This window comes from Xanthomonas sp. NCPPB 1638 (assembly GCF_041475635.2).
GTDB classification, from domain to species: Bacteria; Pseudomonadota; Gammaproteobacteria; order Xanthomonadales; family Xanthomonadaceae; genus Xanthomonas; species Xanthomonas cucurbitae.
Window position 1 is genome coordinate 1,712,440 of the sequence record NZ_CM192984.1, and the last position, 57,671, is coordinate 1,770,110.

General features: G+C 64.0%; 37 protein-coding genes, 2 tRNA genes and 5 pseudogenes (1 of these 44 running past the window's edge). 26 read left to right on the plus strand and 18 right to left on the minus strand.

Annotated features, from left to right (window positions below; genetic code table 11):
- Window positions 1-241 precede the first annotated feature (241 nt).
- Window positions 242-2,185, plus strand: a complete 1,944-nt coding sequence (locus ACCQ13_RS07495) for a methyl-accepting chemotaxis protein (RefSeq protein ID WP_159407948.1) — start codon at window positions 242-244, stop codon at window positions 2,183-2,185.
- A 60-nt stretch (window positions 2,186-2,245) separates the two neighbouring features.
- On the opposite strand, the gene ACCQ13_RS07500 is transcribed toward ACCQ13_RS07495, so the two are convergent.
- Entirely contained in the window at window positions 2,246-2,947 is a 702-nt protein-coding gene (locus ACCQ13_RS07500) for a pirin family protein (RefSeq protein ID WP_159406929.1), read from the minus strand.
- 136 nt (window positions 2,948-3,083) lie between these two features.
- Here ACCQ13_RS07500 and ACCQ13_RS07505 point away from each other — a divergent pair, with 136 nt between their 5' ends.
- Window positions 3,084-4,085 carry a LysR family transcriptional regulator gene (locus ACCQ13_RS07505; RefSeq protein ID WP_223214418.1) on the plus strand — a complete coding sequence of 334 codons (1,002 nt, stop codon included), beginning with the start codon at window positions 3,084-3,086 and terminating at the stop codon, window positions 4,083-4,085.
- The gene (locus ACCQ13_RS07510) at window positions 4,073-5,065 is read left to right on the plus strand and encodes a DedA family protein/thiosulfate sulfurtransferase GlpE (RefSeq protein WP_159406930.1); all 993 of its coding nucleotides are present in this window, start codon (window positions 4,073-4,075) and stop codon (window positions 5,063-5,065) included. Before ACCQ13_RS07505 ends, ACCQ13_RS07510 begins: the two co-directional genes overlap by 13 nt.
- Window positions 5,066-5,228: 163 nt before the next feature.
- On the opposite strand, the gene ACCQ13_RS07515 is transcribed toward ACCQ13_RS07510, so the two are convergent.
- The 9 genes and pseudogenes from ACCQ13_RS07515 to ACCQ13_RS07555 all read right to left on the minus strand — a co-directional run bounded on the left by ACCQ13_RS07515 (window position 5,229) and on the right by ACCQ13_RS07555 (window position 10,770).
- Window positions 5,229-5,305, minus strand: a tRNA-Arg gene (locus tag ACCQ13_RS07515).
- 98 nt (window positions 5,306-5,403) lie between these two features.
- A tRNA-Arg gene (locus ACCQ13_RS07520) sits at window positions 5,404-5,480 on the minus strand.
- A 40-nt stretch (window positions 5,481-5,520) separates the two neighbouring features.
- Window positions 5,521-6,404 (minus strand): annotated as a pseudogene (locus ACCQ13_RS07525) (alpha/beta hydrolase family protein).
- On the minus strand, window positions 6,401-7,210 hold the full coding sequence (gene thiD, locus ACCQ13_RS07530) for a bifunctional hydroxymethylpyrimidine kinase/phosphomethylpyrimidine kinase (RefSeq protein WP_167526862.1): 810 nt from the start codon (window positions 7,208-7,210) through the stop codon (window positions 6,401-6,403). Before thiD ends, ACCQ13_RS07525 begins: the two are co-directional and overlap by 4 nt.
- A gap of 82 nt (window positions 7,211-7,292) precedes the next feature.
- Window positions 7,293-7,775, minus strand: a complete 483-nt coding sequence (locus ACCQ13_RS07535; protein WP_159406932.1) for a hypothetical protein — start codon at window positions 7,773-7,775, stop codon at window positions 7,293-7,295.
- The gene (locus tag ACCQ13_RS07540) at window positions 7,775-9,172 is read right to left on the minus strand and encodes a PhoH family protein (RefSeq protein ID WP_159406933.1); all 1,398 of its coding nucleotides are present in this window, start codon (window positions 9,170-9,172) and stop codon (window positions 7,775-7,777) included. The genes ACCQ13_RS07535 and ACCQ13_RS07540 overlap by 1 nt, the downstream gene beginning before the upstream one ends.
- An 82-nt stretch (window positions 9,173-9,254) precedes the next feature.
- Window positions 9,255-9,737: a peroxiredoxin gene (locus ACCQ13_RS07545; RefSeq protein ID WP_104601621.1), complete on the minus strand. Its 483-nt coding sequence runs from the start codon at window positions 9,735-9,737 to the stop codon at window positions 9,255-9,257.
- Window positions 9,738-9,778: 41 nt separating this feature from the next.
- Window positions 9,779-10,129 (minus strand): ribonuclease E inhibitor RraB, encoded by a 351-nt coding sequence (locus ACCQ13_RS07550; protein ID WP_167526863.1) that lies wholly within the window; start codon window positions 10,127-10,129, stop codon window positions 9,779-9,781.
- A 14-nt stretch (window positions 10,130-10,143) separates the two neighbouring features.
- Entirely contained in the window at window positions 10,144-10,770 is a 627-nt protein-coding gene (locus tag ACCQ13_RS07555) for a glycine cleavage system transcriptional repressor (RefSeq protein ID WP_104601619.1), read from the minus strand.
- Window positions 10,771-10,862: 92 nt separating this feature from the next.
- On the opposite strand from ACCQ13_RS07555, the gene dapA reads away from it, so the two are divergent.
- Complete coding sequence (dapA, locus tag ACCQ13_RS07560; RefSeq protein WP_159406934.1) at window positions 10,863-11,771, plus strand: 4-hydroxy-tetrahydrodipicolinate synthase; 909 nt, start codon at window positions 10,863-10,865, stop codon at window positions 11,769-11,771.
- Window positions 11,772-11,787: 16 nt separating this feature from the next.
- A complete protein-coding gene (locus tag ACCQ13_RS07565) occupies window positions 11,788-12,306 on the plus strand; it encodes a hypothetical protein (protein WP_104601617.1) in 519 nt (172 codons plus the stop codon).
- Window positions 12,307-12,412: 106 nt separating this feature from the next.
- Here the strand turns inward: ACCQ13_RS07565 and fdxA are convergent, their stop codons facing one another.
- The 5 genes from fdxA to ACCQ13_RS07590 all read right to left on the minus strand — a co-directional run bounded on the left by fdxA (window position 12,413) and on the right by ACCQ13_RS07590 (window position 16,511).
- Window positions 12,413-12,736 carry a ferredoxin FdxA gene (gene fdxA / locus ACCQ13_RS07570; RefSeq protein ID WP_006453280.1) on the minus strand — a complete coding sequence of 108 codons (324 nt, stop codon included), beginning with the start codon at window positions 12,734-12,736 and terminating at the stop codon, window positions 12,413-12,415.
- 217 nt (window positions 12,737-12,953) lie between these two features.
- Entirely contained in the window at window positions 12,954-13,832 is an 879-nt protein-coding gene (locus tag ACCQ13_RS07575; RefSeq protein WP_159406935.1) for a 2-dehydro-3-deoxygalactonokinase, read from the minus strand.
- The gene (locus ACCQ13_RS07580) at window positions 13,829-14,740 is read right to left on the minus strand and encodes an SMP-30/gluconolactonase/LRE family protein (protein WP_104601615.1); all 912 of its coding nucleotides are present in this window, start codon (window positions 14,738-14,740) and stop codon (window positions 13,829-13,831) included. Before ACCQ13_RS07580 ends, ACCQ13_RS07575 begins: the two co-directional genes overlap by 4 nt.
- Window positions 14,734-15,882 carry a galactonate dehydratase gene (gene dgoD, locus ACCQ13_RS07585; protein ID WP_159406936.1) on the minus strand — a complete coding sequence of 383 codons (1,149 nt, stop codon included), beginning with the start codon at window positions 15,880-15,882 and terminating at the stop codon, window positions 14,734-14,736. Before dgoD ends, ACCQ13_RS07580 begins: the two co-directional genes overlap by 7 nt.
- Window positions 15,879-16,511: a 2-dehydro-3-deoxy-6-phosphogalactonate aldolase gene (locus tag ACCQ13_RS07590; RefSeq protein WP_159406937.1), complete on the minus strand. Its 633-nt coding sequence runs from the start codon at window positions 16,509-16,511 to the stop codon at window positions 15,879-15,881. Before ACCQ13_RS07590 ends, dgoD begins: the two co-directional genes overlap by 4 nt.
- Before the next feature lie 414 nt (window positions 16,512-16,925).
- On the opposite strand from ACCQ13_RS07590, the gene ACCQ13_RS07595 reads away from it, so the two are divergent.
- From ACCQ13_RS07595 to ACCQ13_RS07695, 21 genes and pseudogenes are all read left to right on the plus strand, one after another.
- On the plus strand, window positions 16,926-17,897 hold the full coding sequence (locus tag ACCQ13_RS07595; RefSeq protein ID WP_104601611.1) for a LysR family transcriptional regulator: 972 nt from the start codon (window positions 16,926-16,928) through the stop codon (window positions 17,895-17,897).
- 259 nt (window positions 17,898-18,156) lie between these two features.
- A complete protein-coding gene (locus ACCQ13_RS07600; RefSeq protein WP_159406938.1) occupies window positions 18,157-21,090 on the plus strand; it encodes a TonB-dependent receptor in 2,934 nt (977 codons plus the stop codon).
- A gap of 333 nt (window positions 21,091-21,423) precedes the next feature.
- Window positions 21,424-24,050 (plus strand): annotated as a pseudogene (locus ACCQ13_RS07605) (TonB-dependent receptor).
- Window positions 24,051-24,161: 111 nt separating this feature from the next.
- Entirely contained in the window at window positions 24,162-26,420 is a 2,259-nt protein-coding gene (locus ACCQ13_RS07610; RefSeq protein WP_159406939.1) for a sialidase family protein, read from the plus strand.
- A 106-nt stretch (window positions 26,421-26,526) separates the two neighbouring features.
- Window positions 26,527-28,443 (plus strand): sialate O-acetylesterase, encoded by a 1,917-nt coding sequence (locus ACCQ13_RS07615; RefSeq protein ID WP_104601607.1) that lies wholly within the window; start codon window positions 26,527-26,529, stop codon window positions 28,441-28,443.
- Between the two features lie 83 nt (window positions 28,444-28,526).
- Complete coding sequence (locus tag ACCQ13_RS07620) at window positions 28,527-30,194, plus strand: DUF5597 domain-containing protein (RefSeq protein ID WP_159407950.1); 1,668 nt, start codon at window positions 28,527-28,529, stop codon at window positions 30,192-30,194.
- A 179-nt stretch (window positions 30,195-30,373) separates the two neighbouring features.
- A complete protein-coding gene (locus tag ACCQ13_RS07625; protein WP_274397094.1) occupies window positions 30,374-33,277 on the plus strand; it encodes a TIM-barrel domain-containing protein in 2,904 nt (967 codons plus the stop codon).
- Window positions 33,278-33,368: 91 nt separating this feature from the next.
- The gene (locus ACCQ13_RS07630; RefSeq protein ID WP_372372409.1) at window positions 33,369-35,741 is read left to right on the plus strand and encodes a glycoside hydrolase family 95 protein; all 2,373 of its coding nucleotides are present in this window, start codon (window positions 33,369-33,371) and stop codon (window positions 35,739-35,741) included.
- The gene (gene xylB / locus ACCQ13_RS07635) at window positions 35,738-37,231 is read left to right on the plus strand and encodes a xylulokinase (RefSeq protein WP_104601604.1); all 1,494 of its coding nucleotides are present in this window, start codon (window positions 35,738-35,740) and stop codon (window positions 37,229-37,231) included. The genes ACCQ13_RS07630 and xylB overlap by 4 nt, the downstream gene beginning before the upstream one ends.
- 36 nt (window positions 37,232-37,267) lie before the next feature.
- On the plus strand, window positions 37,268-38,605 hold the full coding sequence (gene xylA / locus ACCQ13_RS07640) for a xylose isomerase (RefSeq protein ID WP_372372365.1): 1,338 nt from the start codon (window positions 37,268-37,270) through the stop codon (window positions 38,603-38,605).
- A gap of 85 nt (window positions 38,606-38,690) precedes the next feature.
- A complete protein-coding gene (locus tag ACCQ13_RS07645; protein ID WP_167526866.1) occupies window positions 38,691-40,118 on the plus strand; it encodes a sugar porter family MFS transporter in 1,428 nt (475 codons plus the stop codon).
- 119 nt (window positions 40,119-40,237) lie between these two features.
- Window positions 40,238-40,585 (plus strand): annotated as a pseudogene (locus ACCQ13_RS07650) (hypothetical protein); the annotation flags it as partial.
- A gap of 152 nt (window positions 40,586-40,737) precedes the next feature.
- A complete protein-coding gene (locus tag ACCQ13_RS07655; RefSeq protein ID WP_223214420.1) occupies window positions 40,738-41,379 on the plus strand; it encodes a DUF1629 domain-containing protein in 642 nt (213 codons plus the stop codon).
- A gap of 94 nt (window positions 41,380-41,473) precedes the next feature.
- Window positions 41,474-42,424: an IS30 family transposase gene (locus ACCQ13_RS07660; protein WP_159406945.1), complete on the plus strand. Its 951-nt coding sequence runs from the start codon at window positions 41,474-41,476 to the stop codon at window positions 42,422-42,424.
- A 34-nt stretch (window positions 42,425-42,458) separates the two neighbouring features.
- Window positions 42,459-44,453: pseudogene (locus ACCQ13_RS07665) on the plus strand (hypothetical protein); the annotation flags it as partial.
- 61 nt (window positions 44,454-44,514) lie between these two features.
- A complete protein-coding gene (locus ACCQ13_RS07670; protein WP_167526867.1) occupies window positions 44,515-45,156 on the plus strand; it encodes a DUF1629 domain-containing protein in 642 nt (213 codons plus the stop codon).
- Between the two features lie 32 nt (window positions 45,157-45,188).
- A pseudogene (locus ACCQ13_RS07675) lies at window positions 45,189-46,574 on the plus strand (hypothetical protein); the annotation flags it as partial.
- 118 nt (window positions 46,575-46,692) lie between these two features.
- Window positions 46,693-47,331 carry a DUF1629 domain-containing protein gene (locus ACCQ13_RS07680; protein ID WP_159406946.1) on the plus strand — a complete coding sequence of 213 codons (639 nt, stop codon included), beginning with the start codon at window positions 46,693-46,695 and terminating at the stop codon, window positions 47,329-47,331.
- Window positions 47,332-47,365: 34 nt separating this feature from the next.
- Window positions 47,366-51,364, plus strand: coding sequence for a hypothetical protein (locus tag ACCQ13_RS07685; RefSeq protein ID WP_274392077.1), 3,999 nt, complete (start codon window positions 47,366-47,368; stop codon window positions 51,362-51,364).
- Window positions 51,365-51,403: 39 nt separating this feature from the next.
- The gene (locus ACCQ13_RS07690; protein ID WP_104604725.1) at window positions 51,404-52,054 is read left to right on the plus strand and encodes a hypothetical protein; all 651 of its coding nucleotides are present in this window, start codon (window positions 51,404-51,406) and stop codon (window positions 52,052-52,054) included.
- A gap of 405 nt (window positions 52,055-52,459) precedes the next feature.
- Window positions 52,460-54,010, plus strand: a complete 1,551-nt coding sequence (locus ACCQ13_RS07695; RefSeq protein ID WP_159406948.1) for an MASE1 domain-containing protein — start codon at window positions 52,460-52,462, stop codon at window positions 54,008-54,010.
- Between the two features lie 512 nt (window positions 54,011-54,522).
- On the opposite strand, the gene ACCQ13_RS07700 is transcribed toward ACCQ13_RS07695, so the two are convergent.
- The 3 genes from ACCQ13_RS07700 to pgaC all read right to left on the minus strand — a co-directional run.
- Window positions 54,523-56,072 (minus strand): IS3 family transposase gene (locus ACCQ13_RS07700; RefSeq protein ID WP_425509354.1). Its coding sequence is split into 2 segments (ribosomal slippage): window positions 54,523-55,619 and window positions 55,619-56,072, totalling 1,551 coding nucleotides; the frame shifts between segments, so codons are not numbered across the junction.
- Between the two features lie 292 nt (window positions 56,073-56,364).
- Window positions 56,365-56,811, minus strand: a complete 447-nt coding sequence (gene pgaD / locus ACCQ13_RS07705) for a poly-beta-1,6-N-acetyl-D-glucosamine biosynthesis protein PgaD (protein ID WP_104604731.1) — start codon at window positions 56,809-56,811, stop codon at window positions 56,365-56,367.
- Window positions 56,808-57,671: the 3' portion of a poly-beta-1,6-N-acetyl-D-glucosamine synthase gene (gene pgaC, locus ACCQ13_RS07710; protein WP_104604733.1), read on the minus strand. 390 nt of this gene lie beyond the right edge of the window; the window shows 864 of its 1,254 coding nt (coding positions 391-1,254); its start codon lies beyond the right edge, outside the window; its stop codon occupies window positions 56,808-56,810. The genes pgaD and pgaC overlap by 4 nt, the downstream gene beginning before the upstream one ends.

Consider the following 57,671-nt stretch of genomic DNA (forward strand, 5'->3'; position numbering starts at 1 on the left):
CGGTCGGTGGTGACGGGGCGGCTGCGGCAAAGGGTGGTCAGTGATCCGGATGATGAAGGACCGGGGGCGGTGAGTGCGCGGGCCATCTTGCAGCGCAGGCCAGGCGCCCGATCGCTCACGGCCATTGCGCGGGTGGGTCTGACGGTCCGCGCGCAGATCAAGTCCGGCATCAGTGCGCCGCTAATACTGTGGACTAAATCCCGGATTCGACGTGATGTATCGATTGCCGCTATTGAGGCGCTTGTTCTCGTTCGGGAACCGTGGGCTGCAGCACAAGGCCAACGCGGTGGACCGGGTGATGGCCGTGATCGAGTTCGATCTGGATGGCCGCATCCTGGAGGTGAACCAGAACTTCCTGTCGCTGATGGGCTATCGGCGTGACGAAGTGGTCGGCCAGCATCACCGCATGTTCGTCACCGCCAGCGACCGCGATAGCGAGAGTTATCGCCAGTTCTGGGAGGCGTTGCGTCGCGGCGACTTCAATGCCGGGCGTTTCTGTCGACTGGACAAGCATGGACGCGAGGTGTGGATCAATGCCTCCTACAACCCGTTGCTCGATCGTGCCGGCAAGGCGTATCGGGTGGTGAAGTACGCCACCGACATTACCCAGCAGGTGCGTCAGACCGTCGATTTCGAAGGGCGGATCGATGCGATCGACAAGGTGATGGCGGTCATCGAGTTCTCGCTCGATGGCACGGTGCTCGATGCCAACCAGAATTTCCTGCAGGTGATGGGATACCGGCTCGATGAGATTCGCGGCAAGCATCACGGCATGTTCGTGGATGCCGCTACGCGCCAGTCCGCTCCCTATCGTGCGTTCTGGGAGTCGCTTGGGCGCGGCACATTCAACGCCGGTCGCTACAGGCGCATCGGCAAGGATGGGCGTGAAGTGTGGATCCAGGCGTCCTACAACCCGGTGCTGGACGCGCATGGGCGCCCGTACAAGGTGGTCAAGTACGCCACCGATGTGACCCGCCAGGTGGTCGATTCGGCCGATGCGGATGGCCGCATCCAGGCCATCGACAAGGTGATGGGGGTGATCGAGTTCGATCTGGAGGGCCACGTATTGGGCGCCAACGCCAATTTCCTGGCGATCCTGGGCTATACGCCGGAGGAGGCCATCGGCCGGCATCACGGGATGTTCGTCGATGCGGCCTACCGCGCATCGGAGGATTACCGCCATTTCTGGGCCAAGCTGGCGCGCGGCCAGTTCGATGCGGGGCGTTATTGCCGATTGCGCAAGGATGGCAGTGCGGTGTGGATCCAGGCCTCCTACAACCCGATCCTGGATGTGTCCGGCCGCCCGTACAAGGTGGTCAAGTACGCCACCGATGTCACCGACCAGGTGCGTTCGGCCGAGCGCATGCACGACCTGGTGCGGCAGACCCTGGGCATCGCGCAGAACGTGCAGCGCGAGTCGCACCACATTTCCGTCAGCAACCAGGAGCTGGTCAGCCGCGCGTCCAGCCAGTCCCTGGCAGTGGCGCAGACCGCGGGCACGATCGATCAGCTGGCCGTCACGGTACAGGCCAATTCCGAGAGTGCGGGTTCGGCGCGGCAGATGGCCGAGGAATCGGCGGCGGTGGCACGTCGTGGTGCGGAGGTCATCGCCAAGGTGGTCGAGACCACGGCCGGGATTCGTTCTGCGACAGATCGGATCGGCCAGATCATCGAGGTCATCGATGGCATTGCCTTCCAGACCAATTTGTTGGCATTGAATGCAGCGGTGGAAGCGGCGCGTGCCGGCGAGCAGGGGCGCGGATTCGCGGTGGTGGCCACCGAAGTGCGCAATCTGGCGCAGCGCTGCAGCGTGTCGGCGCGGGAGATCCGCGCGTTGATCGACAATGCGACCGATCAGGTCGGCGATGGCTCGCGCCTGGCCGAACAGGCCGGCGTGGTGATGCAGGACATGGTGGGTTCGGTGCTGCGTGTCACCGCCACCGTCGAGCAGATCGCCAGTGCCAGCCGCGAGCAGGCGCAGGGTATCTCCACCGCCAATGCGGCATTGCAATCGATCGGCGTGCAGGCGCGCGACCAGGCGCAGATGGTCGACGACCTGGCGCGCTCGGCACGCGTGCTGGAGGCCGACGCCGATGCGTTGTTCGAACTGGTCAATGGCGACGCCGAGGAATCTACGCCGCAGGACGCCGCCCTCCTGCGGCGCGCCAGTGCGCAGGCTGCCTGACCGCGCACTGCGCCGCTGCGGCGACTTCGGCGCGCCGCGCCGCATCAGGCCCGTGCCGAATTACCTTGGCAGATCGAACACCAGCACTTCTGCATCGCGTGCATCGGCCAGCACGATCTCCGGCTCGCCGATGAGCTGTACCGCATCGCCGGCCGACAGCGCCTGCCCGTTCACGCTCAGGCTGCCGCGGGCCACCTGCACGTAACCGATGCGGCCCTCGGCCAGCGGCTGCTGCAGGCGCACCGCGCCGTCCAGGATGGTGGCGTACAGGCGTGCGTCCTGATGCAGGCGCAGCGAGCCGTTCTCACCGCCCGGCGAGGCGATCAGGCGCAGCTGGTTGCGCTTGCTGTCGGCATCGAAGTGCTTCTCTTCGTAGCTCGGCTCGATCCCGGCGCGTTCGGGCATCACCCAGATCTGCAGGAAATGCACCGGCTCGCTGGCCGAATGATTGAACTCGCTGTGGGTGACGCCGCTGCCGGCGCTCATGCGCTGCACATCGCCGTAGTGCAGGACTGACCCAGTGCCCATGCTGTCCTTGTGTTCCAGCGCCCCGCCCAGGACGTAGGAAATGATCTCCATGTCGCGATGGCCGTGGGTGCCGAAGCCTTCACCCGGCTGCACCTTGTCCTCGTTGATGACCCGCAGCGGGCCGATGCCCATGTGGCGCGGGTCGTGGTAGCTGGCGAAGGAAAAGGTATGGCGCGAGGACAGCCAGCCATGCTCGGCGCGGCCACGGGTTTCACTCTTGCGGACATTCAACATGCTGCTGCTCCAGGGTAGATTCGAATTGGCGCCGGTCTTTGGATCGGTGTGCCAGCGCCTTGATGGAGAGTCTCTGCCTCTGCGAGAGGAAGAAAAAGCGAGTAGATTTGGCTGCTATCATCGAAAAAATCGAACAATGAAGATCAGCCTGGAAGCGCTGCAGATCCTGGATGCGATCGACCGTCGTGGTTCATTCGCCGCCGCCGCCAAGGTGTTGTTCAAGGTGCCATCGACCATCTCCTACACGGTGGCCAGGCTCGAAGAGGACCTGGGCGTGCAGCTGTTCGAGCGCTTCGGGCCGAAGGCGACCCCCACCCAGGCCGGGCGCGAACTGCTGCGCGAAGGCCGCCATCTGCTGCGTGCGGCACAGGAACTGGAAGTGCGGGTGCGGCGGGTGGCTTCGGGCTGGGAATCGGACTTTGCGATCGGGCTGGATGCGATCCTGCCGGCGGCGTTGCTGCAGGATCAAATCCTGGCGTTCTACCGCGTGGCCGACAGTACCCGGCTGCGCGTGCTGAGCGAATCGCTGTCCGGCAGTTGGGAGGCCTTGCTGGATCGGCGGGTGGACCTGATCGTGGCGGCGGGCGAGGGGCCGAGCGGCGGCGGCTATGTCGCCGAGCCGATCGGCAGCGTGCAGTTCGTGTTCGCGGTGGCCTGCACTCATCCGCTGGCGGGCGCCGCCCTGCCGGGGGCGACCGAGCTGGCCGACCATCGTGCGATCGCGGTGGCCGATTCGGCACGACGTTTGTTGCCGCGCACCGTGGGCCTGCTGTCCGGCCGCGATGTGCTGACCGTACCGGACATGCACACCAAGCTGCTGCTGCAACTGGCCGGTGTGGGCTACGGCTTCCTGCCCGAGCTGTATGCGCGCGGTGCATTGCAGGAAGGCCGCTTGCAGGAGGTGCCGGTGGAAACACGCAAGGCCGACGAAACCTTCTACCTGGCGTGGCGGCCGGGCGAGGAGGGCGAGGCCCTGAACTGGTGGCGCCAGGCGCTGCGCAGCGAGGGGCTGTTCGAGCGCTGGTCGCAGTCGCTGGCCGCAACGTATCGTTGCGTTGCCGCCGGGCAGTCGTGCGGCCACGCGAGCGCGGATAATGCCGGCTTGCCGTCGCGCAGGATCCCCGCATGCAAGGCTTGATCGAACAGTACGGATTGGCGCTGGTGTTCGCCAACGTGCTGGCGTTGTCGCTCGGGCTGCCGGTGCCGGCATTGCCGACGCTGGTGCTGGTGGGCGCAGGCTACGCGCTGGCGGGCGGCAGCGATGCCTGGCTGGCCGGTCTGGCGGCGTGGGGCGTGGCGGTGCTGGCCAGCCTGCTGGGCGACCTGGCCTGGTATCTGGCCGGCCGCCGCTTCGGCAACCGCACCTTGCGGTCGCTGTGCCGCCTGTCGCTGTCGCGCGATACCTGCATGAAGCAGACCGAGCGGTTTTTTTCGCGCTGGGGCGTGCGCGTGCTGGCGGTGGCCAAGTTCGTGCCCGGCCTGTCGATGGTGTCGGTGCCGATGGCCGGTGCCAGCCAGGTGCGGTTGGCGGCCTTCCTGCGCTACGACGCGTTGGGTGCTGCGCTGTGGGCGCTGGCCGGCCTGGGCCTGGGAGCGGTGTTCGCCGATCAGGTGCAGGACGTGCTGGCATTCCTGTCCGAACTGGGGTCCGGTGCGGTGGTGGTGCTGGTGGCGCTGCTGGCCGGCTATGTCGGCTGGCGCTGGTGGCGGCGGCATGCCTTGCTGCGGTCGCTGGAGCAGGCGCGCATCGCGGTGGACGAACTGCTGCCGTTGCTGGACGGCGATGAGCAGCAGCGCCCCACGGTGCTGGACATTCGTGCGCCCGGCTATCGCGATCTGCAGCCCTATACGATTCTGGGTGCCGTGTTTGCCGACGAACGACAGCTTGCGCACATCCTCGCCAACGTGCCGCGCGAACGTGCGGTCGTGATCTATTGCGCGTGCCCGGGCGAAGTCTCCGCCGCATGGCTGGCCGGGCGCCTGCGCGCGCGGGGTTATCGCGATGTGCGGCCATTGCGGGGTGGGTTGGATGCGTGGCACGCCGCCGGTTATCCGGTAACGTCGTTGCTGCCGCTAGTGGCGGCTGCAGGCGTGGACGTGCGAGGTGCAACGGTATGAGGGCCGGCGCGCGCCTGCATGAGAGAGGTGTGGCGATCAACGGCTGACCGTGATGCGATCCGCGCGGGTGCCGCGATCGGCGGCCGCATTGCCGGCATCGCTCAATCCAGGCTGGGAGATCAGGCAAAAAAAAGACCAGCAAGCTGGTCGTTTTCTTCAAGATTGGTGCGCCCGGAGAGATTCGAACTCCCGACCGCCTGGTTCGTAGCCAGGTACTCTATCCAACTGAGCTACGGGCGCATATCTTGTGTTTGTCTTGCGCATCCGATGCAGTGCAAGCGGACGTTTAACTGAAAAAACAGCGGTTCAATGCTGTCTTTTTGTACTTCTTCTGAAGATGGTGCGCCCGGAGAGATTCGAACTCCCGACCGCCTGGTTCGTAGCCAGGTACTCTATCCAACTGAGCTACGGGCGCCTCGTCAGGAGCGGAATTATGCGGATGCACGCACGGGCCGTCAATCCCTTTGTGAAATTCCAGTGTCATCGACTGTGGCGCAATGCGTGCGTTTCAGCACCGCAGCCACGGCGTCAGGGGTTTTCATCCAGGCGAAATGATCGCTGCGCACGCCCAGTTGCGCATCGTCCAGCGGCTGCACATCGACTGGTGCGTGCGGCATCTTGCGCAGCAATGTCTGCAACGCTGCGGGCGGGCCGAAGTGGTCGCGGGCGAAGGTCACCGCCGTGATCGGCACGCTGAGCGCGCCCAGCGCGCGTTCCAGGTCCCAGGCGGTGCCGGCGGCGCGATAGCGATTGCTGCGACCGACCCGAGCCCAGTCGCTAATCAGGCTGCGTGCCTCGGTGCCGGCAAAGCGCAGCGAGCGACCGTGCAGCACGCCCTGCACGCGCGCGCCAGCCAGGGCAGGAGGCGATAGGCCAACGGTAGCCCGTACCGCATGGGGCGCGGAAACTCTCGCCAGTACGGCGAGCCGCTGGCGACCAGCCACAACCGCGCGATGCGCGCCGGCTGCAAGGCGGCGTGGCAGCAGGCCAGTTGTCCGCCCAGGCTGTGACCGCCGACGAGGTGGGGCCGCTGCGGAGCGTGCCGCGCCATCAGTGCATGGCTGGCCGGAATATCGTCGGCCAGCAAGCTGCGAAAGCCCCAGTCATGCTGGCGCGATGGGCGCAGCGTGCTGCTGCCGTTGCCGCGCCATTCGTGCAGATACACCGCGATGCCGGCGGACGCCAGCGCTGTTGCCAATGGCAGGTAATGCCGTGCCGCCACGCCCAGTGCCGGCAGCCACAGCAGCGAGGCGACCGGCTGCACGGGCGCGCAGCGAATCACTTGCCAGGCGTGTCCATCGGCTGCGTTGGCAGTCAAGGTATCGCGGTGTAGGTTCATGCGCCGGGCGCCGCACCGAAGTGGTCGAGCACCAGCACCTGGCCACGGCCTGGGCGCTGGCCATGGCGGATGGCGCGCGCCACGTAGTCGATACTCGCTTCGCAGGCATTGAGCAGCGACAGGCCCTGGCACAGTTGCGCGGCGATCGCCGCCGACAGGCTGCAGCCGGTGCCGTGCGCGTCCACCTGCAGGCGCGGGTGCAGGAACACGTCCTGGGTGACGCCGTCGTCGAAGCGATCGACCACGCGCGCGCCTTCATGCAGATGGCCACCCTTGAGCAACACCGCCTGCGCGCCGAGGTCGAGCAGGGCCGCGGTGGCATGCTCGGCCGCATCGGCATCGTCGATGCGGCGGCCGGTGAGCAGCTCGGCTTCGGGCGTATTGGGCGTAACCAGCGTTGCCAGCGGCAGCAGGCGGCGGCGTAGCGCGTCCAGCGCGGCGTCTTCGAGCAGGCGCGCGCCGCTGGTGGACACCATGACCGGGTCCAGCACCACGAACGGGGGACGATGCGCTTGGAGCAGGTCGGCCACGCAGTGGATGACCTCGGCATTGGCCAGCATGCCCAACTTGACTGCCTGGATCTGGAAGTCGTCGAAACAGGCCTCTACCTGCGCCCGAAGAAACGTGATCGGCGGGATGTGCACCGCCGTCACCGCACGGGTATTTTGCGCAGTCAGCGCCGCGATGGCAGACAGGCCATGCACGCGATGGGCGGCGAAGGTCTTCAGGTCGGCCTGGATACCGGCACCACCGCCGGAATCGGAGCCGGCGATGGTCAATGCGGACAGCGTGCTGGGCGTGGTCATGCGCCGATTCTGCACTGCCCGGGCGGCGGCTGTGCAGAAGCGGATGCAGCGCGTGCGCCCGCTGGCGTGAAGCAGGGTTGCCTCAGGGGCTGCCGTTGATAGCGATTTCCGAAAATGCCCCGGTCTGCGGGTCGTACAGCGCGCCCCAGAACGCGCTGCCACCGTCGCAGACCCGGATCGCCTCGCGTGCCGGTCTGACCGGTGGGGCATTGGGCAGCTTGAAGGCGTTGATGTAGATCAGCTGCTGGCCCTGGATCACCACGCCGACATACTGGCGGTCGTATTCGCGCGGTTCGGCGATGGCCGGGGTCAGCGCATCCTGGCGCGACTCCAGCAATTCGACCTGCTGCTGGGTGGGGGCCCAATAGCCGCTGATGCGCCCGGGTTGGCGGGCGGGGCTGTCGCGCGAGCAGGTGTCCAGCACCTGCTCGGCGATGCCCTGCCGGCTGATGATCCACGACTGCCCGCTCTTGAGGTTGGTCGGCACGCTGGACGGCTGCTGCGTGGTGGCGCAGCCGGCCAGTGCGATCACCGCAAGCGCCAGCGCGCCGTGCAGGCTGCGCATCACAATACCTCCGAGGCGAAGTCGGCCAGGCGCGAGCGCTCGCCACGGCGCAAGGTGATGTGCGCGCTGTGCGGCCAGGCCTTGAAGCGGTCTACCGCGTAGGTCAGGCCCGAGGTGGTTTCGGTGAGGTAGGGCGTGTCGATCTGCTCGACGTTGCCCAGGCACACGATCTTGGTGCCGGGGCCGGCGCGGGTGATGAGCGTCTTCATCTGCTTCGGGGTGAGGTTCTGTGCCTCGTCCAGGATCAGATAGCGCGACAGGAAGGTGCGCCCGCGCATGAAGTTCATCGAGCGGATCTTGATGCGGCTGGCGAGCAGGTCGTTGGTGGCCGCGCGGCCCCACGAGCCGCCTTCTTGGTTATGCGTGAGCACTTCCAGGTTGTCGGTCAGCGCGCCCATCCATGGGGTCATCTTCTCTTCTTCGGTGCCGGGCAAAAAGCCGATGTCCTCGCCCACGCTGACGGTGGCGCGGGTCATGATGATCTCGCGGTAGCGCTGCTGGTCCATCGTCTGGGCCAGGCCGGCAGCGAGCGCGAGCAGCGTCTTGCCGGTACCGGCGGTGCCGAGCAGGGTGACGAAGTCGATCTCCGGGTCCATCAAGGCGTTGAGCGCGAAATTCTGCTCGCGGTTACGCGCCGCGATGCCCCAGACCGCGTGCTGGGCGGTGCGGAAGTCATCGACCAGGCACAGCGTGGCCTTGCCGCCGCCGACCCGCGCCACGCGCAGTTCCACCTCGTCCTCGCCTGGCAGGTACAGGTACTGGTTGGGGTACCAGTCCTCGTCGGCGGTCGGCACGATTTCGTAGTGGGTGCGGCCGCGCTCGTTCCAACTGCGCAGTTCCTGGTTGTGCTTCTGCCAGAAATCTTCCGGCAGTTCGATCGCACCGGTGAACAGCAGGCTGAAATCGTCCAGCGCGCGGTCGTTCTGGTAGTCCTCGGCGACCAGGCCGCTGATGTAGGCCTTGATGCGCAGGTTGATGTCCTTGGACACCAGGATGACCGGCACCTCCGGATTTTCTTCGCGCAGCGCCAGCACCGAGGCCAGGATCTTGTTGTCCGGCAGCATCGCGCCGAAGGTGCGGCCCGGGTCGATCGGGTGGATCTGGAAGTACAGCCGGCCGATCGCGGCCTGGCCCTTGAGCTGGATGCCCTGCGGGTGGCGCAGCACGATGCCGGCCTGGATCTGCTCGGCGTTGGTGTTCTCCAGCAGCTCATCCAGGAAGCGGCTGACCTGGCGCGCGTTGCGGCTGACTTCGGAAGTGCCCTTCTTGGCGTTGTCTAGCTCCTCGATCACCTGCATCGGCAGGAAGACATCGTGCTCCTCGAACTTGAACAGCGCGGTGGGATCGTGCATCAGCACGTTGGTGTCCAGCACGTAGATGCGCTTGCCTCGGGTCATTGGGTCTTCCAGGTGATGAAGCAGGGGCGAGCCATCACGCCTGCCGGGGCAGGGTGATGGAGGACGCGGGAAGCGAGGGGTGTCACTGTTTGGCGTGCGCCTTCAACGCGGCCAGCACGGCCTCGGCATGGCCGGCCACCTTGACCTTGCGCCATTCCTGCACGATGCGCCCCTCGGGCGAGAGCAGGAAGGTGCTGCGCTCGATGCCGAGCACCTGCTTGCCATACATGTTCTTTTCCTTAATGACGTCGAAGGCGCGGCACAGGGCCTCGTCGCCATCGCTGACCAGCGGAAAGGCAAACCCCTGCTTGGCGCAAAAATTGTCGTGCGACTTCACCGAATCGCGCGAGACGCCCAGCACGGCGGCGCCGGCTTTCTTGAACTGCGGCAGCAGTGCGTTGAAGTCCAGGCCTTCGGTGGTGCAGCCGGGCGTGCTGTCCTTGGGGTAGAAGTAGATCACCAGCCACTGGCCGGCATGGTCGCGCAGGTTGGTCTGGGTGCCGCCGGACAGCGCCAGCGGCAGGTCGAGGGTGGCGGCAGGAAGTTGAGTGGCAGCGTCGGTCATCGTTGCTCGGCCTGTGAAGGGAGGATGTGGTCGGCGGCCGATCAGGCCGGCCCGACGTCCATCCCATCATAAGCAGCGATATGGAAACGTTTGGCAAGCGCATCGAACTGCGCATTGCGCTGATTCAGCGACTCCAGCGTGTGATGCTCGCGCTTGTCTACATGCAGGAAATACGACTGCTCGTCGTCGCCATCGTCTTCGTCGCGTTCGCCGAGGAAGATGTCGATGACCCGGTAGCCATCCTTGGTCAATTGCTCGGCGAGCCGTTGCAGCGGTTGTTGCGCCGGGTCGGCGAAGAAATATTCCCAGCGCAGCGGGCCATCCAGATCCCAGTCGGTTTCCGAGCGGATGTGGTCGAACATCTGTTGCAGCGCGGACAGCGCGATGGCCATGGGGTGCTCCTGCCTCAGAACTTCATCGGGTCCATGATCGCGTCGAGATTGAGGTGATCACAGAATTCCAGGAAATCATCGCGCAAGGCGGCGATGTGCATGTTGGCCGGCACGCCGATGGTCACCTGCGCCGAGAACATCTCCGCACCGGTCTGCATGGCGCGGTAGCGGGTGCTCTGCAGGTTTTCGATGGTGATGCCCTGGCGGTCGAAGAAATCGGCCAGCTGGAACAGGATGCCGGGCTTGTCGGCGGCAATCACCTCGACGATGTATGGCAGCAGGTTGGACTGCGCCTGCTTGGGGCCGGTGCGGTACCACACCAGCTTCAGGCCTTCCTCGCGTTCCAGGCGGGTCAGCATGGCTTCGAGCTTGGCGACCGAGTCCCAGGAGCCGGTGGCCAGTGCGGTGACCGAGACATCGCGCCCCACCGTGGCCAGGCGGGCGTCGACGAGATTGCAGCCGCTGTCGGCGATGCGGCGGGTGACGGGCAACAGGGGGGACTCCGGATGCGTCGTGTAGGCGTTAATCAGGAGGTGGTTTTCGGTCGGCGAAGGCCGGGGAGTCGAGTCGGTCAAAGGGGCTTCCGGCGTTGCATCAGGCTGAATGGCCGCCCGGGCAGGCGCCCTGGCGGTGACCAGCATACTTGCCCGTGGTTTCGCGCCGCAAGTAACATGCAGCTGGTCTCAACCTGCGCTCGCGCGGGCCTCTCCTGTCACGTAAGAGCAGCAGAATCTTGTCCCTTTCCGGCATCATCACCGCGCTGGCGACCCCCTTCGGTCCCAACGGCGCACTCGACCTGGATGCCTGGCGGCGGTTGCTGGAGCAGCAACTGCGCGGCGGTGTGCAGGGAATCGTGGTTGCCGGCTCCACCGGCGAAGCGGCGACCCTCAGCGACGACGAATACGACACGCTGCTGCGTGCGGCGGTGGCGCAGGTGGCCGGCCGTGTGCCGGTGCTGGCCGGGACCGGCCTGTCCGGCACCGCCAAGACCATCGTGCAGACGCGCCGCGTCGCCGCCCTGGGTGCGCAGTACGCGCTGGTGGTCACGCCACCGTACGTGCGGCCGACCCAGGCGGGGTTGAAGGCGCATTTTCAGGCAGTCGCCGACCAGGGCGGGTTGCCGGTGGTGCTGTACAACGTGCCGGGCCGTACCGGCTGCGACCTGCTGCCCGAGACGGTGGCCGAGCTGGTCGGTCACCCGAACATCGTCGGCATCAAGGAAGCCCGCAGCGAATCCGAGCGCGTGGCCGCGCTGGTGACGCTGCGCAGCGCCACCTTTGCGATACTCAGCGGCGACGACGGCAGTGCCGCGCAGGCGATGCTGGCCGGCGCCGATGGTCTGGTCTCGGTGGCGTCCAACGCCTTGCCATCGGCGTATCGGCGCCTGTGCGACCTGTCGCGTGCCGGCCAGCGCGAAGCGGCGCTGGCCTGGGACGCACGCCTGCGCGAGTACCACAGCTTCTGCGGGATCGAATCCAATCCCATCCCGGTCAAGGCGCTGCTGCAGCGCGCCGGGATCGGGCATGGCCTGCGCCTGCCGCTACTGCCACTTTCCCCGGCGCACCAGCCTGCCGCCGACCGCCTTGCCGCCGACGCCATCGCGTTGGAAGCGCTTTCCAGCCGCGAAATGCTCGCGGCCTGACCCAGGAGATCTATCGATGCGTCCTTCCGTTTCCCCCGTCCGCGTGCTGTCGCTCGCGTTGCTGGCGACCGCCACCGTCGCTGCCACGAGCGGTTGCAGCTGGTTCAAGAAGGGCGCGCGCGGCGATTATGCGCTGGCGCCGGAGTCTCGCCCGCTGGAAGTGCCGCCAGACCTGAATCTGCCCGACACCTCCGGTGCCATGAAGGTTCCGACCCTGGCCTCGGCCACGCAGCAGAACACCAACACGCCGCCGTCGGCGAGCGCCAACAGTGGCTTCAACGTGGCGGGCGAGCGCGACGAGGTGTTCGCCAAGGTGGGTGCAGCGCTGGCCGATATCCCCGGCCTGACCATCGCCAGCAAGGCGCAGATGCTTGGCTCCTACGACGTGAGCTACGAGGGTTCCAGCTTCCTGGTGCGCGTGGTCAAGGTCGAGGCGGGCAGCTACGTGTCGGCAGTGGACCCGCGCGGCATGCCGGCCACGGCGGCCGCGCCGGTGGCGGTGATCTCCTCGCTGAAGAGCAAGCTCGGCGGCTGAGTGGTTGTCAGCATGGCCGGATAGCGAAACGGGCGCCTGAGGCGCCCGTTTTGTTTTGCAGTGCTCGCGGTGAGGGGCTGGCGGGGGGCGCTCGCCGAAGGCGGCCTCAGCGTTGCAGCAGCGGCAGCTTGTTCGGCTTGCCGTCCCATTCGGCGGCATCGGGCAGCGGTTCCTGGCGCACGGTCAGCACCGGCCAGGCCTTGGCCAGCTCGGCATTGAGCGCAACGAAGCCTTCCTGGCCAGCCGGCACGTCGTCTTCCGGGTAGATCGCATTGGCCGGGCATTCCGGTTCGCACAAGGTGCAATCGATGCACTCGTCCGGGTCGATGACCAGGAAGTTCGGGCCAACGTGGAAGCAATCCACCGGGCAGACTTCGACGCAGTCGGTGTATTTGCACTTGATGCAGTTTTCGGTGACAACAAAAGGCATGGCGGAATCCGGCGTTTAGCCTGTCAATTCTAAAGCAGTCTGGTGGCGGGTGTGAGGTTGCTGCGCTGTTGCGTGGAGCTGGCTGTTTTGCTGCGCGCGCTGCAAGTTTTGCCTGCACGAACGCCTTGCCTGGTGAGATGGCTGCCTTCCGCCGTACCCTCACCCCAACCCCTCTCCCGGGGGGAGAGGGGCTTTTTGTCCTGTCTGCACCCAGAATTCAGGCCAAAGCGCGTTGCTGGGCCAGGGCGTACAGGCCGGCGGCGGCCAAGTCCTCCGGGTGGTACTGGGTCTGGACACCCAGATGCGTCAACGCCAGCGCGTAGCGCTGCGCCAGCGCGGGGCTGCCGACCAGATGCACGGTGGCGTGCGTGCCGCGGTGCTCGCGCAGTTCGTGGCCGATCAACAGGCCGGACAGGTACGAGGGCAGCGCCTGCGCGTCCAGGCGGTCGAACAGGCCCAGCGTACGGGTGCCGAACAGGTGATGGCTGAGCCCGCCCGGTTCGGCGCTGCGCGCGATACCGAGCAGGAACGCGCGCTCGTCGAGTTCGGCGTGGGGGTCGGGGATCAGCTTGCCGAGGATGCTGTGCTGGCACAGCACCGCGTACAGCTCGCCGGTCATGACGGTGGCGAAGTCGGTCAGCCGGCCATTGCCGAGCGTGGCCCATTTGCTGTGCGTGCCCGGCAGGCAGGCCACGTGCTCCCCCTGGCCCAGGCTGGCGAGCAGGCCGACCAGCTGGGTTTCCTCGCCACGCATCACGTCGGGCACGCCGCGCCGCTCGCCGGTGCTGACGCCGGGCACGAACCACAGCGTGCGGCCGGGCAGCAGGTCCTGGTAGCGGCGCATGGCCGCTGCCAGCGCAGCGGTGTCGGTGGGGCAGGGCAGGTAGGCCTGTTCGACCCAGCCATTGCGGCTGCCGATCATGCCCGAGAGCAGTACCGGGCCGTCCCAGCCGTCGATCAATGCGCTCAGCACGTCGGCAAAGCGGCCCTGGCAGGCCAGGATGCCGTCGCTGCTGCGACGTTGGTCGAGCACGGCGCCGCTGGCGTCGAGCAGGTAGGCGCGCAGGCTGCTGGTGCCCCAGTCGACGGCGATCATGCGCTGGCCACCCGGCTTTCGGGCAGGCCGGCGATGGCGAGATCGCAGACGAACAGGCTGCCGGCGTCGGGCATGCGGGCGAGTTCTTCGGCGCTCTGGTCCAGACGCGAGGAAATCACGTACAGGCGATCCAGTGCCGCGCCGCCGAAGGCGCTGCAGGTGGGGTGCTTGACCGGCAGCTGCACGATGCGCTCCACGCTGCCATCGGGGCGATAGCGCACCACGCGCGAGGCGCGCCATTGCGCATTCCACAGGTGGCCCTGGCTGTCGATGATGGAGCCGTCCGGTTCGGCGTCGTCACGATCCAGGGTGGTGAACACCCGCGTGTTGCTGGTCTGCGCGGTCTCCGGATCGTAATCGCAGCACAGGATCTGCGGGCGTACCGAGTCGCAGTAGTACAGGGTGCGGCCGTCCAGGCTGAAGCAGATCGAGTTGGGGATCGACACGCCCGGCAGCGGCAACGCACGCAAGCCATGCGCCAGCGAGAACTGATACAGCGCGCCGCGTGCGGCCTTGGTGGCGTGTTCGTCCATGGTGCCGAACACCAGATTGCCGTGCCGATCGACGCGGCCATCGTTGCTGCGCGTGTGCGGGTTGCCGGTTTCGAAGTCGGCCAGCGTTTCGAATGGCAGCGCGTCGGCGTCGGTGTTGTCCGGGTCGACCACGCCAATCGCCTTGGCCAGCGCGACCAGTACACGGCCATCGTCCATCAGGCCCAGGCATCCGGGGCGATCGGGCAGCGTCCAGTAGCGCGATTGCGCCGTGGCCGGATGATGCCGCCACAGGCGCTTCTCGCTGATGTCGACCCAGTACAGCGCCTGGCGCTGCTCGCACCACAGCACGCCTTCGCCGTGCGTGCAGCGGCTGTCGAGCGCCAGCACGGCGGTGTGTTCGGGCATGCTCACCATTCGGCGATACTGCCATCGCTGTGGCGCCACACCGGGTTACGCCAGTCCGGCGGAGTTTCGTTGGCGCGCTTGAGCATGGCTTCGTCGATCTCCACACCCAGCCCGGGCTTGGGCAACGCGGCGATGCTGCCATCGATACACTGAAAATCGTCTTTGTTGATGACGTAATCGAGCAGGTCGGCGCCTTCGTTGTAGTGGATGCCGATGCTCTGTTCCTGCAGCACCGCGTTGTGCGAGACGAAGTCCACGTGCAGGCAGGCGGCCAAGGCAATCGGGCCGAGCGGGCAGTGCGGGGCGAAGCCGACATCGTAGGCTTCGGCCATCGCGGCGATCTTGACGCATTCGGTGATGCCGCCAGCATGCGAGAGATCCGGCTGCACCATGCCGATGCCACCGGCGCACAGCACGTTCTTGAACTCGAAGCGCGAGAACATGCGCTCGCCGGCCGCCAACGGAATCGAGGTGCTCGCGGCCAGGCGCGGGTAGTACTCGGCTTGTTCGGCCAGCACCGGTTCTTCGACGAACAAGGGCTTGAACGGTTCGAGCTCGCGCAGCAGTGCCTTGGCCATCGGCGCGCCGACGCGGCCATGGAAGTCGATGCCGAAATCGATGGCGTTGCCGAAGGTTTCGCGGATCTCGGCCACCTTGACCACCGCCGCATCGACCGCGCGCGCGCTGTCGATCAGCTTCATTTCCTCGGTACCGTTGAACTTGAAGGTGTCGAAACCCAGCGCGCGGTAGTCGGTGATCTGCTGGATGATGGCCCCGGGGCGGTCGCCGCCGACCCAGCGGTAGGTCTTCATGCGATCGCGTACCAGCCCGCCCAGCAGCTCGTACACCGGCACGCCCAGCGCCTTGCCCTTGATGTCCCACAGCGCCTGGTCGATGCCGGCGATGGCGCTCATCAGGATGGCACCGCCGCGATAGAAACCGGCGCGGTACATGGTCTGCCACAGGTCGTTGATGCGCGCCGGGTCCTTGCCGACGATGTAGCCGGCCAGTTCGTGCACGGCCGCTTCCACGCTGCGCGCGCGGCCTTCGATGACCGGCTCGCCCCAACCGGTGATGCCTTCGTCGGTCTCGACCTTGAGGAACAGCCAGCGCGGTGCGGCGTGGTAGGTGGTGAGGCGGGTGATCTTCATCCTTGCAGTTCCTGGTAGGCCTGCACGAACGCGCGTGCATGCGTCTGGGTTGTTTCGAGGGATTGGCCGGGTTTGTACAGTTCGCCACCGATGCCGGCACCGGCAGCGCCCTGGGCGATGAAACCGGCCAGGGTCTGTGGGCCGACGCCGCCGACCACGTAGACCGGGATGTGCCTGGGCAGCACCGAGCGCAGCGCGCGCACATGCGCCGCGCCATAAGTCGCCGCCGGGAACAGTTTCAGGATCGTTGCGCCGGCATCGATGGCGTCGAATGCCTCGCTGGCGGTGGCAAAGCCGGCCACCACGGTCAGGCCGCGCGCCACTGCATGGCGGATCAGGCTGGGGCGCGTATTCGGGGTGACGATGAAGCGCGCACCGATCTCGGCCAGGGTGTCCACGTCGTCGTTGCGCAGCACGGTGCCGGCACCGATCCAGGCGCGCTTGCCATAGGTCTGCTGGGCCAGCGCAATGCTCTGCTCCCAGCGCGGCGAATTGAGCGGGATCTCGATCGCATCGAAGCCGGCGTCGATCAGCGCGCCGACATGGTCGGGCGTCTCTTCCGGGGTGATGCCACGCAGGATGGCGATCAGCGGCAGGGCGAACAGGCTGGCGGTGGTGTCTGAGGTCATGCGGTTACTCGCGGTAGAGCGGAAAGCGGCCGTTGGCGACCGAGTGGCCGGCAACGTTTGAGGAGCGTGCGCGACTGCGCGGGCAGAAGATTGCCGCCAATGCGCAATCCAGTGTCAAAAACGCAATGCGGGGAGGCGCTGCGCCAACGCGCACACGACCAGGCGCGGCATGCGTATGCCGGCTGCTACAGCGCGCAAGTCGCCGGCAAGTTGCGGTCATCGTCGTCCACCTCCATGGTCATGGCATGCGTGTTGCCGCCTGGTCGAGGCGGGTCACGTCTGTTCTGGCCGCGCCCGGGAGGTCGGGGCTCCTGCTGCGGCGAGCGCTAGCCTCGCGCGGTGAGATATGTGCGGCAAATGAAATTTTCGGCATATTCTATTCCCTCGATGAATACACGGCCGTAATCGCATCCCATGGCAAATTCCGCGACTCCCTGGTTCAACGCCGCCCGGCTCAAGACACGCCAACTGTTGCTGCTGCTGCATCTGCATGAACAACGCTCGGTGCTGCGTGCGGCCGAGGCCGCCAGCATGACCCAGCCGGCCGCTTCCAAGCTGCTGGCCGAAATGGAAGACATGCTCGGGGTGAAACTATTCGAACGGCACGCCCGCGGTGTCGAGCCGACCTGGTATGGGCATGTACTGATCCGGCGCGCCCGCGCGGCCATGTCGGAGATCGGCCGCGCGCAGGAAGAAATTGCCGCCCTGCGTGCCGGGCGGATGGGGCAGGCCTCGATCGGCACCGTGGTCAACCCGGGCACCAACCTGGTGCCGCAGGCCATTGCCGAGGTCAAACGCGAGTTTCCGGACATCCTGGTGCGGGTGGAGATGGACTACAGCCGTCCGCTGGTGGCCAAGTTGCTGGATGGCCAGCTCGATATCGTGATTGGCCGCATCCTGGGGCCGGAAGGGGTGGGCGAGCTGGAGTTCGAGCCGCTGGCCGACGAGCCGCATTCGGTGATCGCCCGCGCCGGCCACCCGCTGGCCAGCCGCGCCGGCCTGCAGCATGCGGACCTGGTGCGCCATGGCTGGATCCTGCCGCCGGCCGACAGCGTGCTGCGCGCGCGGCTGGACTCGATGTTCATGGAGCACGGCGTGCAGACGCCGACCAATGCCATCGAAACCTCGTCCCTGCCGGTCACCTCGACCCTGCTGCGCGGCACCGACATGCTGACCGCCTTGCCGGTGGAGTCGGTGGCGCCACTGATCCAGGCCAAGCTGCTGACGGTGCTGCCGATTGAACTGGGGGTGCGGATGGAGTCGTTCGGCATCATCCGGCGGCGCGATTACGTGCTGCCTCCGGGCGCCGAACGCATCCTGCAGGCGCTGCGCACCACGGCGCGCCGGTTATACCCAGGTCTGCGCGGGCCGGAATCCCTTGGCTGAGCAAGCTCTTCCATTGGTATTCCGTGGGGTGATATCACCCTGTGAAATTTTCATTGGTTGGCGGTGGCGCACGCGCCTATATCTGTGCGCCAGATCCCATGCTGAAGCGTACGTGAAGTCGGGCAAGTGATCGGCGGTCTAGCCGCCATGTAGCAACAACGTGGAGCCGGCGCCAGCGTCCGTCTCCGCACGATCACGCGGGGCGTGTTGCGCCGCGACAACCAGTCTTCAGTCGTCTCGCGTCCTGGGAGGGATTCAGATGTACAAGTTTTCAAGCCATGCCTCGGCAGGTACGGGCGTGCGTGCGCGTCGTACCCCACGTTTGCGCCACTCGGCCATGGCCGTCAGCATCGGTTTACTGCTCGCCGCGCCGGTCTATGCGCAACAGGCGCCGTCGTCGCCGGACGCCGCCTCGGGCAAGGCCGGCAGCACAGCAGTGGACCTGGACACGGTGGAAGTGCGTGGCGTGCGCGCCAGCTTGATCAAGTCGCAGGTCATCAAGCGCGATGCGGCGCAGATCGTGGATTCGGTCAGTGCCGAAGACATCGGCGCGCTGCCCGACCGCAGCGTCACCGAAACCCTGCAGCGCGTCAGCGGCGTGACCATCGATCACTTCGCCGCGCGCAGCGACCCGGATCACTTCTCGGCCGAAGGCAGTGGCGTGATGATCCGCGGCCTGACCCAGGTGCGCGGCGAGCTCAACGGGCGCGACATCTTCAGTGCCGCCAGCGGCCGCGGCCTGAGCTTTGAAGACGTGCCGGCCGAGCTGATGGCCGGCGTGGACGTGTACAAGAACCCCTCCGCGGAGATCATCGAAGGCGGCCTGGGCGGCACGGTCAACCTGCGCACGCGCATGCCGTTTGACAACCCGGGCCGCATCGTCGGCGGCAACGTCGACGTCAACTACGGCGATATGAGCAAGAAGTACAAGCCTTCGGCGTCGTTCCTGTTCAGCGATCGCTGGCAGACCGGTATCGGCGAAATGGGCTTCATGATCGATATCGCCCATTCCGAACTGGCGACGCGCTCGGATGGCATCCAGGTCGAGCCATACGTGCGCCGCACCGACGCGGCGGTGCTGGTGGGCAGCGGCCGCAGCGAAGTGTTCGTGCCGGGCGGGGTCAACTGGCGCCAGCTGGATTTCGAACGCAAGCGCGACGGCATTGCCGCTGCCTTCCAGTGGCGGCCCAGCGACCAGACCGAGATCTACGCGCAGTACCTGCGTTCGCAGTACGACATGAACTGGCAGGAGCGCGCGGCGTTCTTCAACGACAGCAACAACAGCATCAGCCCGGCGCCGGGCACCACCTTCCAGTACGACCAGAATGGCGTGTTCCAGCGCGGTTCGCCGGTGTCCAACTCCTGGCGCGGCCAGCTGACCGGCGACGGCGTGCGCTTCAACACCGATAACCGCTATTCGGATCAGCAGACCACCACTTCGGACCTGTCGGTGGGGTTCAGCCATTACTTCAACGACAATCTGCAGATCAAGGGCGACGTGCAACTGGTGCAGTCGGAAAACGACCAGCTGGACTTCACCGTGTTCAGCGCGACCTATCTGCCCGGGCTGACCTATGACGTGTCGGGCAAGTATCCGAGCGTGCAGATCGCCAACCAGGGCTTCACCCAGGACCCGTCCAATTATTTCTGGGCCGCAGCGATGGATCACCTGGGCCACAACCGCGGGCGCCAGCTGTCCACCCGCGTTGACCTGGAATACACCTTCCAGGACAGCAGCTGGCTGCGCTTTGCGCGCTTCGGCATGCGCGCCACCGACCGCAACCAGATCAACAAGAACTCCGGCTACAACTGGGGCGTGCTGTCGGACAACTGGGCGGCCATTCCCGGCAGTCCAAACGGCCTGGCCACCATGTCGCAGTTCCTGCCCGACGAGTCCTCGCAGTTCACCTTCTCCAACTTCTTCCGCGGTGGGGTGAATGTGCCGACCACCCTGGTGGTGCCCAACAGCGGGTTGGTGAGGAACTACGGGCGTGCATCGGAGCTGCTGCAGCAGCAGATCGTCGCACTGCGTGGGTGGGGCTGGGCACCGGACACCTACCAGCCGCAGGACACCAATCGTCAGTTCGAGCGTACCCAGGCCGCCTACGCGGCGCTGTACTTTGGCAACGACGAGGCCTGGGGCGTGCCGGTGGACGGCAATGTGGGCGTGCGCATCGTGCAGACCAAGACCCAGGCCGAAGGGTTTGGGCAGTTCCAGGATCTGTCCGGTCTGAACGTCTCGCCGGAGTTGCGGGCGCGGTATACCGGCCAGTACTTCGACAACAACGCGCAGGGTAGCTATACCAACGTGCTGCCGAGCCTGAACATGCGCTTGCGCTTCACCGACACCTTGCAGTGGCGTATTGCCGCCTCCAAGGCGATGGCGCGTCCGGACTACACCCAGTTGCAGCCCTATGTGCTGCTGAACGTGGAGACCGACGATGCCGGCAACGCCACCAACTTCGTCGGCACGGCGGGTAATCCCAACCTCAAGCCGATGACCGCCAACCAGTTCGATACCGCGCTGGAGTGGTACTTCGACACCAGCGACATGCTGTACGCCACGCTGTTCTACAAGAAAGTGAAGGACTACTTCTCCACCCAGACCCGCAGCGAGACCTACGACAACCGGCAGTGGCTGGTGACCCGGCCCTACAACACCGACGAAGGCATCATCCGTGGCGCCGAAGTGGGCTATACGCAGTTCTTCGACGAACTGCCGGGCTGGATGAGCGGGTTCGGCGTCAATGCCAACTTCACTTTTGTCGACAGCAAGGGCGGCGCCAACACCGCCATCGATCCCTACACCCGCACCACCGTGGACGGCGTCGAGCTGCCGCTGGAAGGTCTGTCGCGGCGCAGCTACAACCTGGCCGGCATCTACGAGAAGGGTCCGTTGTCGTTGCGCCTGGCCTATAACTGGCGCTCGCGCTACCTGTTGACCACCAGCGACGCGGCCACCCGGCTGCCGACCTGGGCAGACGACTATGGTCAGCTCGATGGCTCGTTCTTCTACCGCTTCAACGCGCATCTGCAGCTCGGCGTACAGGCCAACAACCTGACCAACACCGTGACCAAGGTGCTGATGGGCCCCACCTCGTACGAGGGCGGCGAAGTGGATACCCGGTTGTATACCCGTTCCTCGTTCGTCAACGACCGCCGCTACTCGTTGGTATTGCGCATGAATTGGTAGTGCAGTCGGTCACTGTTGCAGTGTGCGCGCCTTCGCAGATGCTGGCGCGCGCCGTGAAACCCGGTTTCGTTGGCAGGCAATGCCTGGGGAATCGGGTTTCGCGTTATTGATATATCTTTAACGAATACCTCCGCAGGAATATTTCATTGGTGTGGCATGACAGCCGCGCCCTATGCTCCCGCCGCTAGCGCCAGGTAGGCCTTGCAAGGTTTACCTCGCGTCGGTGCACTCATGCTCTAGGCCTGGGGCGGCTCCGACAGCAATGACGACGGGCCGGGCGTTCGCGCACCGGCCTGCTAAAACAGCAGTACATGCGTCCTGGGAGGGAGCACCATGTCAGTGCAACATCGCCACATTCCGGCAGTCCGGGCTGTGGGTCAGCGTTCGATCCGTGATTTCCGCCGCTCGGTGATGGCCATCAGTGTGGCCACGCTGCTGAGCGCGCAGGCCTATGCGCAGGATGCGACCACCACGGCCGCCCCGGCGTCGGAAGCGACCACCCAGCAGCTGGACACGGTGCAGGTCACCGGAACCCGCAGCAGCGTCACCAAGGCGCAGCTGGTCAAGCAGAACGCCGAGCAGATCGTCGATTCCATCGTCGCCGAAGACATCGGCAAGCTGCCCGACAGCAACGTCGCCGAAGCGCTGCAGCGCATCTCCGGCATCCAGATTTCGCGCAACTACGGCGAAGGCAGCTCCATCGCCATCCGCGGCCTGACCCAGGTGCGTACCGAGCTCAATGGTCGCGACATCTTCACCGCCAACGACGGCCGTGGCCTGAGCTTCGAAGACGTGTCCGCCGAATTGCTTGCCGGCGTCAACGTCTACAAGAATCCCTCGGCCGACATGATCGAAGGTGGTCTGGGCGGCACCGTGGACCTGCGCACGCGCCTGCCGTTCGATTACGAAGGTCGCAAGATCGCCGGCAGCGTGCAGTACAACTATTACGACCTGGCCGATGAGGGCAAGCCGGCGTTCTCTGGCCTGTTCAGCGACCGCTGGCAGACCGGGATCGGCGAGATCGGCATCCTGGTGAACTACTCGCAGCAGAAGAGCCCGTTCCGCCAGGACACCATTTCCATCGAGCCGTGGTACACCCAAACCGATCTGCCGGGCTACGAAGGCCGGGAAATCTCGGTGCCGCATGGCGCCGGTATCAACACCACCGTTTCAGCTGGCACGACTATTCGTTCTTCGCGCTGACCGGTGCCAACCCGATGCAGGGGACCCCCGGCATCCAGGTCAACAGCCGCAACGAGTTCGTCAACGGTACCTTCCAGAACGTGCCGGCCGACTCCAACACCAGCCTGACCGAGCGGCATTCGGTGACTACCGACTACTCGCTGGGCGGCAAGTGGACGGTCAATGAAAAACTGACCTTGAGCACCGACTTCCAGTACGTCGATGCGACCACCACCGGCACGCGCTATATCGTGGCCACCGGCTTGAACAACACACCGTTCTTCAACGTGGATTTCCGTGGCGATCTGCCCACGTTGTCGGTGACCGACGCCAGTGGTGCCGAAGGTTTCCTGGCCAACCAGAACAACTACAACGGCTGGCGCTGGCACCTGGACAATAAGGACGACAACACCGGCACCGAGTTCGCGTGGCGCTCGGACATGGACCTGGCGTTCGACAGCGATTTCGTGCGCAGCTTCAAGGCTGGTGTGCGCTACACCGACCGCGATGCCGAAACCAAGGGCGGCGTGTTCCGCTTCATGTGCATCAACGGATGTGCCGGCACGCCGTTCTCGCAATTCCCCAGCGTGGGCGTGGTGACCAACCCGATCACCGATTTCTTCCGTGGCAAGAGCAGCACCTTCGGTCCGACGCTGACGGCATCGGATGCGGCCGTGGCCAACTACGAGCAGACGCTTGCCACTTTCGGTGGCACGCCGCTGGTGTTTGCGCCCAACAACATCAACACGCAGAACGAGAAGACCTACGCGGCCTACGGCGTGCTGCGCTTTGGCGTGGATGGCGACATTCCGTTTGACGGCAATATCGGCATGCGCGTGGTGCGGACCGAAGTGGGCTCGCAGGGCGTGCGTACCGCCACAGACGCCGAAGGCGGTGGTCTGATTCCGGTGGACGCGCAGCAGACCTATACCGATGTGTTGCCGAGCTTGAATCTACGCTGGATGTTGAGCGACCAGTTGCAGTGGCGCTTTGCGGCCTCGCGTGGTATTTCGCGTCCCACTTTCGACCGCCTCAATCCCAACCTGACCCTGAGTACCGGCACCTCCAATACCGGCACCGCCACGCGTACCGGTGCGGCAGGCAACCCGGACCTGGAGGCAGTGAAGGCCGATCAGTTCGATACCGCGCTGGAGTGGTATTTCGGCCAGGGCTCGATGATGTATGGCACGGTGTTCTACAAGAAGGTGGAAGGCTTCATCGCCAACGCCGTCTTCAACGAGGTGTACGACGGCCAGGTGTGGCAGATCACCCGTCCAGTCAACGGCGATTCGGGCAGGATCCGTGGTGCGGAACTGGGCTACACGCAGTTCTTCGACTTCCTGCCGGGCTGGCTGAGCGGCTTCGGCCTGCAGACCAACTACACCTACGTCGATAGCGAGGCGCCCAGCCCCACCGCCACCGACACCAACGGCCAGTCGTTGACGGTGCCGCTGGAAGGCCTGTCCAAGAACAGCTACAACGCGATCCTCAGCTATGAGACGGCGCGCTTCCAGGGCCGTGTGGCCTACAACTGGCGCAGCGACTGGCTGGTGACCACCGCAGGCAACGGCACCGGCAACCTGCCGGTCTACAACAAGGGCTTTGGCCAGCTGGATGCCTCGCTGCGTTTCAACCTCAATGAGGTGTGGTCGATTTCGCTGGATGGCGTGAACCTGCTCGATACCCGTCGCGAAAGCTACCTGGGCAACGAGTCGCGCTACCGTGATTTCGTCATCAACGATCGTCGGTATGGCCTGACCTTGCGGGCCAGCCTGTAGAACGCGCCGTAGGAAGTGCGTCTCCGGTCCGGCGAGCTGTGCAGGCAGCTCGTTGGACCGGTGTTTTTTCGATCGATGGCGCTGCCGTCGATCGCGAGGGGAGCCGGAGGAATGATCGCCATGATCGATCCGCCTACTAAGCGCCGCCTTTTCGCAGCACACGAATGGCTGACTGCTGTTTGCCTGACGCTGGTGTTGCCCTTCATGACGCCCCACGTGTCTGCGGCCGAGCCCGGCACGCCAGGGTCGTATCACTGGCGCAGTGTCGCCATCGGCGGTGGCGGCTTCGTCACCGGCGTGCTGTTCCATCCCGCCGAGCGCGATCTTGCCTATGCACGCACCGATGTCGGTGGCGCGTATCGCTGGGATGCGCGTGCGCAGCAGTGGATTGCCCTGACCGACTGGCTGGGTGCGGACGACTGGAACCTGATGGGCATCGATGCATTCGCCATCGACCCTGCTAACCCCGAGGCCATCTACCTGGCAGCGGGCACCTATCTGCACGAGCGCGCCGGCAATGCGGCGGTGCTGCGCTCGTTCGACCGTGGCCGCCGCTTCGAGCGTGCCGACCTGCCGTTCAAGCTGGGGGGCAACCAGCTGGGGCGGGCCAATGGCGAGCGGCTGGCAGTGGACCCGCACGATGGCCGGGTGCTGCTGCTGGGTTCGCGCGATGCCGGCCTGTGGCGCAGTGCGGATCGCGGCGTGCACTGGTCGCGTGTTACCGGTTTTCCCGCCGATGCATTTGCTGGCGCGACCGCACGCAACCACGTTGGACGCGAACAAAAGGTGGGTGTTGCATTCGTGATGTTCGATGCGGGCAGTGGCGTCAAGGGTGCAGCGACACCGCGCATCTATGTCGGCATGTCCACCCAACAGACCAGCCTGTATGTGTCCGAGGATGCGGGCCGCAGCTGGTCTGCGGTGCCCGGGCAGCCCAAGGGCCTGCGTCCCAGCCATCTGGCCGGCGGCAGCGACGGGCACTGGTATCTGAGCTACGGCGACCAGCCCGGTCCAGACCTGATGGCCGGCGGTGCGCTGTGGAAATACACACCCGCGCAGGCGCGCTGGGAGCAGATCAGCCCGATTCCGCAGCCGGCCGACGGCGATGGTTTCGGCTGGGGCGCGGTGGCGGTGGATCCGCAGCAGCCGCAGGTCATCCTGGCCAGTACCTTTCGCCGCCGCACGCCGCGCGATGAGCTGTTTCGTAGTGTCGATGGCGGCAAGCATTGGACGCCGCTATTGGCCGATGCGGTGTTCGACCACAGCGCCGCACCGTGGACCGCGCAGGCAACGCCGCACTGGATGGGCGCGCTGGCGATCGATCCGTTCGACAGCAACCACGCGCTGTTCGTCACCGGCTACGGCATCTGGGCCTCGCGCAATCTGCGCGATGCCGCACGCAGGCAACAGCCGTTGCATTGGTGGTTCCAGGATCGCGGGCTGGAGGAAACCGTGCCGCTGGATCTGCTCAGCCCGATGGCCGGTGCGCACCTGCTCAGTGCGTTGGGCGATATCGATGGCTTTCGCCATGACGATCTGGACAGCGCACAACTGCAATACGCCGGCCCGCGCCTGACCAATGGCGAGAGCATCGATGCTGCCGGCCAGGTACCGTTGACGGTGGTCCGCAGCGGCACCGTGCGCAATCGCCGCAACAACGACATCCGCGCGCTGTACTCGCGCGATGGCGGCACGCACTGGCGCGCGTTCGCCAGCGAACCGCCGGCCGGGCAGGGCGCCGGCACAATCGCCATCGGCGCCGATGCGGCGCAGGTGGTGTGGGCGCCTGAGCAGGGCGGCAACTGGCGCACGGCGGATTTCGGTACGCACTGGCAGCGCGTGCAGGGTCTGCCCGAGACTGCCGTGGTGGTGGCCGACCGCGTGGATGCGCAGCGTTGGTATGCCGCCGATTCGCTCAGCGGGCGCCTGTACGAAAGCACCGATGGTGCGGCCAGTTTCCGCGATACCGGGCAGTCGCTGGGCACGCCGGCGCGCGATGAGCGCGTGCGTCCACAGCTGCGGCCCGATCCATGGCGCGCCGGGGTGGTGTATCTGGCCAGCCCCGCGCGTGGCGTGATGCGTTGGCAGGACGGCCGCCTGCGCACCCTGTCGACACTGGACGAGGCACGCTCGCTGGGCATCGGCAAGCCGTTGCGTGATGGCGCGCCACCGGCGCTGTATCTGGCCGGTCGCGTGGATGGGGTGGACGGGGTGTTCCGCTCCGACGACGAAGGTGCGCACTGGCAACGCATCAACGACGACGCGCATCGCTTCGGCAAGCCGTATAGCGTCACCGGCGACCCACGACTTCCCGGTCGGGTGTATTTCGCGACCGGTGGACGTGGCATCTTCTACGGCGACCCACGATGAGCGCGCCGTCCGTGCGCGTGTCATCGCGCTGTTCTACCGTGTCCATCTTCGTCCCCCGTTGCCTCGTTGCGCGCCGACTGGCCGCGCCGACCCTGGAGATCACTGCATGACCGTCACCTTCGTTCGCCGCGCCTGCCTGCTGGGCCTGGCGCTGGTCAGCCCGCTTGCAGCGGCGCAGCCGACCCTGCCCCTGTTGTTCGGCGATGGCGCAGTGCTGCAGCGCGACCAGCCGATGCCGGTGTGGGGTTGGTCCACACCCAAGGCATCCATCACCGTCAGCTTCGACGGCAAGCGCGCCACCACCCAGGCCGATGCGCAGGGAGCCTGGAGGCTCAGCCTGCCGGCGCACACTGCGGGCGGCCCCTACGTGCTGAGCGTGCAGGGCGACGGTGGCGAGTTGCAGGTGCGCGACGTGCTGGTCGGCGATGTCTGGTTGGCCAGCGGGCAATCGAACATGGAATGGCCATTGGCGCAGGCCAGCGATGGTCCGCAGGCGGTAGCGGCGGCCAACGATCCGCAGCTGCGTCACTTCAAGGTGCCCAAGTCGTGGTCGGTGCAGCCAGAGGCGCGCCTGAGCGGGGGCGACTGGAAGGCCGCTACGCCTGCCAACGCCGGCGAGTTCACCGCGGTGGGCTACTTCTTCGCCAAGGAGCTGCGCGCCAGCACCGGCGTGCCGATCGGCATCATCAACAGTAGCTGGGGCGGCAGCGCGATCGAAGCGTGGATGGACGCCGCCTCGTTGGGTTTGAACGCCACCCAGAACCAGGGCGCGATCAAGGCGATCCAGCAGCGCGATGCCGCGGCGCAGGCCGCCACAGGCAAGCGCATCGCGCGCTGGCCGAGGGTCGATGGCGACATGCCGCAATGGCGTGAGCCGGACTTCGACGACCGCGATTGGGACAGCATCCCGACCAGCCAGCAATGGGAGGCCAGCGGCTTCGATGGCATGGACGGCATTGCCTGGTACCGCACCACCTTCACCTTGACGGCTGCGCAAGCCAAGGCCGGCATCGCGCTGGGCGTGGGCCAGATCGACGACTCGGACATCACCTACGTCAACGGCCAGCAGGTCGGCAGCACCGAAAAGCAGTGGAACCTGCCACGCATCTACCAGGTGCCGGCGGCGGCGCTCAAGGCCGGTGTCAACCACATCGCGGTACGCGTGGAAGATCTCAGCGGCGGTGGCGGCATGCATGGCCCGGACGCGCAGCGCTTCGTGCAGACCAACGATGGCGCCAAGCGTGCATTGAGCGGCTGGAAGTTCCGCCCTGCGGCTGTGCGCGTTTCACTCACCGACAACAAGAACCAGCTGCCCACGCTGCTGTACAACCAGATGATCCACCCGCTGCAGCCGTTTCCGGTCAAGGGCGTGCTCTGGTACCAGGGCGAAACCAATGCCAACGCGAGCGGGGCAGTGAAGTATCGCGAACAGTTCGCCGCGATGATCCAGCAGTGGCGCGCCGAACGCGGCCAGAAGACGCTGCCGTTTCTATGGGTGCAGCTGGCCAACTTCAAGGCCGGCGGCGACAAGGGCGAGCTGAGCCCGTGGGCATTGCTGCGTGAGTCGCAGTCCAAGACGCTGGCACTGCCGGCGACCGGGCAGGCGGTCATCATCGATATCGGCAACCCCAGCGACATCCATCCCACCAACAAGCGCGATGTCGGGCATCGCCTGGCGCTGGCGGCACGGCACGTGGCCTATGACGAAACACTGGTCTACAGCGCGCCGGTATTCAAACGCGCGCGTTTCGACGGCGACAAGGCCGTGCTGACGTTCGATCTGCAGGGCAGTGCGCTGCAGGTGCGTGGCGGTGGTGCGGTGCAGGGTTTGCAAATTGCTGGCGCCGATCAGCGCTTCCATCCTGCCACCGCGCAGATCGATGGCGATCGCATGACCGTGCGTAGCGAGGCCGTCAATGCGCCGGTTGCCGTGCGCTATGGCTGGAGCGAGAACCCCGACGACGCCAACCTCATCAATCGTGAGCAGTTGCCCGTTTCCCCCTTCCGCACCGATACCTGGTGACACGGAGTCTTATGACCATGCATTCCCCCGTTGCACGCGCCATCGCTGGTTCCAACCCGCGGCGTTGCCTGCGTCCGTTGCTGCTGTCCGCACTGACGCTTGCAGTGGCTGCCTGCCAGTCCGGCGAGCAGGGCCAGGCAGCCAAGCCTGCCGCCTCCGCGCCTGCCGTCACTCCTGCAGCGGCAGCGCCGGCCACCACACAGACTTCTGCGCAGACGCCGATGCCGCAGTTCGTCAGCAAGGACGGCAAGCATGCGTTACTGGTCGATGGCGCGCCGTTCCTGATCCTGGGCGCGCAGGTCAACAACTCCAGCAACTATCCCGGCGTGATGGACAAGGTGTGGCCGGCGATCAAGCTGATGGGCCCCAACACCGTGCAGGTGCCGATTGCCTGGGAACAGGTGGAACCGGAAGAAGGCAAGTTCGACTTCTCCTTCGTCGATACGCTGCTCAGCCAGGCGCGCGAACACAAGGTGCGGCTGGTGCTGCTGTGGTTCGCCACCTGGAAGAACAACGGCCCGGCCTACGCGCCGCTGTGGGTCAAAGCCGACAACCAGCGCTTCCCGCGCGTCATCACCCGCGAGGGCAAGGCGATCGGCTCGTTGTCGCCACATGCGCAGGCCACCCTGGATGCCGATCGCAAGGCATTCGTTGCCTTCATGCAGCACCTGAAGCAGGTGGACCCGCAGCACACCGTCATCATGGTCCAGCCGGAGAACGAGCCGGGCACCTATGGCAGCGTGCGCGATTTTTCGCCGATGGCGCAGCAGCTGTTCGACGGACCCGTGCCGGATGACTTGCGCAAGCGCATGAACAAGCCGCCGGGCAGCTGGGTACAGGTGTTCGGCACCAATGCCGACGAAGTCTTCCACGCGTGGTCGATCGGCCGTTACATCGACCAGGTGGCCGAAGCCGGCAAGGCCGAATATGCGTTGCCGATGTATGTCAATGCGGCGCTGCGCGGTCCGTTCAATCCGGGCCAGCCCGGCCAGTACGCCAGCGGTGGCCCCACCGACAACGTGCTGGATGTCTGGAAGGCCGCCGGCCCGCATATCGACCTGCTGGCGCCGGACATCTACATGCCCGAATACCGCATGTACACCACGGTGCTGGAGCGCTACGCGCGCCCGGACAATGCCTTGTTCGTGGCCGAAACCGGCAACCGCCCGGAATACGCGCGCTACCTGTTCCCCACGCTGGGCCATGACGGTATCGGCTGGTCGGCCTTCGGCATCGACTTCACCCACTATTCCAACTACCCGCTGGGCGCCAAGCAGGTCGACGCAGAAACGCTGGCGCCGTTCGCGCAGGGCTTCCAGGCGGTGAGCATGGGTATGCGCCCGTTCGCCAAGGCCGCGTCCGAAGGCAAGTTGCACGGCACCGCCGAAGAACCCGGCCAGGCCGTGCAGGAACTCACGCTCAACGACCGCTGGAGCGCCACCATCACCTACGGCGTGCCGCAGTTCTGGTTCCAGGGCAAGCCGCCGGGTAACCCCGAGCCGATCGGCGCCGCCCTGATCGCCGAGCTGGGCCCGGACGAGTTCCTGGTCACCGCCCGGCACGCCCGCGTGACCCTGCACCCGGCCAGCGATGCCACCGCCAACATGGTCTACGACCGCGTCGAGGAAGGCGTGTACGAGGGCACGCAGTGGCAGTTCCAGCGCAACTGGAACGGCGACCAGACCGACTACGGGGTCAATTTCTCCAGCGTGCCGCAATTGCTGAAGATCAAGCTCGCCACCTACAAGTAATCGCCACGCGAGACGGCGCCGCCTTCGGGCGGGCGGTGCGCGGAATCGACATGCTGCACGTCGATTTCGTCGCGTCAACAGGGCTTGCCCGACCATCGCCGCCTTGCGTGCTGCTTCATAAATGAAACCCATGCGCTGCCGCCCCCGCGGCAGCGATTCGACATTCAAAGGGAGTGACCATGCAAACCACCATCCGTTCCGCCGGCCCCGCGCCTGCCAACCGACGTACACCGCTCGCCCATTGCCTGGCGTTGTCGCTGGCCCTGCTGGCCAATGCCGCGCACGCGCAGGACGTGCGCAAGGCCGCCGATGGCGTCACCGTGGTGCCGAGCGCCAAGGGCGCCGCACCGGTGCGCCTGCAGGTGGTCGATGCCGGCATCATCCGCGTCAGCGCGGACCCGGACGGCGATTTCGCGCGCAGCCCCAGCCTGATGCGCGTGCCGGTGCAGGGCAACACCACGTTCCAGCTGGCCGAGCAGGGCGACAGCGTGCAGCTGAAGACCGGCAAGGTCACCGCCACTGTCTCCACTGTCGATGGCCATGTCAGTTTTGCCGATGCCAATGGCAAGCCAGTGCTGGCCGAAGTGGCCGGCGGGCGCAGCTTTGCGCCGCTGAAAGCGGAGGGCAAGCAGTACCTGAGCGTGCGCCAGCGTTTTCAATCGCCCGATGACGAGGGTCTGTACGGCTTCGGCCAGCACCAGCAGGGCTGGATGAACCAGAAGGGCCGCAACGTCGAGCTGCAACAGAACAACATCGACATGGCGGTGCCGTACCTGGTATCCAGCCGCAACTACGGTCTGCTGTGGGACAACAACTCGATCACCCGCCTGGGCGACCCGCGCGGCCTGCAGCCGCTGCCGAAGTCGCTGAAGCTGTACGACGCCAAGGGCAAGGTCGGCGCGTTGACCGCACGCTATGCGATCAACGGCAAGCAGGTACTGGAGCGCCGCGAGAGCGAGGTGAACTATCAATACCTCAGCGACCTGACCAAGTTCCCCAAGAAAGCGATCACCAAGGACAAGGACAGCCGCATGCAGGTCAGCTGGGAGGGGCAGATCGAAGCGCTCACCGGCGGCGAACACACCTTCTCGCTGTACTCGAGCGAATACGCCAAGCTGTACGTGGACGGCAAGCTGGTGATCGACCGCTGGCGCCAGAACTGGAATCCGTGGAATCACGAGTTCACCCTCGACCTGGAACCGGGTCAGCGTCATACGGTCAAGATCGAATGGGATCTGATCGACCCCAGCTACATCGCGCTGCTGCACCGCGACCCGCTACCGGCTGCCGAAGCGCGTGACCTGTCGCTCTGGTCCGAAGCCGGGCAGATGATCGACTACTACTTCGTCTCGGCCGATTCATACGACCAGGCCGTGGCCGGCTACCGCGAACTCACCGGCAAGTCGGTGATGCTGCCCAAGTGGGCCTATGGCTTCTGGCAGAGCCGCGAGCGCTACAAGACCCAGGATGAGCTGGTGGGCGCGGTGGCCGAATACCGCAAGCGCAAGCTGTCGCTGGACAACATCGTCCTCGACTGGTCGTACTGGCCGGAAAACGCCTGGGGTTCGCATGATTTCGATCCCAAGCATTTCCCGGATCCGGACGGCATGGTCAAGGCCGTGCACGATATGCACGCGCAGATCATGATTTCGATCTGGCCCAAGTTCTATCCCACCACTGCCAACTACAAGGAACTGGATGCCGCTGGTTTCATGTACAAGCGCAATGTGGAAGTGGGTGAACTGGACTGGATCGGCAAGGGCTACAAGAACTCGTTCTACGACCCGTACTCGGAGAAGGCGCAGGCCATCTTCTGGCGCCAGGTCAACGAAAAGCTCAACAGCAAGGGCTTCGATGCCTGGTGGATGGACGCCGACGAACCGGACGTGCATTCCAACCTGGACATCGCCGAGCGCAAGGCGCGCACCACGCCCAATGCGCTGGGCACGTCCACCGAGTATTTCAATTCATATCCGCTGCCGCATACCCACGGCGTCTACGTAGGCGACCGTGCGGCCGACGACAAGCGCGTGTTCATCCTCTCGCGCAAGGGCTACGCCGGTACCCAGCGCAATGCGGTGGCGGTGTGGAGCGGCGACATCGTGTCGCGTTGGGATGACATGCGCGACCAGATCTCCGGTGGCGTCAACATGGCGCTGTCGGGCCTGCCCAACTGGACCTTCGACATCGGCGGCTTTGCGGTGGAGAAGCGTTACGAAAGCCAGGACCCGGCGCATCTGCCGGAATGGCGCGAGCTCAATACGCGCTGGTTCCAGTTCGGTGCGTTCGTGCCGATCTTCCGCTCGCACGGCCAGTTTCCGTACCGCGAAATCTGGAACATCGCACCGGAAGGCACGCCGTTCTACGAGAGCATGGCCTACTACAACCGCCTGCGTTACGCCTTGCTGCCGTACATCTACAGCCTGGCCGGCGACACCTATCAGCGCGACGGCATCATCATGCGCGGCATGATGATGGACTTCCCGGATGACGCGAAGGCGCGCGACATCAACGACCAGTACTTGTTCGGACCGGCGTTCCTGGTTGCACCGGTGACCCGCTTCGGCGCCACCTCGCGCCAGGTGTACCTGCCGGCCGGCGCCAGCTGGCTGGATTTCGCCACTGGCAAGCGCTATGAAGGCGGCCAGACCATCGAAGCGGCCGCGCCGATCGAACGCATGCCGCTGTTCGTGCGGGCCGGCTCCATCGTGCCGACCGGCCCGGTGCAGGAATACGTAGACCAGATCCCGGATGCGCCGCTCACCGTGGTGGTCTACACCGGTGCCGACGGTGCGTTCTCGCTGTACGAGGACGATGGCAAGGGCTATGGCTACGAGAAGGGCGAGTTCAGCCGCATCCCGCTGGTGTGGAACCAGGCCAAGGGCGAGCTGAGCATCGGCAAGCGCGAAGGCAGCTGGACCGGCATGCAGGCCAAGCGCACCATCCATGTGCGTTTCGTCGATGGTCCGCGCGTCGATGCCGGTGCGCTGGAACCCAAGTCCGACACCACCATCCAGTACGACGGCAAGCCGGTCAGCGTGTTGCAGCGCAAGATTGCTTCCGGCAAAGTGCGTCGCCGATGATCGCAGGCTGTCTTCAGTCGATGAGCGAGCAGATGCCGGAACGCCGCAAGGCAGTCGCGGGCGGTTCCGGCGAGGCAGCACGGCGGTGGCCGTGCTGACCCGCCGCGAACTGTGCAAGGCCACCGGGGCCGCGCTCGCGGTCCTGGGGGGCGCACCGGTGGCTGCACAAGCAGCGCACTCTGCAAAGGCCGGCGGTTTGCCAGCGGTGGCGCCTGCCGATGCCTTGCAGCTGTGGTATCGCGAACCGGCCAGTGAATGGGTGGAGGCCTTGCCGGTCGGCAATGGCCGCCTGGGTGCGATGGTGTGGGGCGGTATTGCCCATGAGCGCCTGCAACTCAACGAAGACACGTTGTATGCGGGCGGCCCCTACGACGCCACCAGCCCGGATGGATTGGCCGCGTTGCCGCAGGTGCGCGCGCTGATCTTCGCCGGCCGCTATGCGCAGGCCGAACAATTGGCCGATGCCAAGCTGCTTTCGCGCCCGCTCAAGCAGATGCCGTATCAACCATTGGGCGATCTGCTGCTGGATTTCGATCGTGCCGACGGCATCAGCGAGTACCGTCGTCAGCTCGATCTCGATACCGCAGTGGCCACCACCACGTTCCGTTCCGGCGGCGCGGTGCACCGGCGCGAGGTGTTCGTCTCGGCGCAAGCGCAAAGCATCGTGGTGCGCTTGTCGTGCGACCGGTCACGCGCCATTTCCCTGCGCGTGGGCATCGACAGCCCGCAAAGCGGCGAGGTCACTGCGGAGCAGGGCGGTTTACTGTTCAGTGGCCGCAACGGCAGCTTTGCCGGCATCGAGGGCAAGCTGCGGTTTGCAGTGCGGGTACTGCCGCAGGTGAACGGCGGCACGGTTACCGTGTTGCGCGACCGTCTGCGCATCGAAGGCGCCGACGAAGTGGTGCTGCTACTGACGGCCGCCACCAGTTACCAACGCTTTGATGCGGTCGATGGCGATCCGCTTGCATCCACTTTGGCAAGCCTGCGGAAGGCCGCCAAGTTCGATTACCCCGCATTGCTGCGCGCCCATCTGGCCGATCATCAACGCCTGTTCCGGCGCGTGGCGATCGACCTGGGCAGCAGCGACGCGGCAAGCCTGCCCACCGGCGAACACGTGCAACGCTTCGCCAGCGGCAACGATCCGGCACTGGCGGCGCTGTATCACCAGTACGGCCGTTACTTGCTGATCTGCAGCTCACGGCCCGGCACCCAGCCGGCCAATCTGCAGGGCATCTGGAACGACCTGATGCAGCCGCCGTGGGAAAGCAAGTACACCATCAACGTCAACACCGAGATGAACTACTGGCCCAGCGAAGCCAACGCACTGCACGAGTGCGTGGAGCCGCTGGAATCCATGCTGTTCGATCTGGCCCAGACTGGCGCGCACACCGCAAAGGCGCTCTACGACGCGCCCGGTTGGGTGGTGCACAACAACACCGACCTGTGGCGCCAGGCCGGCCCGATCGATGGCGCCAAGTGGAGCCTGTGGCCGATGGGCGGTGTCTGGCTGCTGCAGCAGCTGTGGGACCGGTGGGACTACGGCCGCGACCGCGCCTGCCTGGGCAAGATCTATCCCTTGTTCAAGGGCGCGGCGCAGTTCTTCGTCGCCACCCTGGTGCGCGACCCGCACACCGGTGCGATGGTCACCAACCCCTCGATCTCGCCGGAAAACCAGCATCCGTTCGGTGCGGCGGTGTGTGCAGGTCCCACCATGGATGCGCAACTGCTGCGCGACCTGTTCGCGCAGTGCATCGCCATGAGCAAGCTGCTCGACGTGGATGCGGACCTCGCCCAACAGTTGGCGACCCTGCGCGAGCAATTGCCGCCCAACCGCATCGGCAAGGCCGGGCAATTGCAGGAGTGGCAGCAGGATTGGGATATGGACGCGCCGGAGATGCAGCACCGGCATGTTTCGCATCTGTACGCGCTGCATCCTTCCAGCCAGATCAATCTGCGCGATACGCCCGAGCTGGCGGCCGCAGCCAAACGCACGCTGGAGATCCGTGGCGACAACACCACCGGCTGGGGCATCGGCTGGCGCTTGAATCTGTGGGCGCGGCTTGCCGATGGCGAGCATGCGTATCGCATCCTGCAATTGCTGATCTCGCCCGAACGCACCTATCCGAATCTGTTCGACGCGCATCCGCCGTTCCAGATCGATGGCAACTTCGGCGGCACCGCCGGCATCACCGAAATGCTGCTGCAAAGCTGGGGTGGCAGCGTGTTCCTGCTGCCGGCCTTGCCCAGCGCCTGGCCGCGCGGCAGCGTGCGCGGCCTGCGCGTGCGTGGTGGCGCCAGCATCGACATGGAATGGGACGGCGGTCGCTTGCAGCAGGCACGCCTGCACAGCGATCGTGGCGGGCGTTATCAACTGTCCTACGCCGGGCAGACCCTGGACCTGGAACTGGGCGCAGGCCGCACCCAGCAGGTGGGACTCCACAACAACCGATTGGTGAAGCAATGAGCTTGTACGTAGGACTGGACGTGGGCACGCAGAGCGTCAAGCTGGTGGCCTACGACGCGCAGGACCGCGCCGTGGTTGCCACCATCGCCGCGCCGATGGAGCTCATCAGCCGCGACGACGGCACCCGCGAGCAACAGGCGCAGTGGTGGATCGATGGCATCGTGCACTGCTTCGCGCAGCTCGATGGCGAGCAACGCGCGCGGGTGCGCGGCATCTCGGTCTCCGGCCAGCAGCACGGCTTCGTGCCGGTGGCTGCCGACGGCAGCGTCACCGCGCCGGTGAAGCTGTGGTGCGACACCAGCACCGCGCTGGAATGCGAGCAGATCATGGACGCGGTCGGCGGCGCCGCCGGCAGCGTGGCGGCCGCAGGCAACCCGATCCTGGCTGGCTACACCGCGTCCAAACTGCCGTGGACGCGCAAGCATCGCCCGGACGCATATGCGGCCATGACCACGGTGATGCTGCCGCACGACTACATCAATTTCTGGCTCACCGGCGAGCGCTTTGCAGAAGTGGGCGATGCCTCCGGCACCGGCTGGCTGGATGTGCGCACGCGCCAGTGGTCCGAGCGCATGCTCGGCGCGGTGGATGCGCAGCGCGATCTGCGCGGGGCGTTGCCGCCGCTGGTGGAAACCGGCGCGGTCTACGCATTGTCAGATGCCGCGGCCGACGCGTTGAACCTGCCGGCCGGCGTACGTGTCACTACCGGTGGCGGTGACAACATGATGGCCGCCATCGGCACCGGCAACGTGGTGCCAGGCCGGCTGACCATGAGCCTGGGCACCAGCGGCACCTTGTTCGCCTACGCCGATCACCCGGTGGTGGACGATGACGCACGCTGGGCCGCGTTCTGTTCGTCCAGTGGCGGCTGGCTGCCGCTGATCTGCACCATGAACTGCACCGTCGCCACCGAAGCGGTGATGCGCATGTTCTCCATCACCCGCGAGCAGACCGAGGCAATGATTGCCGATACCGCGCCGGGCGCCGACGGGCTGGTGTTGCTGCCGTTCTTCAATGGCGAGCGTACGCCCAATCTGCCGGATGCGCGCGGCTGCCTGTTCGGCATGGACCTGCACAATACCACTGCCGCGCATTTCTATCGCGCCGCGATGGAAGGTGCGACCTATAGCCTGCGCAACGGCTTCGATGCCTTCGTCGCGGCTGGTCTGCAGTTCGATACCATCCTGCTCACCGGCGGTGGCAGCAAGAGCGCGCAGTGGCGGCAGATGGTCGCCGACGTGTTCAACCTGCCGGTCGTGGTGCCGACCCAGCCCGAAGGCGCCGCCTTCGGTGCTGCCTTGCAAGCGCTCTGGGCCTGCGACCGCGACGATGGCGGCACCGAGGCGTTGTCGGATGTGGTGCTCGAACACCTGCAGGTGGACGACGCACTGGCCGCGCAGCCGGATCCGCAGCGCGTGGCCCGCTACCAACAGCATTACCAGACCTTCCTCAAGCACCTGCAGGTCGTCAGCCCGCTCTACGCTGACTGATTCACCACTCCCCCAGAACCAAGGACATCACACCCCATGAGCAAAACCGTTTACATCGGCGCGAAGGAATACTTTCCCGGCATCGGCAAGATCGGCTTCGAAGGCCGCGACTCCGACAACCCGCTCGCCTTCAAGGTCTACGACGCCAACAAAAAGATCGGCGACAAGACCATGGCCGAGCATCTGCGCTTTGCCGTGGCCTACTGGCATAGCTTCTGCGGCAACGGCGCCGATCCGTTCGGCCCGGGCACGCGCGCGTATCCGTGGGATGTAGGCAACACCGCGCTCAATCGTGCCGAAGCCAAGTCCGACGCCGCCTTCGAATTCTTCACCAAGCTCGGCGTGCCGTACTACTGCTTCCACGATATCGATCTGGCACCGGATGCCGATGACATCGGCGAGTACGAAAAGAATCTCAAGCACATGGTGGGCATCGCCAAGCAGCGCCAGGCCGATACCGGCATCAAGCTGCTGTGGGGCACCGCCAACCTGTTCTCGCATGCGCGCTACATGAATGGCGCATCGACCAACCCGGACTTCAACGTGGTAGCGCGCGCCGCGGTGCAGGTCAAGGCTGCCATCGATGCCACGGTGGAGCTGGGCGGCGAAAACTACGTGTTCTGGGGTGGCCGCGAAGGCTATGCCTGCCTGCACAACACCCAGATGAAGCGCGAGCAGGACAACATGGCGCGCTTCCTCACGCTGGCACGCGACTACGGCCGCAGCATCGGCTTCAAGGGCAACTTCCTGATCGAGCCCAAGCCAATGGAGCCGATGAAGCACCAGTACGACTTCGACAGCGCCACGGTCATCGGCTTCCTGCGCCAGCACGGCCTGGACCAGGACTTCAAGCTCAATATCGAAGCCAACCACGCCACGCTGTCCGGCCACAGCTTCGAGCACGATCTGCAGGTTGCCAGCGATGCCGGCCTGCTGGGCAGCATCGATGCCAACCGCGGCAACCCGCAGAACGGCTGGGACACCGACCAGTTCCCGACCGACCTGTATGACACTGTCGGCGCGATGCTGGTGGTGCTGCGCCAGGGCGGGCTGGCACCGGGCGGCTTGAATTTCGATGCCAAGGTGCGCCGCGAATCGTCCGACCCGCAGGACCTGTTCCTGGCGCATATCGGCGGCATGGACGCGTTCGCGCGCGGGCTGGAAGTGGCCAATGCACTGCTGACGGCTTCGCCGCTGGAAACCTGGCGCAAAGAGCGCTACGCCAGCTTCGACAGCGGCGCCGGTGCGGCGTTTGCCAACGGCAGCAGCACGCTGGCCGACCTGGCCAAGCACGCTGCCGGCAATGCGCCCACGCAGATCAGCGGCCGCCAGGAAGCCTATGAGAACCTCATCAATCAGTATCTGACGCGTTGATGTCCCGTGGTCGGCGGCGCACTGCGTCGCCGGCCGATGGCGTCCACCCCCGTGGTCGCTCCCTTGCATGTTCCCAGGTGAACCCATGTCCAGTGTTTCCATTGACGGCGCGCCCGATGCCGGCGAGAACACCCGTTTCATCATCCTGATCAGCTGCGTTGCCACGATCGGCGGCTTCCTGTTTGGCTTCGACAGCGGCGTGATCAATGGCACCGTCGATGGCTTGAAACAGACCTTCCAATCCACCGCCGCCGAAACCGGTTTCGAGGTCGCCTCGATGCTGCTGGGCTGCGCCATCGGCGCCTTCTTTGCTGGTCGCCTGGCCGACCGCTGGGGCCGCCGCGCGGTGCTGATTATTTCCGCTGCGCTGTTCCTGCTCTCGGCCATCGGTGCCGGTGCCGCACACAGCTCCGGCTTCTTCATCTTTGCACGCGTGATGGGCGGCTTCGCCGTTGGTGCGGCGAGTGTCATTTCACCGGCCTATATCGCCGAGGTCGCCTCTGCGCGTTACCGCGGCCGGTTGGCCACGATGCAGCAGATCGCCATCATCAGCGGGCTGTTCTGCGCCTTCCTGAGCAACTACCTGCTGGCCAACGCTGCCGGTGCCTCTACCGAACCGTTGTGGGCAGGGCAGGCTGCCTGGCGCTGGATGTTCTGGATGCAGGCCATCCCGTCGCTGTTGTTCCTGGTGCTACTGCTGGTCATCCCCGAGAGCCCGCGCTACCTGGTGGTCAAAGGTCGCCGCGAGCAGGCGTTGGTGGTGCTCAAGCGCCTGTACGGCAACGCCGCCGCGCAGACCAAGCTGGCGGAAATCTCTGCCTCGATGTCGGCCGACCAGCACAAGCCCAAGTTCTCGGACCTCATCAACAAGGCCACCGGCAAGATTCGTCCCATCGTCTGGATCGGCGTGGGCCTGGCGGTATTCCAGCAGTTGGTCGGCATCAACGTGGTGTTCTACTACGGCGCGGTGCTGTGGCAGGCGGTCGGCTTTTCCGAGCAAGACGCACTGCTCATCAACGTACTTTCCGGCGGACTGAGCATCGGCGCCTGCCTGGTCACGGTGATGCTGGTGGACAAGATCGGCCGCAAGCCGCTGCTGTGGATCGGCTCGGCCGGCATGGCGGTGTCGTTGGCATTGGTCACCTATGCGTTCGCCACCGCCTCGCTGGACCCCAACGGCAAGCTCGCCATGTCCGACGCCATGGGCATGCTGGCGCTGGTGGCGGCCAACGTCTACGTGGTGTTCTTCAATGCTTCCTGGGGCCCGGTGATGTGGGTCATGCTGGGCGAGATGTTCCCCAACCAGATCCGTGGCTCGGGCCTGGCCATTGCCGGCGCCGCGCAGTGGACCTCCAACTTCGCCATCACCGTCAGTTTCCCGATCCTGCTGGGCAGCATTGGACTGGCCGGCGCTTACGGCATCTACACCGTCGCCGCCTTCATCTCGGTGTTCTTCGTGCTCAAGTACGTCTATGAGACCAAGGGCAAGGAGCTGGAGCAGATGGAGGGCTGATTCCAGCTGTTATTTCGATGTCTGGATTGAGAACGCACAAGGCCGCGCATCGCGCGGCCTTGTGCGTTCTTGCAGTTGATATCAACCGCTTTGTAAAAGGTGACTCATAGGGGCCTGCGGCCGCGCAATCGGAGGTCACCCATGCACTGGCCCGCAATGTCGGCGGCTGGGCTGGTGGTGCGTCCACCGCTGCAGCGCTGGGTGGCAGCGGTTTCGTGCCCGCCGTCTTGGTGGTGGGCGATGCGCTATTGATGAGCAAGGCCTTCGACAAGGGCGCCGATCTGCTGGACAACCGCGCCATCTATCACCAGACCGACAAGCAGGGCGTGGAGTGGCAGTTCAATGGCCGCAACGGGGAGCCCGAAGCAATCATCGAGTTGGCACAAGATGGTCTGCGTAGTGCTGGCACGCAATCGGTGGTCGCCAGCCATAAAACATCGCAGGAGCTCGGTGCCCTGGCTAATGCCAATGAGAACGGAATCTGGCAGCGTCAGGTCGGAAGGTGCAAAAAAGTGCTCAAGCTACTGCCCAACAGTTGTCTGCCAAGACATGCAAAGATGGGGCTAGACTCTGCCGCAGTTATCCTGATTACATAATCAAAATGGACGGGATGCAACGCATGGAAAAAACGATGACCAATCAACCCAAACCAGGCGCCTACTACATGTTCATATCGGACATGCAGAGCAACAGGCAGCCGTGTGGGGTAAGGTTCGACAACCTACGCCAGCTGCGATCACCACCCCGTGTGATCCTGCGTCCAGAAGAAGGAGGCTTTCCTTCAATGCTTGAACAGCCGCAGATGACCTATGACCCCAGCGCAGGCCCCGAGCCTCGTGATCTGGAGCCGGGGTTTGGCGGCTATTGGTTGGTGTCCGAGCGACTCCATGACGTCATGTCTTCGTTTGATTCCAGCGCATTTGCGTTCACCGAGGTGGATTATCGCTTGGCAGATGGCATCAAGGGCCCGCGCCACTTCCTGTGCGACGTGGTTCGGGAGCTGGATGCCTTGGACGAAGCATCGTCACGTCTTAAGATCGAGGTCGATGACGAATTCGTGCGCGGGAAGTTTTATTACTTCGGCGGAGGGGCCAGCCTTTCGTTCCGAAGTGAGGTGTTGGGGGAGTTGCACGTATTCCGATTGCCGTTCAACACGTCAGTCTTTTGCGATCGCGAATTCAAGGATGCGGTTCACGATGCCGGGATACCTAACGACGCAGAAGTCAGCGGAATTTCTTTTATTGACGCATCGGACCTGTGATCCCGGTGGATTCGCCCGCGAAGTGCAACAGTCCTATAACGTAGCGGGCCAGGTGTCGTAGCCTGAGCCCCTACACGACCAAGTGGAGTTGCACATGCGCTATCGACACCTGACCCAGGACGAACGGTACCAGATTGCCTGGGGGTGTGATCTCTCTGTCTCCAATGCGGACATCGCCCGCCAGCTCGGCCGTCATGCCAGTACGATTGGCCGCGAGCGCGCGCGCAATCGTAATGCCAGTAGTGGAACGTACCGTGCCCAGCAGGCGCACCGCACCGCCCGCCAGCGTCGCAGTCAAGGCAGTAGCCACGCGCAGATGGACGCGCCGATGCAGGCTGCATTGCTGGCCGGGCTGGCCGAAAAATGTAGCCCTGCGCAGATCCACGGCCGTGCGCGCTTGCTGGGTCAACCGATGGTAGGGGTGGCCAGTCTGTATCGCTATCTCAAGCGTCACCGGTTACGGCATTTGCTACGCCTGCCAACACGGCGGCGTCCTTATGGGCGTGGCCGTGCCAAGCGATTTGAAGAGCGCAAATCCATTCACCAACGCCCCGCGCATGTGGCCTCACGTGCGCAGTTAGGCCATTGGGAATTGGATACGGTCCGCCCATCGCGCGGCACTGGCGTGCTGGTGACGCATGTCGAACGCAGCAGTGGCTATGTGCGTCTGGGCTGGAGTCCTGACGGCACCGCCGATGCTGTTGCCGAGGTCATTTGCGCGCGCCTATGGCGTGTGCGCGATAAGGTGCTGACGCTGACCTGCGATCGCGGTAGCGAGTTCGCCCAGGATGCCCGCATCGAGGACCGGCTATCGACCAAGGTGTACTTTGCCGACCCACATGCCCCTTGGCAACGCGGCTGCAATGAGAATCTCAACGGACTGCTCCGGCAGTATTTTCCGCGCAGTCGTGACTTCAGCACCATCACGGCGCAAGAGCTGCAGCAGGTTGAACATTCACTCAACAACCGACCCAGAAAACGATTGAGCTATCTCACTCCAGCCGAGGTCTTTTTCAACTACGATACCCTTGCACTTCGTGAGTGAATCCCCCCCACCAAGCGATGAGGAAGGATTCTAGATCATGTCAGACAAGCCTCTCTTCCAACCGCACCACGCAATCGAACAGAAATCGTTTACGCGCGATCCTCTGCTGCAGGTGCTTGTGGGCACAGGTCGATTCAATAAGGACGCGACCACCAACCTGATCAACTTGCCAAACGACAAGGTGCTTGCTCACACCATTGGGGTTACGCCACATACGGGCCGTCCCATCAAGGAGTATGGCCTTGGTTTGAATTATGTCCTTGAGCGCTTGGCTGCCACGAAAGATGGTCAGGCGGCATTGATGGAAGATCCGGACGCTTTAGATCGAGTTGCCCTCAAGGTGCAGCGATTGAGCGACACCGCGCAGGTGGCGCTCATCAATGGCGATCTGCGAACGAACATTGCGTTGGGACAGACAATGGACCAAACGCGAGCTGTCACCCAGTCATTCTTTGTGGACCCGAACGGCTACGCTGCCCGGAACGCGACGCAGTTGGATGCACACGGCCAAGCCAGCGCCAATGCACGCCAGTGGGGCGGGGTGACATACAACGAAGGCCGCGTGGTATCTACCTTGCAGCAATTCCATGGTTCCGGACAGCCACTGCTTGGCGGCGGCAACCTCGATCTTCAACGCCACGACCTTTCCCAGGCCATCTCCAGCGCTTACCACGACGGCTGTTTGACAATGTCACCGAACGGTATCGCCGTAGTCGAGAACACCTTGGGCGAGGAGGCTGCCAGACCGCTGAAGGTTCCTGTGGGTCAACGTGGTGCTGTGTCCCTGCAACTACTGCTGGGCGAAGCCTCCGCCAGCACGCTGGTGCGCTCGGGTGGTTTGCTGGCGACGGGCGCAGATGCGGTGCTGACCGCGCGCCGCTCGGCCGAGTTGCTGGAACAAGGTAATGCCACCGCCGCGCAATCGGAGGTCACCCATGCGCTGGCCCGCAATGTCGGCGGCTGGGCTGGTGGTGCGTCCACCGCTGCAGCGCTGGGTGGCAGCGGTTTCGTGCCCGCCGTCTTGGTGGTGGGCGATGCGCTATTGATGAGCAAGGCCTTCGACAAGGGCGCCGATCTGCTGGACAACCGCGCCATCTATCACCAGACCGACAAGCAGGGCGTGGAGTGGCAGTTCAATGGCCGCAACTGGGAGCGCGAAGCGTCTATCGATACCGCACAGCACGGTCGTCGCGCGACGGACGATCACCCGGTGGTATCCAGCTACGAAAAGTCCCAGGAACTCGGCGCCCTGGCTAATGCCAAGGCAGTGGAACTGGCATTGGGCAAGACATCGCCGCCACAGGACCCGTTCAACCTCCCTGCGCGACCAGATGACCAAGTGGGCCTGGATAACCAACACTGGCAGCGCAATTCCGCGCGTCAGACCTGGGAACGCCAGGTCAGGACAGCGGCCTCCGGCACCGATGAGTTGGGCAGTTATGTGGTGCAACTGGCTTCACCGGAGCGTGCGCAGCAGCTCAATCAGGAAGCCCTGGGGCGCATCGAACACAATATCGCCACCGGCCGCGAGGCGATCGCTGCTGTCTATCTGGAACATCACGCTGCGCAGCGGGCACAGGCCTACGGGGTCGAAGTGCCGGCGGCAGTCCGGGCGGTCCAGGCCAAGCCCGGCGTGGTGCTGGGGTCGGATGCGCAGCTTTACCAGCGCATCGAGACGGGACAGTGGGCCGGAAAAGACGGCGTGGCCAGCGGCAATCTGGCGGTGGAGCTGGAACTGACCAATCAGTTGCGGCAACCCTCGCTGGAGCTTGCCCAGCAAGCCTTGGCGGCGATCCAGGCGCTTCCCGCGCCCACAGCGGCCCAGCGGGACCACAACGAGTTGCTGCACCGCTACCGGGCTGCAGGCGTCGATTTGAACGTCAACCCGCAGACTCAGCAGGCCGTGGAGCTTGCGACACAGCGCACCAGGCAGGCGCACGGCATCACCGGTCCGACCATGCAGCAGCTGCAGCGCAACGCGTCGGGGCACTACGGCTATGACAGCCCCATCGCCCACCTGCAGCAGGGGCCGATGTAGACTCTGACTCGTTGAGGTGTAAGGTCATACCCAAGTGGATGGGAGGCAATGCATGAATACAAAGATAAATAATCAGCCTAAATCGTGTGCCTTTTACATGTTTGTCTCGGACATGGAGAGCAACCATCCGATCTGCGGGGTGCAATTCACCAATAAGCGCCAGCTACTTTCGTCGCCCCGTTTGATCTTGCGGCCCGACGACGGCGGCTTTCCGCCGCTGCGAGAGACCCCGCTGCTGACCTTTGAGCCCGGTGCGGGCCCCGAACCCCGAGATCTTGAGGCAGGATACAGTGGCTACTGGTTGATATCCGAACGCCTCCATGACGTGATGATGTCGGTGGATCCTGAAGCCTTTGCCTTTGCGGAGGTAGACTACCGTTTGTACGATGGCACCCCCGGCCCCCGCCACTACCTTTGCGACGTGGTGCGCGAAGTGGACGCGCTCGATGAGGATACATCGAGACTAAAGATCAAGATTGACGAAGATTACGTGCGTGGGAAGTTCTATTCCCTGGCTGGCGGCGCAAGCTTGGCTTTCCGCAGCGAGGCGCTGAAGGAGGCTCATGTGTTCCGCACGCCCTTCAACCCGACGGTTTTCTGCGACCAAGTGTTCAAGGCCGCGACCCTCTCAGTCGGTATTCCAGACAACGCCGAAGCTAGCGGCATCTCCTTTATCGACGTATCGGATATTTGATGCCAGTAGGCGACAAGAAAGAAGCCTAATTCATGTCCAAAAACACGCCATTGTTTCAAAGCCATCATGCTCTTGAGCAACAGACGTTTGCGAGAGATCCACTGCTAGAAGTTTTGGTAGAGTCGGGTCGGCTAAACAAGGACGCTGCCACCAATCTAATCAACCTGCCCAAGGATAGGGTGCTTGCCCATGCTTTGGGAGTCTCGCCGCACTCAGGCGGACCTGTGCAGGACTACAAGATCGGTACAACGCAGGTATTGAAAGACCTGGCCTTAACGAAGGACGGCATTGCCGCGTTGAGCGGCGATGAGGGCGCGTTGAACCGGATGGCGATAAAGGTTCAACGCTTAAGCGATGCAGTGCAGGTGGCATTGGTCAACGGCGAACTCCACACCAACGTCGGTCTGAGCCAGACGAGAGATCAGGCACGGGCCATCAATAACGCATTTTTCGATGACCCGATCAGTAACTTGCCGACGAGCTATACCTCTAAGAATGTGGCGCAGGTAGATGCGTATGGGCAGGCGAATTGGAACACGCGGCAATGGGCTGTGGTCACACACAATGAAGGCCGCGTCGTCTTCACACTCAACCACCTTCAAAGTTCGGGGCAACCGTTGACCCGAGGTGGTAACGTTGAACTACAGCGCCACGGGCTATCCGTAGCCATTTCCGAGGCTTACCAAGGAGGGAAGCTGACGCTCTCACCAACTGGCATCGCCGTAGTCGAGAACACCCTGGGCGAGGAGGCTGCCAGACAGCTAAAAGTTCCCCTGGGTCAACGCGGTGCTGTGTCCCTGCAACTACTGCTGGGCGAAGCCTCCGCCAGCACCCTGGTGCGCTCGGGTGGTTTGCTGGCGACGGGCGCAGATGCGGTGCTGACCGCGCGCCGCTCGGCCGAGTTGCTGGAACAAGGCAATGCCACCGCCGCGCAATCGGAGGTCACTCATGCGCTGGCCCGCAATGTCGGCGGCTGGGCTGGTGGTGCGTCCACCGCTGCAGCGCTGGGCGGCAGCGGTTTCGTGCCCGCCGCCTTGGTGGTGGGCGATGCGCTATTGATGAGCAAGGCCTTCGACAAGGGCGCCGATCTGCTGGACAACCGCGCCATCTATCACCAGACCGACAAGCAGGGCGTGGAGTGGCAGTTCAATGGTCGCAACTGGCGGCGCGAAGCAGCGATCGACACCACACAGCACGGTCCTCGCGCGACGGACGATCATCCGGTGGTATCCAGCTACGAAAAGTCCCAGGAACTCGGCGCCCTGGCTAATGCCAAGGCAGTGGAACTGGCATTGGGCAAGGTACCGCCGCCGCAGGACCCGTTCAACCTCCCTGCGCGACCAAGTGACCAAGTGGGACTGGATAACCAACACTGGCAGCGCAATTCCGCGCGTCAGACCTGGGAACGCCAGGTGAGAATGTGCAAAACAGCGAGCAAAGCACCGCCGTTGCACCGTCTGCGCGAAAATGTCACAGCGGCGCTAGACTGTGGCGCAACGATCCTGACGACATAAATCAATGAGCGGGACACAACGCATGGAAACGACGACGGCCAATCAGCCTAAAGCTGGGGAGTTCTTTATCCTTGAAGCGGGTACGATCAACGGACCGGTGAACGGGGTTGTCTTTGAGAATGTCAACCGCTTGCTGTCTCCTCCACGCTTGATCTTGAAGCCGGTAGGTGGCGGTTTCCCTCCGCTGCGCGAAACGCCGCGTCTGGTCTACCAGCCCAGCAAAGGCCCGCCGCCCAAGGACTTGGAGCCTGGCTTCAGTGGCTACTGGCTAGTATCCGAGCGGCTTTACCAAGTCATGGTCTCAGTCGACCCTAACGCGTTCGCTTTCGCCGAGGTGGACTACCGTTTGGCTGATGGCTCGAAAGGACCACGCCACTTGCTCTGCGACGTAATCCAGGAGATTGACGCACTGGATGAAGATGCATCCACACTTTTCATCGATACAACCGAAGACTTCGTCAACGGTAAGTTCTACGATCTCACCGGTGGTGCCAGCGTCACCTTCAACCGCGAGCGGTTGGGGCTTGCGCATGTTTTCAAAACACCTTATACCAGTCGGGTTTTTTGCGACCGGGTGTTCAAAGACGCAGCAACTGTGGCGGGCGTTGAGACCGGGAGTGATGCTGGCGGCCTATGGTTTATCGATGCTTCGGATATTTAGCTGAGTATTATCTGGTGAATGCAGGGGGAGGCTTATGGCGCGAAAAGGACCTGTTTTTCAAGACCATCACGCAATTGAGCAGCAGACGCTCGAGAGAAGTCAGCTACTTAATGCAATTTCAGATAAAGGATATTTCTATATCCATGCATCCGAGAATCGGATATTCCTGCCTACAGATCCAGAACTTGCCAAGACCATAGGCACAACGCCGCATAGTGGCGGACCCATAGCCGATTACCAAAATGGATTGATTGATCGACTGACTCGGCTCGAACAAACTTCTGATGGAATAAATGCTATAGCAGGAGACCCTGACGCGCTTAGGCGAATCGCCAGCCGCGTGGGAATTCTCCGCGATACGGTACGCATCGGCCTTATCAACGGAGACTTGTACACCAATTCGCCGTTTGGCCTTCGGCCCGACGATATCCGTCCTGGTGTTCAGAGCTTCTTCCGTAATGAAGCGACGTATCGCCAGATCCATGCGGCGCAACTGCGGGGCCTGAAGGGCTACGCGGCCGTGGACAACGGCTGGGCGGCAGTGACGCATACCGAAGGGCGTGTGGTCAGCACGCTCCAGTATATTCAGAACGCCCCCAATCCTTTGACGCGTGGCGGTGTGGATGAGCTTCAGCGAAATGGTCTGGCCCAAGCCATTTCCAACGCCCACAGCAACGGCCGTTTGACCGTATCACCGAACGGTATCGCCGTAGTCGAGAACACCCTGGGCGAGGAGGCTGCCAGACAGCTAAAAGTTCCCCTGGGTCAACGCGGTGCTGTGTCCCTGCAACTACTGCTGGGCGAAGCCTCCGCCAGCACCCTGGTGCGCTCGGGTGGTTTGCTGGCGACGGGCGCAGATGCGGTGCTGACCGCGCGCCGCTCGGCCGAGTTGCTGGAACAAGGTAATGCCACCGCCGCGCAATCGGAGGTCACTCATGCGCTGGCCCGCAATGTCGGCGGCTGGGCTGGTGGTGCGTCCACCGCTGCAGCGCTGGGCGGCAGCGGTTTCGTGCCCGCCGCCTTGGTGGTGGGCGATGCGCTATTGATGAGCAAGGCCTTCGACAAGGGCGCCGATCTGCTGGACAACCGCGCCATCTATCACCAGACCGACAAGCAGGGCGTGGAGTGGCAGTTCAATGGCCGCAACTGGGAGCGCGAAGCGTCTATCGATACCGCACAGCACGGTCGTCGCGCGACGGACGATCACCCGGTGGTATCCAGCTACGAAAAGTCCCAGGAACTCGGCGCCCTGGCTAATGCCAAGGCAGTGGAACTGGCATTGGGCAAGACATCGCCGCCACAGGACCCGTTCAACCTCCCTGCGCGACCAGATGACCAAGTGGGCCTGGATAACCAACACTGGCAGCGCAATTCCGCGCGTCAGACCTGGGAGCGCCAGGTCAGGACAGCGGCCTCCGGCACCGATGAGTTGTGCAGTTATGCGGTTCAACTGGCTTCACCGGAGCGTGCGCAGCAGCTCAATCAGGAAGCCCTGGGGCGCATCGAACACAATATCGCCACCGGCCGCGAGGCGATCGCTGCTGTCTATCTGGAACACCACGCCGCGCAGCGCGCACAGGCCTACGGGGTCGAAGTGCCGGCGGCAGTCCGGGCGGTCCAGGCCAAGCCCGGCGTGGTGCTGGGGTCGGATGCGCAGCTTTACCAGCGCATCGAGACGGGACAGTGGGCCGGAAAAGACGGCGTGGCCAGCGGCAATCTGGCGGTGGAGCTGGAACTGACCAATCAGTTGCGGCAATCCTCGCTGGAGCGTGCCCAGCAAGCCTTGGCGGCGATCCAGGCGCTTCCCGCGCCCACAGCGGCCCAGCGGGACCACAACGAGTTGCTGCACCGCTACCGGGCTGCAGGCGTCGATTTGAACGTCAACCCGCAGACTCAGCAGGCCGTGGAGCTTGCGACACAGCGCACCAGGCAGGCGCACGGCATCACCGGTCCGACCATGCAGCAGCTGCAGCGCAATGCGGCCGGGCACTACGGCTATGACAGCCCCATCGCCCACCTGCAACAGGGGTCCGATGGCATTACGCGCGTAGTGGCCATCACCGGCAGCGACGAGATTCGGCAGGCACTGCACGAGGTGCAGGGCCATCGGCAGGAGCCGGCAAGCCTTGGGCATGCGCAGGAGCGCAGCGCAGACACGGACACAGATATAGATACCTCGACCTCCGAGTCTTCGACTCCACAGCGGGTGCGCGATATCCAGGCGCGCATGCAGGCCGCCAGCGCGGCGCAGGAGCGCCAGGAAGACGCCGAGCAGGCTCGCAGGGCGCAGCAGCAACACGCCGCAAAGGTACGTGAGCGCCTTGGGCAGGTACCAACGGCGTCTCAGGACCCAGATCGTGACGAGCAGGCGCTCCAGGCACACGCGGTGTTGGACGCTCAGCGCGACGCGGAGCAGCAGCGTGAACAGGAACAGCGCCAGGTACAGGAGCGCCAGGCACAGACCAGCCAGCAACGTGAGCATCAGGAGCGCGAGGAAACACGCCTCCAGCAACAGCGGGCCCAGGATGATGCGCAGCATGGGCAGCAGGAACGCCAAGCTCAAGAAGCCCGCCAAGATGAAGTCCAACAGGTCGAGGTCGAGAATCGTCAGGCCCACCAGGCCCATTACCAACAGCAACAAACCCAGGGGCTTCAACAGCAGCAGGACCGGCTGCAGGAGTCCTCGCAACAACCGGCCGCTCAGCCGCGCCCGCAAGATGTGCCGCTTGCGCAACGAGGGACGACTTCGCAGGTGCAGCAGGAGGAGCGCCCACAACCGCAGGCGCGCAACCCGCATGCACGCGAACACCTTGCCCCCGACGCACAGCAACGATTGCATCAAGAACCGGTTCTCGGTGACCCGCAGTGGCGCCAGAGCGCCGAGCGCGCATCCGGGTCACACGTCGTGGAGAGCGGCGACTGCGCACGCCTGCAAGTGGCACCCCCCGAGCATCTGGAGTCGCGCAACGAGAGTTCGCAACGTGCCGAGTCCAACGCAGTGCTACCAGCGCTATACCCCAACGTGCAAATGCGGCCGGCGGAGATAGAGCAAGCATCGGTGTGGCAACAGGAGGCGACCGATCGGCAGGAATGGCTTGCCGTCATGCCCCAAGCACTGCCTGCGACAACAGAATCGTTGATGGCCTCGCCGCACGCGGTCTTTGCCATTGCTTCCCGGGACGCTGAGGCAGAGCAGCCCAGTCCTTCGGACGCTTTTCCTGTCGAACATCGCGAGCCGGTCCCGCCCGCAGCAGGCCTGGCGCAAGCACACCAACAATCGCTCGAAACCAGTGCCGAGCGTCGCCTGGCTGAAGGGCTGACAGCAGCGCCAGCGTCGCGGGCCCAAGCGACGCCGCCACAGGATCGTGGTGCCGCCGACCCAGGCAGTGCACTGTTCCTGGAGGAGAGCATGCGCTCGCTGCGCCAGCTGCAACAGGAGATCGCGCTGGCGGATCGAGAAGACGAACGTTTCCACCAGCAATGGCAGCAGCACCGCGCGCGCGGAGAATCGTATCCCTTCGGTCACGACCGCGCCTGGGACCAGGGCAACAGCCGCGTGGAGGCATTCCAAGCAACGGCGCAAATCCCTGGCGTGCCCAGCGAATCCATGGCGCAAGCCGGCGCTTGGGTGCCAGGCGCCAGTGCGTCGCAGACAGGCGATGTGTCCAGCCATTCACCGCAGTCCGCGCGCAACTCCATCACCGATGACCCGGACGTGGACGAGGTGATCCACGCGCTCGACAGCAAGAACGAGCTGGCGATCCAGCAGGCAATGCATCGGGTGGCCAATAGCGCAGCGACGCAGGCGTTGTTGAAGAAGGGCGATGATTTCCTGGAGGCGCAGGCCCAGCAGGAGGCGCAGGAGCAGGTTGCCACGCGCCAGGCGCTGGGAATGGATGTGTCGGCGCAAATCAACACCAGCCGTGGGCCGGTGATGGTGCTGACGCTGCCCGAGTTCGCCAAGGGGCCGATGCAGGGCGGCCCGCAGATGGGGGATGGTGGCGGAGACGGCGGCGGCGGAGCGGGTGGTTAGTCACAATCGCTTTATGACAAGACGACTGTAGGAGACTGTATGGACAGGCAAGATACTGCTGCGATGGCAGACATGATGATGGCGTTGAATACATCGAACGCCTCGCTACAAGAGACCGCCAAGGTCATGACGATGCTGATGTCATCCATGCAGCAGCGCGAACGCCGCATGCGCGATCTGGTCGCCGAACAGCTGCAAGCGATACAGAACACCGCCAGCAGCGCCGATGCCAAGATCAACCGGGTGCTGGAGAGTGCGCTGCCACGGCTGACCCAGCTGACCAATCAGGCATTGGCGCAGGCGCTGGAACCGGCGGCCGAACGCTTCAACAACCAGCTGGCCAATGCAGGCCAGACGTTGCAGCAGGCCACCCAGCGCTACAATCAGGCGCAACAGTCTTTCGAAACGCGGGGCGCGCGGCGGGCGCGAATCGCCTCGCTGGCGATGCTTGCGGCAGGTGTTCTCGGCCTGGGCGCGGTGGTGTACTCGATTGAGGACATCAATGAAAAACGGACCGAACTCGCACAGCTTCGAAGTACGATCGACTACTGGGAGCAGGTCTCGCATGCGGACCTGGTGCCCTGCGGGGAAGGGCGACTGTGTGCCACCTTCGAGAAGAATGGTCGTCGTTATGGCAAGCAGGGGCAATACCGCGCGATAAAGATGCGGCCATCATCCGCCGGGCAATGAGGGGGCGGGGCGGCATCCAGTCTGACGCTTGTCATTGGTGTGGTCGCTGCGGGCGCGGCCAACCCGCCGGCAGACACGCAGGGTTTGCCTGCGCGTCAATACTGGACCTCTCGCGGCGTCGGAGCGTCGATCAGGGCGAATGTGCCGTAGCGATGATGAGCCAATCCGTCATTGGCCACGTTGATCGGTTGAGCTGCGGTTGATCGACCGCTGCGGCTGCCGGCGACCTACACCGTGCGTTGGTAGAGATGACGGCCGATGCACCACCAGGGTGCAATGCGCTGCGTGGGCGAAGGCGGTGCGCCAAACCAACCAACCGATCTTTGCAATGTGTGCGCCACCGCTATACTCCAAAATCCAGTTCAATCCAGACTAGAGCAAATCGTGGAACCAGGGAGTGGTGGCATGGGGGTGGCTAGAGAAGTCCTGAGAGGCATGCTAATTAGCATGTGTTACGGACTTACGTTTGTGATGCTATGGTTTTGTTCGATCGATCAGTGGTATTTACCAGTCGGTTTGCGCGTAGTCACCTTGTTGTTTCGACCCTATCGTGAGTGGCCATTTTTACTGGTAGGTGATGCTGCTGCAATGCTTTGGCTCCGTGTGCCTTTGGCGCAACTTCAGGGCTACGATTTGATTTGGGCCTATATCAGCCCATTTTTGCATGCTCCGATGATTGCATATTTCACTTGGGTTGCCCGGCGTTATTCTCGGGGCCTGGTTCTTCAGAGTCGCTTCTTAATTCAATTTGCCATTGCTATTGCGCTATGTAATTCATTGTGCAGTATTGCACTAAATACGATCTTGAATGGGCCTGAAACACCGAATTTTTTGGGAATTTTATCCCGCTATTGGCTTGGTAGTTATCTTGGTATATTGATGTTCCTTCTCCCTGTGATTCTCTGGTCGCTGAGCCGAGTACAGCCAGTTGGGACTGATTTTCCGCGTGATCTCACTGCCTCTGTGGTTACCATTTCCTTGGTGTTTTACTCGCTTAATTATGCGCACGCCGCGCTGTTTCGCAATGTCCTGATGATCGCGTTAATAGTGCCTGCAATTTTTCTGACTCGACGTCATGGTTTGATAGGGACCGCGTTGGGTGCGCTGTTGGCTAATGTGGCAGTTGCCATAAGCATATCGCACGTCCATCAAATTGGCTTTTACGATCAAAACCTTTTTATTGTGCAGCTTGTCCATGCCATAGTGGGGGCTGGCCTCTTTATATTTGGTGCTCGCTTGACTGTTCCAATGAAACGTGTAGACGTCATTAGTCGTATTAAGAAGGAAGCGCAGGAGGCAGTAAAAGATAATTGCATGGCGGCGGAGCGTATCTTGCGCAGCAAGGTTGTGGAATATTCCGATATTAATGTGCAGATCAATCGGATGCGCAAAGATATAGTTGCAGACCTCCGTGCGCGTGGACATCACGCAGCTGCAATGGAAATAACGCGAGTCGCGGTGATTGAGCTTCAACTTCTTCAGGAGTATATTGCAAGTCTGTACCCATTGGAGATAGAGACGCACGGGTTATATCGGGCGTTACGCTCGCCAGCGCTTGCATGTTTAAAGTCCACGCAGTTTGAATATTATTTGCGAGGGGACTGTCGCCATCTTTCACTTGGTCTTCAATTGGCCGCATATCGTTGCGCACTCAGTGCGATCGAGCTTTTGCCGCAGGCAAATAAACATTTTATTCAAGCTCGTGTATGGCGGGGCCGAGGTGGGCAAGGCATTGCGATACGTGTGCTCGCGGATACAGCCTTGGTGGACTCCATGCGATGCGACTCGCCCGAGGTGGAGGCTGAATTCACTGCTAGGCTGAAATCGTATGGCGGCACGTTCCGTCGCCGCCATGCTTTAGTGCTTACTTTCCTTGTTGCAGAGGCAATGGTCGCTAATGTGAAGGAGAGACACGCCAATGTTCCCCGGTGGATTGCGACTCGACGTACACAGTGAAATTTGCAGTCCGGTAGACCATACGGGATATGTCATTTGTTGGGTTATTCTCCATGGCATTGATGCTGTCGGTGCCAATCGAATTGAATGCGGGTATCGACACGCGGTCTACATCCTTGCCCATTGGTACCACCCAAAGCGCGTTGTCCACACGCGCTACCACCGCTCTCAATGTCCCTGAAGCATCATTTATCTGGACATAGGTCACGCCATCACGTTGAAATTCGTAAATCGACCACGCATTATCCAGTGCTAAGTTCATCGCGTTCGGATGGTTGTCGCCGAGTCCTGTCGCTCTCACTCCCGAACCACCGCTGGGGCAGCATCTCTGGGCCGATGCTTCCCCTAAAATCAAGAAACTGACCAATACGCAAATGGCTTTGAGTGCATTCGATCGATTATCCATGATTATTGTTGCCCCCTGATCGGGGTGATCTAGCCTGCAATTCAGGCTTGTCTACGGTACGCCGATGCTTAGGGTCCGGTGATTGTCAACATAGTTGTCCGCTATTTCATGCTGCTAACTTCATGTCATCGGGTGCTTTTCTATCGTCGTTATCCGGGTTCAACCAAACCGCGCCGACAGGCGTCCAGTTACGCGTGGCGCGTCCGCGCCAGCGGCTCGGATGACGCATGGCGGCCTCCCGGTACACGTCCGCGCGTGCGGCCAGGATGGCCTGGTCGCGTCGCTCATGGCGCTCGTGCGGCGTCACGAATCGGATGCCACTGTGGCGGTGCTCGTTGTTGTACCAGTCCACGAAGCCCGCCACCCAACTGCGCGCGCAGGTGATGTCGGTAAACGGCCTGCTCGGATACGACGGCGCGTACTTCAGCGTGCGGAACAGCGCCTCTGAGTAAGGGTTGTCGTCACTCACCCGTGGACGGCTGAAGGACGGGGTCACATGAAGGCTCTGCAAGGTGGCCAGCATCGTTGCCGCTTTCATCGGGCCGCCATTGTCAGCGTGCAGTACCAGCGTGTCGCGCGCCACCTGCTCTCGCATGCAGGCTTTCCCGATCAGCATCGATGCGTGGATGGCCAGCTCCTCGTGGTGGATCTCCCAGCCCACGATCTTGCGACTGTAGACGTCCAGGATCATATACAGCTTGAAGAACTGGCCTTTCACCGTCGAGGGCAGATACGTGATATCCCATGACCAGACTTGGCGAGGGGCATCGGCACGCACCGCCATCGGTTTAGCCACAGTCCGCGGGGCGGCGGCGCGACCACGGCGATTGACTTGCCCACGCGCACGCAGCACGCGATACATGCTTGATTCCGATGCGATGTAAATCCCCTGATCTGCCAGCCGGGGCACGATCTGCGAGGGGGGCAGGCTCTGGTAAGCGGGCTGGTTGGCGACGGCCATGATTCGTTCCTTATCGACGCAGCTCAGCGCATGCGGGCAGTGCTTGGCCGCGCCTTTTCGAGCATCCACCAGCGTGCTGGCACCGCGCCAACGGCGCAGCGTGCGGCAGCTGATGCCCAGCACCTGGCATGCCTTGATCTCGCGGGCACCGGCGGCCACTGCCTCGGCGATCAACGTGACGGCTCTCTGTTTCAACGACGCGGGGATCAGACGTCCTCGTCGGTGCCCCAGAGAGCCTGGGCTTTTTTTGACAGCGTCAGCAGCGCTGCCGCCTCCGCCAGGGCGCGATCCTTGCGCAAAAGCTCCTTCTCAAGCTGCTTGACGCGCTTGCGCATCACCGTGGAAACCGCCCGCTCCGCTGCCGAGGCGCTCGACTGCATGGTCTCAAAGGCCTGCCGCCAGGCAGCGATCTGCTCGGGGTAGATGCCGTTCTCACGGCACCACGCCGAGCACTCGGCCTCGTTCATCGGCATCGTCTGGGCGACGGCTCTCAGTTTGGCTTTCACGTCCCATTTGTCCGGCGAAGTAGCGGTGTCAGGCACGATATATCCTTGGATGCGGATCTGTTTCTTCCACGCGTACAACGTGGGGGCGCTGATGCCAGTGTGACGGCTCAGGTCAGCAACGCTCTGATTGTTGGGGGGCATCATCCGCCGGACGATCTGGTCTTTGAGTTCGGGGCTGTAGCGGGCCATCGCGGTCTCCATCTGAGGATTCAGGGGAGCGGACAACTATCGTGACATGGGGGGGTCCGTGTTGGTGTTGATCGCATGAGTGTCAGGTCAACGAACTGCTGTTTTGCTGTGCTTTCACGCCTAATTCTGCAGATTCTTTAGCCCTCGAAGTTAAAGGTCTTAGGCGAATTCATGTGCTCGATTTTTGGGGCTACCTTGTCATTGGTTTAGCCATCCCCTACGTCAGAACAGTTATCCACCACACAGGATTCTCATTCTGGTGCCACCGATGCCGACGTAGCGGGGGCGCGCCTCACCGATGCCGCAGCACCCGCACCGCCACCGGCCTTGCGAACTTGTCCATCGATACCGTGGAGATGCGGCTGTGGCGCAGTAGGGCGCCAAGCTGTTCGGTGGCGCCCAGGCGTTGATCTACTTCCGGCTCGGGTACGGTGCGGGGGCGCTTGCGCTTGTCGGCGTTGGCAAAGCGCAGGCGGTTGTATTCGGCCCAGCCGACGGTGGTGATGGCGCTCATCAGGGCGATCACCGGTAATGCGCCGAGTGCGAAGGGGTCCAGGGCATTGTGCTGCAGATACAGCTCTGTGTAGGCGCTGCGCAAGCCCAGGAACCAGGCGATCAGCGTGGCCAGCGGTGCCCACAGGTAGAAATAGACCATCCAGGCGCCGGCGGTGGCGGCGCCGTAGGCGAGGCGGCGCGAGCGGCCCAGGCGTTGCGGCAGGTTGATGACGGGCGGTGTCATTGGATTCCTCGGTCGGGGCTTTTCCAGCGGGCGCGCGTGTTGCGTCGGGCAATGAGCGCGCGGGGGAAGGCGATGACGGCGGTGAACATGCCGATCATCCAGAAGGCGACCGGGTACCAGATCACCCAGAAGAACTGGCGTGCCAGGCCTTTTTCGTAGCGGCGCTCGATCAGCAGGCTGGTGCCGAACTGCAGCAGGCAGACCACCGCCAGCACCAGACCGTGCCAGCGCGGCAGGATGGTGTCCACGTACAGGGCTGGCGGCAAAGAAATGAACTTGCCCAGTGCCCACAGCACGATGATGAGCAGCATCACATAGGCCCAGATCAGGCTGAGTGCGTACTCCAGCAGCACGCCCCACATACGGCGGCTGCGCCAGGCCAGTGCGCGCCGGCCATGGCTCAGCAGTACTTCCACGCCGCCGCGTGCCCAGCGCAGGCGCTGCATCCACAGGCCGCGAAAGGTCTCCGGCATCAGGATCCAGCACAAAGCGTTGGGTTCGTAACGGATGTCCCAGCCGTCGAGCTGCAGCCGCCAGGAAATGTCGATGTCTTCGGTGACCATGTTGTCGGACCAGAAGCCAACGTCGTGCAAGGCCGAGCGACGGAATGCGCAGATCACGCCGGAGACAGTGAACAACCGGCCATACACGCGTTGCGCGCGTTTGATCAGCCCGACGATGGCGGAAAATTCGCCCACCTGCATGCGGCCCATCAAGGTGGTGCGGTTGCGTACACGCGCGTTGCCGGTGACTCCGCCCACGCGTGGGCCGGCGATCAGGTGGCCCACCATCCAGCGGGTTGCGTTGGGGTCTAGAATTGCATCGGCATCCACGCACACCAGGTAGTCGGAGCGCGCTGC

Excerpts from the sequence above, each read along its gene's own strand:
- ACCQ13_RS07695 (WP_159406948.1), top strand. The coding sequence starts at position 52,460 with ATGGGGGTGGCTAGAGAAGTCCTGAGAGGCATGCTAATTAGCATGTGT.
- ACCQ13_RS07690 (WP_104604725.1), top strand. The coding sequence starts at position 51,404 with ATGGACAGGCAAGATACTGCTGCGATGGCAGACATGATGATGGCGTTG.
- ACCQ13_RS07580 (WP_104601615.1), bottom strand. The coding sequence starts at position 14,740 with ATGGTGAGCATGCCCGAACACACCGCCGTGCTGGCGCTCGACAGCCGC.
- ACCQ13_RS07625 (WP_274397094.1), top strand. The coding sequence starts at position 30,374 with ATGCAAACCACCATCCGTTCCGCCGGCCCCGCGCCTGCCAACCGACGT.
- ACCQ13_RS07505 (WP_223214418.1), top strand. The coding sequence starts at position 3,084 with ATGAAGATCAGCCTGGAAGCGCTGCAGATCCTGGATGCGATCGACCGT.
- ACCQ13_RS07510 (WP_159406930.1), top strand. The coding sequence starts at position 4,073 with ATGCAAGGCTTGATCGAACAGTACGGATTGGCGCTGGTGTTCGCCAAC.
- ACCQ13_RS07575 (WP_159406935.1), bottom strand. The coding sequence starts at position 13,832 with ATGATCGCCGTCGACTGGGGCACCAGCAGCCTGCGCGCCTACCTGCTC.
- xylB (WP_104601604.1), top strand. The coding sequence starts at position 35,738 with ATGAGCTTGTACGTAGGACTGGACGTGGGCACGCAGAGCGTCAAGCTG.
- ACCQ13_RS07680 (WP_159406946.1), top strand. The coding sequence starts at position 46,693 with ATGGAAACGACGACGGCCAATCAGCCTAAAGCTGGGGAGTTCTTTATC.
- ACCQ13_RS07595 (WP_104601611.1), top strand. The coding sequence starts at position 16,926 with ATGGCAAATTCCGCGACTCCCTGGTTCAACGCCGCCCGGCTCAAGACA.
- ACCQ13_RS07500 (WP_159406929.1), bottom strand. The coding sequence starts at position 2,947 with ATGTTGAATGTCCGCAAGAGTGAAACCCGTGGCCGCGCCGAGCATGGC.
- ACCQ13_RS07670 (WP_167526867.1), top strand. The coding sequence starts at position 44,515 with ATGAATACAAAGATAAATAATCAGCCTAAATCGTGTGCCTTTTACATG.
- ACCQ13_RS07555 (WP_104601619.1), bottom strand. The coding sequence starts at position 10,770 with ATGCTGGTCACCGCCAGGGCGCCTGCCCGGGCGGCCATTCAGCCTGAT.
- ACCQ13_RS07600 (WP_159406938.1), top strand. The coding sequence starts at position 18,157 with ATGTACAAGTTTTCAAGCCATGCCTCGGCAGGTACGGGCGTGCGTGCG.
- ACCQ13_RS07655 (WP_223214420.1), top strand. The coding sequence starts at position 40,738 with ATGGAAAAAACGATGACCAATCAACCCAAACCAGGCGCCTACTACATG.
- ACCQ13_RS07535 (WP_159406932.1), bottom strand. The coding sequence starts at position 7,775 with ATGCGCAGCCTGCACGGCGCGCTGGCGCTTGCGGTGATCGCACTGGCC.
- thiD (WP_167526862.1), bottom strand. The coding sequence starts at position 7,210 with ATGACCACGCCCAGCACGCTGTCCGCATTGACCATCGCCGGCTCCGAT.
- ACCQ13_RS07540 (WP_159406933.1), bottom strand. The coding sequence starts at position 9,172 with ATGACCCGAGGCAAGCGCATCTACGTGCTGGACACCAACGTGCTGATG.
- ACCQ13_RS07645 (WP_167526866.1), top strand. The coding sequence starts at position 38,691 with ATGTCCAGTGTTTCCATTGACGGCGCGCCCGATGCCGGCGAGAACACC.
- xylA (WP_372372365.1), top strand. The coding sequence starts at position 37,268 with ATGAGCAAAACCGTTTACATCGGCGCGAAGGAATACTTTCCCGGCATC.
- ACCQ13_RS07615 (WP_104601607.1), top strand. The coding sequence starts at position 26,527 with ATGACCGTCACCTTCGTTCGCCGCGCCTGCCTGCTGGGCCTGGCGCTG.
- ACCQ13_RS07660 (WP_159406945.1), top strand. The coding sequence starts at position 41,474 with ATGCGCTATCGACACCTGACCCAGGACGAACGGTACCAGATTGCCTGG.
- ACCQ13_RS07565 (WP_104601617.1), top strand. The coding sequence starts at position 11,788 with ATGCGTCCTTCCGTTTCCCCCGTCCGCGTGCTGTCGCTCGCGTTGCTG.
- ACCQ13_RS07685 (WP_274392077.1), top strand. The coding sequence starts at position 47,366 with ATGGCGCGAAAAGGACCTGTTTTTCAAGACCATCACGCAATTGAGCAG.
- ACCQ13_RS07545 (WP_104601621.1), bottom strand. The coding sequence starts at position 9,737 with ATGACCGACGCTGCCACTCAACTTCCTGCCGCCACCCTCGACCTGCCG.
- ACCQ13_RS07610 (WP_159406939.1), top strand. The coding sequence starts at position 24,162 with ATGATCGCCATGATCGATCCGCCTACTAAGCGCCGCCTTTTCGCAGCA.
- pgaD (WP_104604731.1), bottom strand. The coding sequence starts at position 56,811 with ATGACACCGCCCGTCATCAACCTGCCGCAACGCCTGGGCCGCTCGCGC.
- dgoD (WP_159406936.1), bottom strand. The coding sequence starts at position 15,882 with ATGAAGATCACCCGCCTCACCACCTACCACGCCGCACCGCGCTGGCTG.
- ACCQ13_RS07590 (WP_159406937.1), bottom strand. The coding sequence starts at position 16,511 with ATGACCTCAGACACCACCGCCAGCCTGTTCGCCCTGCCGCTGATCGCC.
- ACCQ13_RS07550 (WP_167526863.1), bottom strand. The coding sequence starts at position 10,129 with ATGGCCATCGCGCTGTCCGCGCTGCAACAGATGTTCGACCACATCCGC.
- fdxA (WP_006453280.1), bottom strand. The coding sequence starts at position 12,736 with ATGCCTTTTGTTGTCACCGAAAACTGCATCAAGTGCAAATACACCGAC.